This is a genomic window from Curtobacterium sp. NPDC089991 (assembly GCF_044748425.1).
In the GTDB taxonomy this organism is placed as follows: domain Bacteria; phylum Actinomycetota; class Actinomycetes; order Actinomycetales; family Microbacteriaceae; genus Curtobacterium.
In genome coordinates, this window is sequence record NZ_JBIVGB010000002.1 from 340,933 (window position 1) to 395,861 (window position 54,929).

59 protein-coding genes (1 of these 59 running past the window's edge) are annotated in these 54,929 nt (G+C 72.1%); 28 read left to right on the plus strand and 31 right to left on the minus strand.

Annotated elements, in window-relative coordinates; all coding sequences use genetic code 11:
* Both ACIPV1_RS06755 and ACIPV1_RS06760 read right to left on the minus strand, forming a co-directional pair.
* Window positions 1–149 carry the 5' end (the start) of a hypothetical protein gene (locus ACIPV1_RS06755; protein ID WP_111084327.1) on the minus strand. 187 nt of this gene lie to the left of the window's left edge, so 149 of the gene's 336 nt are visible here — the first part of the coding sequence; its start codon is at window positions 147–149; its stop codon lies off the left edge, out of view.
* A gap of 22 nt (window positions 150–171) precedes the next feature.
* On the minus strand, window positions 172–1,842 hold the full coding sequence (locus ACIPV1_RS06760; RefSeq protein WP_123292052.1) for a sodium:solute symporter family protein: 1,671 nt from the start codon (window positions 1,840–1,842) through the stop codon (window positions 172–174).
* Window positions 1,843–1,985: 143 nt separating this feature from the next.
* Between ACIPV1_RS06760 and aroQ the strand changes: the two genes are divergently transcribed.
* Both aroQ and ACIPV1_RS06770 read left to right on the plus strand, forming a co-directional pair.
* On the plus strand, window positions 1,986–2,429 hold the full coding sequence (gene aroQ / locus ACIPV1_RS06765) for a type II 3-dehydroquinate dehydratase (protein ID WP_111084329.1): 444 nt from the start codon (window positions 1,986–1,988) through the stop codon (window positions 2,427–2,429).
* A 275-nt stretch (window positions 2,430–2,704) separates the two neighbouring features.
* The gene (locus ACIPV1_RS06770) at window positions 2,705–3,757 is read left to right on the plus strand and encodes a Gfo/Idh/MocA family protein (RefSeq protein ID WP_123938582.1); all 1,053 of its coding nucleotides are present in this window, start codon (window positions 2,705–2,707) and stop codon (window positions 3,755–3,757) included.
* A 116-nt stretch (window positions 3,758–3,873) separates the two neighbouring features.
* Here the strand turns inward: ACIPV1_RS06770 and ACIPV1_RS06775 are convergent, their stop codons facing one another.
* Entirely contained in the window at window positions 3,874–4,470 is a 597-nt protein-coding gene (locus tag ACIPV1_RS06775; protein WP_165901113.1) for an NAD(P)H-dependent oxidoreductase, read from the minus strand.
* Between the two features lie 89 nt (window positions 4,471–4,559).
* Between ACIPV1_RS06775 and ACIPV1_RS06780 the strand changes: the two genes are divergently transcribed.
* Complete coding sequence (locus ACIPV1_RS06780) at window positions 4,560–5,072, plus strand: MSMEG_6728 family protein (RefSeq protein WP_123938581.1); 513 nt, start codon at window positions 4,560–4,562, stop codon at window positions 5,070–5,072.
* Here ACIPV1_RS06780 and ACIPV1_RS06785 read toward each other — a convergent pair.
* The 7 genes from ACIPV1_RS06785 to ACIPV1_RS06815 all read right to left on the minus strand — a co-directional run bounded on the left by ACIPV1_RS06785 (window position 5,032) and on the right by ACIPV1_RS06815 (window position 11,637).
* On the minus strand, window positions 5,032–5,322 hold the full coding sequence (locus ACIPV1_RS06785; RefSeq protein WP_111084333.1) for a hypothetical protein: 291 nt from the start codon (window positions 5,320–5,322) through the stop codon (window positions 5,032–5,034). The genes ACIPV1_RS06780 and ACIPV1_RS06785 overlap by 41 nt on opposite strands.
* A gap of 223 nt (window positions 5,323–5,545) precedes the next feature.
* Window positions 5,546–5,812 carry a hypothetical protein gene (locus ACIPV1_RS06790; protein WP_123938580.1) on the minus strand — a complete coding sequence of 89 codons (267 nt, stop codon included), beginning with the start codon at window positions 5,810–5,812 and terminating at the stop codon, window positions 5,546–5,548.
* Between the two features lie 93 nt (window positions 5,813–5,905).
* Window positions 5,906–7,099 carry a cysteine desulfurase family protein gene (locus tag ACIPV1_RS06795; RefSeq protein WP_402725999.1) on the minus strand — a complete coding sequence of 398 codons (1,194 nt, stop codon included), beginning with the start codon at window positions 7,097–7,099 and terminating at the stop codon, window positions 5,906–5,908.
* Window positions 7,100–7,101: 2 nt separating this feature from the next.
* A complete protein-coding gene (nadC, locus tag ACIPV1_RS06800; protein WP_123938578.1) occupies window positions 7,102–7,980 on the minus strand; it encodes a carboxylating nicotinate-nucleotide diphosphorylase in 879 nt (292 codons plus the stop codon).
* Entirely contained in the window at window positions 7,977–9,608 is a 1,632-nt protein-coding gene (gene nadB, locus ACIPV1_RS06805; protein WP_402726000.1) for an L-aspartate oxidase, read from the minus strand. Before nadB ends, nadC begins: the two co-directional genes overlap by 4 nt.
* Before the next feature lie 50 nt (window positions 9,609–9,658).
* Entirely contained in the window at window positions 9,659–10,930 is a 1,272-nt protein-coding gene (nadA, locus tag ACIPV1_RS06810; protein ID WP_131879365.1) for a quinolinate synthase NadA, read from the minus strand.
* An 8-nt stretch (window positions 10,931–10,938) separates the two neighbouring features.
* Window positions 10,939–11,637 carry an NrtR DNA-binding winged helix domain-containing protein gene (locus ACIPV1_RS06815; protein WP_111084339.1) on the minus strand — a complete coding sequence of 233 codons (699 nt, stop codon included), beginning with the start codon at window positions 11,635–11,637 and terminating at the stop codon, window positions 10,939–10,941.
* A 166-nt stretch (window positions 11,638–11,803) separates the two neighbouring features.
* Here ACIPV1_RS06815 and ACIPV1_RS06820 point away from each other — a divergent pair, with 166 nt between their 5' ends.
* The 3 genes from ACIPV1_RS06820 (at window position 11,804) to ACIPV1_RS06830 (ending at window position 14,988) form a co-directional block, all read left to right on the plus strand.
* Window positions 11,804–12,085, plus strand: a complete 282-nt coding sequence (locus ACIPV1_RS06820) for an acylphosphatase (RefSeq protein ID WP_228504877.1) — start codon at window positions 11,804–11,806, stop codon at window positions 12,083–12,085.
* A 132-nt stretch (window positions 12,086–12,217) separates the two neighbouring features.
* Window positions 12,218–13,699 (plus strand): MDR family MFS transporter, encoded by a 1,482-nt coding sequence (locus tag ACIPV1_RS06825; RefSeq protein WP_402726001.1) that lies wholly within the window; start codon window positions 12,218–12,220, stop codon window positions 13,697–13,699.
* Window positions 13,700–13,740: 41 nt separating this feature from the next.
* Window positions 13,741–14,988 (plus strand): FAD-binding protein, encoded by a 1,248-nt coding sequence (locus ACIPV1_RS06830; RefSeq protein ID WP_402726002.1) that lies wholly within the window; start codon window positions 13,741–13,743, stop codon window positions 14,986–14,988.
* 69 nt (window positions 14,989–15,057) lie between these two features.
* On the opposite strand, the gene ACIPV1_RS06835 is transcribed toward ACIPV1_RS06830, so the two are convergent.
* Complete coding sequence (locus ACIPV1_RS06835) at window positions 15,058–15,552, minus strand: 2'-5' RNA ligase family protein (RefSeq protein WP_402726003.1); 495 nt, start codon at window positions 15,550–15,552, stop codon at window positions 15,058–15,060.
* Between the two features lie 146 nt (window positions 15,553–15,698).
* Between ACIPV1_RS06835 and ACIPV1_RS06840 the strand changes: the two genes are divergently transcribed.
* From ACIPV1_RS06840 to ACIPV1_RS06850, 3 genes are read left to right on the plus strand one after another with little or no spacing between them, the layout of a single operon-like run.
* A complete protein-coding gene (locus ACIPV1_RS06840; protein WP_123672400.1) occupies window positions 15,699–16,652 on the plus strand; it encodes a MetQ/NlpA family ABC transporter substrate-binding protein in 954 nt (317 codons plus the stop codon).
* Window positions 16,652–17,734, plus strand: a complete 1,083-nt coding sequence (locus tag ACIPV1_RS06845; RefSeq protein ID WP_402726004.1) for a methionine ABC transporter ATP-binding protein — start codon at window positions 16,652–16,654, stop codon at window positions 17,732–17,734. The genes ACIPV1_RS06840 and ACIPV1_RS06845 overlap by 1 nt, the downstream gene beginning before the upstream one ends.
* A gap of 50 nt (window positions 17,735–17,784) precedes the next feature.
* Window positions 17,785–18,402, plus strand: a complete 618-nt coding sequence (locus ACIPV1_RS06850) for a methionine ABC transporter permease (protein WP_402726246.1) — start codon at window positions 17,785–17,787, stop codon at window positions 18,400–18,402.
* 326 nt (window positions 18,403–18,728) lie between these two features.
* On the opposite strand, the gene ACIPV1_RS06855 is transcribed toward ACIPV1_RS06850, so the two are convergent.
* Window positions 18,729–19,505: an endonuclease/exonuclease/phosphatase family protein gene (locus ACIPV1_RS06855; protein ID WP_111084345.1), complete on the minus strand. Its 777-nt coding sequence runs from the start codon at window positions 19,503–19,505 to the stop codon at window positions 18,729–18,731.
* Between the two features lie 164 nt (window positions 19,506–19,669).
* Window positions 19,670–21,079: an MFS transporter gene (locus ACIPV1_RS06860; RefSeq protein ID WP_200849218.1), complete on the minus strand. Its 1,410-nt coding sequence runs from the start codon at window positions 21,077–21,079 to the stop codon at window positions 19,670–19,672.
* Between the two features lie 159 nt (window positions 21,080–21,238).
* Between ACIPV1_RS06860 and ACIPV1_RS06865 the strand changes: the two genes are divergently transcribed.
* The 5 genes from ACIPV1_RS06865 to ACIPV1_RS06885 are packed head-to-tail and all read left to right on the plus strand — an operon-like array spanning window position 21,239 to window position 26,663.
* Window positions 21,239–22,459: an alanine racemase gene (locus ACIPV1_RS06865; RefSeq protein WP_402726005.1), complete on the plus strand. Its 1,221-nt coding sequence runs from the start codon at window positions 21,239–21,241 to the stop codon at window positions 22,457–22,459.
* Window positions 22,459–23,304: an IclR family transcriptional regulator gene (locus ACIPV1_RS06870; RefSeq protein WP_123338793.1), complete on the plus strand. Its 846-nt coding sequence runs from the start codon at window positions 22,459–22,461 to the stop codon at window positions 23,302–23,304. The genes ACIPV1_RS06865 and ACIPV1_RS06870 overlap by 1 nt, the downstream gene beginning before the upstream one ends.
* Window positions 23,301–24,278, plus strand: coding sequence for a sugar kinase (locus ACIPV1_RS06875; protein WP_131879382.1), 978 nt, complete (start codon window positions 23,301–23,303; stop codon window positions 24,276–24,278). The genes ACIPV1_RS06870 and ACIPV1_RS06875 overlap by 4 nt, the downstream gene beginning before the upstream one ends.
* Window positions 24,279–24,333: 55 nt before the next feature.
* The gene (locus ACIPV1_RS06880) at window positions 24,334–24,993 is read left to right on the plus strand and encodes a bifunctional 4-hydroxy-2-oxoglutarate aldolase/2-dehydro-3-deoxy-phosphogluconate aldolase (protein WP_402726006.1); all 660 of its coding nucleotides are present in this window, start codon (window positions 24,334–24,336) and stop codon (window positions 24,991–24,993) included.
* On the plus strand, window positions 24,990–26,663 hold the full coding sequence (locus ACIPV1_RS06885; protein ID WP_402726007.1) for an amidohydrolase family protein: 1,674 nt from the start codon (window positions 24,990–24,992) through the stop codon (window positions 26,661–26,663). Before ACIPV1_RS06880 ends, ACIPV1_RS06885 begins: the two co-directional genes overlap by 4 nt.
* Window positions 26,664–26,781: 118 nt before the next feature.
* On the opposite strand, the gene ACIPV1_RS06890 is transcribed toward ACIPV1_RS06885, so the two are convergent.
* The gene (locus tag ACIPV1_RS06890; protein ID WP_235035960.1) at window positions 26,782–27,183 is read right to left on the minus strand and encodes a RidA family protein; all 402 of its coding nucleotides are present in this window, start codon (window positions 27,181–27,183) and stop codon (window positions 26,782–26,784) included.
* A 226-nt stretch (window positions 27,184–27,409) separates the two neighbouring features.
* On the opposite strand from ACIPV1_RS06890, the gene ACIPV1_RS06895 reads away from it, so the two are divergent.
* Window positions 27,410–28,651 (plus strand): hypothetical protein, encoded by a 1,242-nt coding sequence (locus ACIPV1_RS06895; RefSeq protein ID WP_173169281.1) that lies wholly within the window; start codon window positions 27,410–27,412, stop codon window positions 28,649–28,651.
* A gap of 142 nt (window positions 28,652–28,793) precedes the next feature.
* Here ACIPV1_RS06895 and ACIPV1_RS06900 read toward each other — a convergent pair whose 3' ends face one another.
* The 3 genes from ACIPV1_RS06900 to ACIPV1_RS06910 all read right to left on the minus strand — a co-directional run bounded on the left by ACIPV1_RS06900 (window position 28,794) and on the right by ACIPV1_RS06910 (window position 31,534).
* Window positions 28,794–29,285, minus strand: coding sequence for a pyridoxamine 5'-phosphate oxidase family protein (locus ACIPV1_RS06900; RefSeq protein WP_123292028.1), 492 nt, complete (start codon window positions 29,283–29,285; stop codon window positions 28,794–28,796).
* Between the two features lie 360 nt (window positions 29,286–29,645).
* Window positions 29,646–30,275, minus strand: a complete 630-nt coding sequence (locus ACIPV1_RS06905; RefSeq protein ID WP_123292027.1) for a hypothetical protein — start codon at window positions 30,273–30,275, stop codon at window positions 29,646–29,648.
* Between the two features lie 149 nt (window positions 30,276–30,424).
* The gene (locus ACIPV1_RS06910) at window positions 30,425–31,534 is read right to left on the minus strand and encodes an LLM class flavin-dependent oxidoreductase (protein ID WP_402726008.1); all 1,110 of its coding nucleotides are present in this window, start codon (window positions 31,532–31,534) and stop codon (window positions 30,425–30,427) included.
* 88 nt (window positions 31,535–31,622) lie between these two features.
* On the opposite strand from ACIPV1_RS06910, the gene ACIPV1_RS06915 reads away from it, so the two are divergent.
* Window positions 31,623–32,531, plus strand: coding sequence for an SDR family oxidoreductase (locus ACIPV1_RS06915; RefSeq protein WP_173169279.1), 909 nt, complete (start codon window positions 31,623–31,625; stop codon window positions 32,529–32,531).
* Between the two features lie 50 nt (window positions 32,532–32,581).
* On the opposite strand, the gene ACIPV1_RS06920 is transcribed toward ACIPV1_RS06915, so the two are convergent.
* Window positions 32,582–33,373 (minus strand): NRDE family protein, encoded by a 792-nt coding sequence (locus tag ACIPV1_RS06920; protein WP_165901115.1) that lies wholly within the window; start codon window positions 33,371–33,373, stop codon window positions 32,582–32,584.
* Window positions 33,374–33,437: 64 nt separating this feature from the next.
* Between ACIPV1_RS06920 and ACIPV1_RS06925 the strand changes: the two genes are divergently transcribed.
* The 7 genes from ACIPV1_RS06925 (at window position 33,438) to ACIPV1_RS06955 (ending at window position 39,802) form a co-directional block, all read left to right on the plus strand.
* The gene (locus ACIPV1_RS06925) at window positions 33,438–34,712 is read left to right on the plus strand and encodes a bifunctional phosphopantothenoylcysteine decarboxylase/phosphopantothenate synthase (protein ID WP_402726247.1); all 1,275 of its coding nucleotides are present in this window, start codon (window positions 33,438–33,440) and stop codon (window positions 34,710–34,712) included.
* A 29-nt stretch (window positions 34,713–34,741) separates the two neighbouring features.
* On the plus strand, window positions 34,742–35,140 hold the full coding sequence (locus ACIPV1_RS06930) for a hypothetical protein (protein ID WP_123338786.1): 399 nt from the start codon (window positions 34,742–34,744) through the stop codon (window positions 35,138–35,140).
* Complete coding sequence (locus tag ACIPV1_RS06935; protein WP_248703650.1) at window positions 35,137–35,928, plus strand: YqjF family protein; 792 nt, start codon at window positions 35,137–35,139, stop codon at window positions 35,926–35,928. The genes ACIPV1_RS06930 and ACIPV1_RS06935 overlap by 4 nt, the downstream gene beginning before the upstream one ends.
* Window positions 35,929–36,069: 141 nt before the next feature.
* Window positions 36,070–36,720, plus strand: coding sequence for a GntR family transcriptional regulator (locus tag ACIPV1_RS06940; protein ID WP_123938562.1), 651 nt, complete (start codon window positions 36,070–36,072; stop codon window positions 36,718–36,720).
* Between the two features lie 186 nt (window positions 36,721–36,906).
* Window positions 36,907–37,362 (plus strand): MarR family winged helix-turn-helix transcriptional regulator, encoded by a 456-nt coding sequence (locus ACIPV1_RS06945; RefSeq protein ID WP_111084361.1) that lies wholly within the window; start codon window positions 36,907–36,909, stop codon window positions 37,360–37,362.
* 413 nt (window positions 37,363–37,775) lie between these two features.
* Complete coding sequence (locus ACIPV1_RS06950) at window positions 37,776–38,543, plus strand: hypothetical protein (RefSeq protein ID WP_131879398.1); 768 nt, start codon at window positions 37,776–37,778, stop codon at window positions 38,541–38,543.
* Between the two features lie 92 nt (window positions 38,544–38,635).
* Window positions 38,636–39,802, plus strand: coding sequence for a low temperature requirement protein A (locus ACIPV1_RS06955; RefSeq protein ID WP_402726009.1), 1,167 nt, complete (start codon window positions 38,636–38,638; stop codon window positions 39,800–39,802).
* Window positions 39,803–39,968: 166 nt separating this feature from the next.
* Here the strand turns inward: ACIPV1_RS06955 and ACIPV1_RS06960 are convergent, their stop codons facing one another.
* Genes ACIPV1_RS06960 through ACIPV1_RS06970 form a run of 3 tightly spaced genes read right to left on the minus strand, consistent with a single transcriptional unit; the run spans window position 39,969 to window position 41,469 of the window.
* Window positions 39,969–40,277, minus strand: a complete 309-nt coding sequence (locus ACIPV1_RS06960) for a hypothetical protein (RefSeq protein ID WP_402726010.1) — start codon at window positions 40,275–40,277, stop codon at window positions 39,969–39,971.
* Entirely contained in the window at window positions 40,274–40,918 is a 645-nt protein-coding gene (locus ACIPV1_RS06965) for a hypothetical protein (protein ID WP_402726011.1), read from the minus strand. Before ACIPV1_RS06965 ends, ACIPV1_RS06960 begins: the two co-directional genes overlap by 4 nt.
* Window positions 40,915–41,469: an RNA polymerase sigma factor gene (locus ACIPV1_RS06970; protein WP_111084365.1), complete on the minus strand. Its 555-nt coding sequence runs from the start codon at window positions 41,467–41,469 to the stop codon at window positions 40,915–40,917. The genes ACIPV1_RS06965 and ACIPV1_RS06970 overlap by 4 nt, the downstream gene beginning before the upstream one ends.
* Before the next feature lie 106 nt (window positions 41,470–41,575).
* Between ACIPV1_RS06970 and ACIPV1_RS06975 the strand changes: the two genes are divergently transcribed.
* Window positions 41,576–42,223, plus strand: coding sequence for an MOSC domain-containing protein (locus tag ACIPV1_RS06975; RefSeq protein ID WP_402726012.1), 648 nt, complete (start codon window positions 41,576–41,578; stop codon window positions 42,221–42,223).
* Here the strand turns inward: ACIPV1_RS06975 and ACIPV1_RS06980 are convergent, their stop codons facing one another.
* Complete coding sequence (locus ACIPV1_RS06980) at window positions 42,224–42,598, minus strand: MmcQ/YjbR family DNA-binding protein (protein WP_159573198.1); 375 nt, start codon at window positions 42,596–42,598, stop codon at window positions 42,224–42,226. It lies immediately after the preceding gene.
* Window positions 42,599–42,753: 155 nt separating this feature from the next.
* Here ACIPV1_RS06980 and ACIPV1_RS06985 point away from each other — a divergent pair, with 155 nt between their 5' ends.
* On the plus strand, window positions 42,754–43,053 hold the full coding sequence (locus ACIPV1_RS06985) for an excalibur calcium-binding domain-containing protein (RefSeq protein WP_235035941.1): 300 nt from the start codon (window positions 42,754–42,756) through the stop codon (window positions 43,051–43,053).
* Window positions 43,054–43,117: 64 nt separating this feature from the next.
* Here ACIPV1_RS06985 and epsC read toward each other — a convergent pair whose 3' ends face one another.
* Window positions 43,118–43,702 (minus strand): serine O-acetyltransferase EpsC, encoded by a 585-nt coding sequence (gene epsC, locus ACIPV1_RS06990; RefSeq protein WP_402726013.1) that lies wholly within the window; start codon window positions 43,700–43,702, stop codon window positions 43,118–43,120.
* Entirely contained in the window at window positions 43,699–44,637 is a 939-nt protein-coding gene (gene cysK, locus ACIPV1_RS06995) for a cysteine synthase A (protein ID WP_123292013.1), read from the minus strand. The genes epsC and cysK overlap by 4 nt, the downstream gene beginning before the upstream one ends.
* 166 nt (window positions 44,638–44,803) lie before the next feature.
* On the opposite strand from cysK, the gene ACIPV1_RS07000 reads away from it, so the two are divergent.
* Window positions 44,804–45,475 carry a DUF899 family protein gene (locus ACIPV1_RS07000; RefSeq protein WP_402726014.1) on the plus strand — a complete coding sequence of 224 codons (672 nt, stop codon included), beginning with the start codon at window positions 44,804–44,806 and terminating at the stop codon, window positions 45,473–45,475.
* Between the two features lie 53 nt (window positions 45,476–45,528).
* On the opposite strand, the gene ACIPV1_RS07005 is transcribed toward ACIPV1_RS07000, so the two are convergent.
* Window positions 45,529–46,566: a dipeptidase gene (locus ACIPV1_RS07005; protein WP_402726015.1), complete on the minus strand. Its 1,038-nt coding sequence runs from the start codon at window positions 46,564–46,566 to the stop codon at window positions 45,529–45,531.
* A 43-nt stretch (window positions 46,567–46,609) separates the two neighbouring features.
* On the opposite strand from ACIPV1_RS07005, the gene ACIPV1_RS07010 reads away from it, so the two are divergent.
* Window positions 46,610–47,185 (plus strand): GNAT family N-acetyltransferase, encoded by a 576-nt coding sequence (locus ACIPV1_RS07010; protein ID WP_402726016.1) that lies wholly within the window; start codon window positions 46,610–46,612, stop codon window positions 47,183–47,185.
* Window positions 47,182–47,697 (plus strand): SRPBCC family protein, encoded by a 516-nt coding sequence (locus tag ACIPV1_RS07015; protein WP_123938552.1) that lies wholly within the window; start codon window positions 47,182–47,184, stop codon window positions 47,695–47,697. The genes ACIPV1_RS07010 and ACIPV1_RS07015 overlap by 4 nt, the downstream gene beginning before the upstream one ends.
* Here the strand turns inward: ACIPV1_RS07015 and ACIPV1_RS07020 are convergent.
* The 6 genes from ACIPV1_RS07020 to ACIPV1_RS07045 are packed head-to-tail and all read right to left on the minus strand — an operon-like array spanning window position 47,664 to window position 54,826.
* Entirely contained in the window at window positions 47,664–48,497 is an 834-nt protein-coding gene (locus ACIPV1_RS07020; protein ID WP_123292009.1) for a MurR/RpiR family transcriptional regulator, read from the minus strand. The genes ACIPV1_RS07015 and ACIPV1_RS07020 overlap by 34 nt on opposite strands.
* Entirely contained in the window at window positions 48,494–49,753 is a 1,260-nt protein-coding gene (locus tag ACIPV1_RS07025) for an allantoate amidohydrolase (protein ID WP_123938550.1), read from the minus strand. Before ACIPV1_RS07025 ends, ACIPV1_RS07020 begins: the two co-directional genes overlap by 4 nt.
* Window positions 49,750–50,982 (minus strand): alanine--glyoxylate aminotransferase family protein, encoded by a 1,233-nt coding sequence (locus tag ACIPV1_RS07030; protein ID WP_123938549.1) that lies wholly within the window; start codon window positions 50,980–50,982, stop codon window positions 49,750–49,752. The genes ACIPV1_RS07025 and ACIPV1_RS07030 overlap by 4 nt, the downstream gene beginning before the upstream one ends.
* Window positions 50,983–51,025: 43 nt before the next feature.
* A complete protein-coding gene (gene allB / locus ACIPV1_RS07035; protein WP_402726017.1) occupies window positions 51,026–52,450 on the minus strand; it encodes an allantoinase AllB in 1,425 nt (474 codons plus the stop codon).
* On the minus strand, window positions 52,447–53,211 hold the full coding sequence (locus ACIPV1_RS07040) for an aspartate/glutamate racemase family protein (protein ID WP_402726018.1): 765 nt from the start codon (window positions 53,209–53,211) through the stop codon (window positions 52,447–52,449). The genes allB and ACIPV1_RS07040 overlap by 4 nt, the downstream gene beginning before the upstream one ends.
* A gap of 55 nt (window positions 53,212–53,266) precedes the next feature.
* Window positions 53,267–54,826: an NCS1 family nucleobase:cation symporter-1 gene (locus tag ACIPV1_RS07045; protein ID WP_123338768.1), complete on the minus strand. Its 1,560-nt coding sequence runs from the start codon at window positions 54,824–54,826 to the stop codon at window positions 53,267–53,269.
* Window positions 54,827–54,929 lie beyond the last annotated feature (103 nt).

Sequence of the window (54,929 nt, forward strand, 5' to 3'; positions counted from 1 at the left end):
CAGTGGACGATGCCGACGATCGTCACGATGACGCCGTAGAGCACGAACAGGCCGCCGAGGATGCGGCGCAGGTCGAGACGACGGGTCGAGCGGACGAGGGCGGCCTTCTGCTCCTCGGTCAGCGCGCCGGGGGTGGTGGTGTCACTCATGGTCGGTGATCTCCTTCGCGGATCAGAGGAACGGCAGGTACAGGACGACGCACAGGATCAGTGCGACGGTGCCGAGCAGTGCGGGCGAGCGGTACCAGGCGGTGTCGGTCGCGACGGAGTCGCCGTGCAGGTCGATCTTGCCGATGCCGTAGACCAGACCGCCGAGCTCCTTCTCGTCCTTGGGTGTGGTGAACATCGAGACGATGAACCCGACGATCAGGACGGTCACGAACGAGATGATCGCGCCGTACAGGGTCTCGGCGGTCGCGGTGGCGAACAGATCCGGGTTCACGAGGTACGCGATCCAGGTGATCGTCGGCGTGACGATGCCGAGCACGTAGCCCCAGAGCGCACCCTGCGTGGTCATCCGCTTCCAGAGCAGGCCGAGGATGAAGACGGCGAACAGCGGCGCGTTGAAGAACGAGAACAGCGTCTGCATGTACGTCATGATGTTCGACGCCTGGGCCGCGATGAACGCGGTCGCGATGCCCACCAGGACGCCGACGACGGTGACCCAGCGACCGGTCTTCAGGTAGTGGATGTCCGGCATGTTCGGCTTGATGTAGCGCTGCCAGATGTCGTACGTGAAGACGGTGTTGAACGACGAGACGTTGGCCGCCATGCCGGCCATGAACGACGCGAGCAGGCCGGTCACCGCGACGCCGAGGACACCGGTCGGCAGGTACATCTGGATGAGCTTCGGGATCGCGTCGTTGTAGGTGAGCGAGCCGTCGGCGAACTGGTTGCCGACGACCGCCGCGGCGATGAGACCGGGGATCACGACGATGGCCGGGATGAACAGCTTCGGGATCGCGGCGATGAGCGGCGTGCGGCGCGCTGCGGACATGTTCTTCGCCGAGAACGCGCGTTGCACCTCGGTGAAGTTGGTGGTCCAGTAGCCGAAGCCGAGGACGAAGCCCAGGCCGAGCACGATCGCGAGCCAGTTGGCGCCGATCGGGTTGGTCACATCACCGAAGCCGGTGCCGGCCCACGCCTGCAGGTGCTGCACGCCCTGGGTCTTCACGATGGCAGACGACAGTCCGTCCCAGCCGCCGACGCGGTGCAGACCGACGATCGTCAGCGGGATGAGCCCGGCGATGATCACGAAGAACTGCATGACCTCGTTGTAGATCGCGCTGGAGAGCCCGCCGAGGGTGATGTAGACGAGCACGAAGCCGGCGGACACGACGATGGCCAGCCACTCCGGCCAGCCGAGCATCGCCTCGATGACGATGGCCATGGCGTAGAGGTTGATGCCCGCGATGAGCACGTTCGACACCGCGAACGCGATCGAGTTCACCAGGTGCGGGGCCTTGCCGAACCGGCGGAGCATGAACTCCGGCACCGACCGGACCTTGGAGCCGTAGTAGAAGGGCATCATCACGAGCCCGAGGAACACCATGGCCGGCACCGCGCCGACCAGGTAGTAGTGCAGGGTCGCCATGCCGATCTGGGCACCGTTGGCGGCCATGCCGAGGATCTCGGTCGCACCGAGGTTCGCGGACACGAAGGCCAGGCCCGTGATCCACGCCGGCATCGAGCGCCCGGACAGGAAGAAGTCCATGCTCGTCCGGACCTGTTTGCGGGCGGTGAACCCGATCCCGATGACGACCGCGAAGTACACGATGACCATCAGGTAGTCGACCCAGCCCAAGTCGAGCCGGATCCCTTCGTTCGCTGCAGCGAGAACCATTCAACATCTCCACGTCAGTGTGTTGCAGTCGACAACTCCGCCGACCCGGACGGAGACGTTACACCGAATTGTGACCGTTCACATAGCCGAGGCATGTGTCTGCCCGGCGGTACCCCGTGGCCCGCGATCGCTAGGCTCGCCCCATGACCGACCAGGCGCGCATCCTCGTCCTCAACGGACCGAACCTCGACATCCTCGGGCGGCGCGACCCGGAGCAGTACGGCACCGTGACGCTCGCCGAGCTCGAGGCGATCGTGCACACCGAGTCAGCCGTGCACGGGCTGGACGCGGACTTCCGGCAGACGAACCGCGAGGGCGAACTGGTCGAGTGGCTGCACGAGGCCCTCGACGACTTCGCCGCGGTCGTGATCAACCCCGCGGCCTACGCACACACCTCGGTCGCGCTGCACGACGCGGTCGAGGCGCTGTCCGTCCCGGTCGTCGAGGTGCACCTGTCGAACACGTGGAAGCGCGAGCCCTTCCGGCACGTCGACCACGTCGCCACCGCCGCGACGGCGGTCATCGCCGGTGCGGGCGCAGACGGCTACCGCCTGGCGGTCGCACACGTCGCGTCCCTCATCGCCTGACACCCGTCACGCCGCACGGGCGGTTCTCGCCCCGCCGAGGTTCCGAGATCTCGGAACCTCGGCGCCGCTGCCGCCCCGGAGTGGAACCTCGGCGCCACGCGGACGGCAAGTCGTGGAACCTGGCGGTCGCGCACGTCGCGCCCGACACGCGCGCACGGCGCGCCCGACACGCGCGCAAAAGGCGGACGGGAGGCCCGTGGCGGGGCCGCCACGGGCCTCCCGTCCGCCTCGTTGGAACGTTCCCAACTCTGGCTGGACGCGTTAGGTTCATATGTATGGACAAAGTGCGCATCGGACTCGTCGGCTACGGCATCGGAGGGCGGGCGTTCCACCGCCCGTTCCTGCTGGACGCGGCAGGCATCGACCTCGTCGGCGTCGTCGCCCGCTCGGCCGCGAAGCGCGAGCAGCTCGCGACCGACCTGCCCGGCGTCACCGTGCACGACTCCCTCGGTGACCTGATCGCCGCAGGCGTCGACGCCGTCGTCGTCACCACTCCCCCGTCCACCCGCCGCGAACTCGTCCTGCAGGCGATCGCCGCCGGGGTCGCCGTCGTCGCGGACAAGCCGTTCGCCCCGGACCCGGCCACCGCGCGCGAGATCCGGCAGGCCGCGGCCGACGCCGGCGTCGTGATCACGCCCTTCCACAACCGCCGCTGGGACACCGACCTCACCACCCTCCGGAACGTGCTGGACGCCGGACGGGTCGGGGCGCCGCTGCGCTTCTGGTCCCGCTTCGACCTGGTCGAGCGGCACGGCATCGCGACCGGCATCGGCGGCGGCGTGCTCTCCGACATCGGCTCGCACCTGGTCGACCAGGCCGTGTCGTTGTTCGGACCGATCGCCCGGGTGTCCTGCACGCTCGACGTCCGCGATGCCCGTTCGCTCGGCCGTGACCAGGACGGCCAGATCGACGCCGGCTTCACGCTCGCAGCGACGCACGTGTCCGGTGTCGAGTCCGTCCTGACCTCGAACAAGGCCGGGTGGCTGGGCGCACGGCAGCTCCGCCTCGACGGCGTCGACGGGACGTACGAGGCCACGAGCACCGACGTGCAGGCACAGGCAGCCGTGGCGGGTGCGTCACCTGCCGACGACCGGTCGACCTGGGGAGTCGAACCCTCGTCCGGGACCCTCACGACGGAGTCCGGCACGGTCGACGTCCCGTCGGCACAGAGCTCCTACACGGACTACTACGAGCGGTTCGCGCGGGCCGTCCGGGGGCTCGGTCCGGTGCCGGTGCCCGTCGACGACGCGGTGCACGTGGTCGAGGTGCTCGACGCGGCGCGCCGGTCGGCGGCGTCGGGCGAGACGGTCACCGTCCCCGCTCCGTAGCGCGTTCTTTCCCACGACATCTGCGATGCGAGGTCGAATCGGGCGTACCTGGTGAGAACTCCAGACCAGGTACGCCCGAATCGACCAGGAACGCGCGGGAGAGCGGCGGCCCCGTGTCAGAAGTCCGCGGGGCGCCGCACGTCGGCCAGGCCGGCGGTGGCGAACCCCCCGCGGATGATCGGGATCGCCCGGCGCACGGCCTGGTCGATGCGGAGTTCCAGGTCGACGTTGCCGATGTCGTAGCCACCTTCGCGCTTGGTGAAGTCGCGCTCGTTGCCGAACACCCCGATCGGCAGCGTCGTCGACTGGAAGAAGCCGAACAGCGGGCGCATCTGGTGCTCGACGAGCAGGGCGTGACGGTCGCTGCCGCCCGTCGCGGTCAGCAGGACCGGGGTGTCGACGAGGTCGTACTGCCCGATCCAGTCGAAGAACAGCTTGAACGCGCCGGAGTAGGCGGCGCGGAACGCCGGGCTGCCGACGACGAGCACGTCGGCGGCCTCGACGGTCTCGAGTGCCGCCCGGGTGCGCTCGGACATCGCCTCGCGCGACGACGCGGCACCGAGGTCGGCCAGGAGCGGGCCGATCTCGATGGTCTCGGTGCGGGCACCCTCGATCTCCTGCCCGAGGCGCGCCACCGTGGCCGCGACCAGGGTGGACGTCCTCGAGGGGTCCGAAGGGCTACCGCTGACGCCGACGACCAGTTCTCCACTCATGCGGTCGATGCTCACACGCCTGCCACCGAGGCGGTCCGCGTGTGACGACATGTGTCGGGTGCCAGGCCCCCCGGGTACCGTCCCGCGGCATGCAGACGTTCTTGCCGTACGCCGACTTCCGGGCCTCTGCCGAGGTCCTCGACGACCGACGTCTCGGCAAGCAGCGCGTGGAGACCCTGCAGGTGATGCGGGCGCTGACGCTGCCGGGGTACGGCTGGCAGCACCACCCGGTCACCGCGATGTGGCGCGGCTACCGTCCGGCGCTGATGGCGTACCAGGAGGCGACGTGCCGCGTCTGGCTCGACCGCGGGCACGTGGACACCTGCCTGGAGAAGACGCTGCTGGACCTCGGGCGGGTCCCGGAGGACCTGGTGGCGTACGAGCGCGGCGACGTCCCGATCCCGCCGTGGAACGACGACGAGGCCCTGCACGCGTCACACCGCTCGAAGCTCGTGCAGAAGGCGCCGGAGCACTACCGCGCACTGTTCCCGGACGCACCCGACGACCTGGACTACGTCTGGCCGGGCACGCCGCACGCCCCGGGCAGCACGGCCGCAGCCGTCACGCCACCGGGATCCACCGCGCACCGTCGCGGCGCGTGACGACGTCGGAGCGGATCTCGACCACGTCGCGGAGGCCGTGCACGGCCCGGTCGCGCACGACCGCTGCCGTTGCGTCGTCGTCGGACTCGAACCGGACGACTGCGCACGGCACACCGCGCAGCAGGCGGACGTCCTGCGCCTCGACCACGGCGTGCTCGGCGACCAGCCGGGCCGCAGCGGGCAGGACGGCGTCGGGCGCGGTCCCGGCGGCGAGCGCGCCGATCGCCAGGGTCACACGGTACGAGGGCATGCCCCGACGGTAGCGGGAGCGGGAGACACCGGGAGCCCGCCGTGGGCTGCAGGGGAACTGACGTCGTTCAGGGGGTCGACGTCGGCCCACGGCGGGTCGCGGTGTGTGGCGGGACGCGACGACAGGGGGAACGTCGCGCCCCGCTCCGGATGTCGATCAGGGGTATCGGCATCCGGTCTGGGGCACCGGCCGGGTCACGGGAGGAGCCGGGCGGTGTCGGACCTCAAGGGTGTTCGGTGTCCTCTCGGTACCGGTCCGTCTCGATCGGTGCGGGCATCGATCGTCGAGCGGCGGCGGGTCGGATCATGGGGAGCAGGGCGCTCCCGACGGTCGCGAGGGCTCCGACGGCGGCGATCAGCCCGAGGGGGGCGGTGCCGAGGTCGTGCTGCGCAGCCAGGGCGAGCGCGACGAGGGTCGCCGGTGCAGGCAGGAGCTGCACCGCTCGGAAGCGGTCGTCCCGTCGTGTCCGGGTCAACATCACGTTTGCCATGTGGACACTCTGGCGCAGATTCCGTGTCCGCATAAGGGGGGACACGACCCCACTCATGGAGTAGAACGTCTAGTACACCCCGCGTTCGACACGTCAGCCGAGTGCGCGGACGGTGGCCACGGCGTCCGCGACCGCTCCGACGACGACCGGTACGTCCTCCGCGGCGAGTGAACCGTCGAAGGTGAGTCGGAGCGCGGTCCGGGCGACCTCGTCCGGGATCCCGAGCGCGGTGAGCACGTGCGACGCCTCGGTGCTGCCGGCGGCGCAGGCACTGCCGGACGAGGACACGACGTCGCGCTGTTCCAGCTCGAGCAGCACGGTCTCGCCGTTGACCCCGGGGAAGCAGAACGACGCGTGCCCGGGCAGCCGGTGCTCGCGCGACCCGGTCACGAACGCGCCGGGGACGGCGGCGAGCACCCCGTCGAGCACGGCGTCACGGACGGTCGTCGCGGCGGCGGAGGCAGCAGAACCACCAGAGGCAGCAGCACCGCCGGCGGCAGCAGCACCACCGGCGGCAGCAGCACCGCCGGAGGCCACCAGCCCGAGCGCCGTCGCGACCGCCACCGCGCCGGCGACGTCCTCGGTGCCGGAGCGTCGGCCCCGCTCCTGTCCCCCGCCGTGCAGCAACGGTTCGACGGGCACCCCCGACCGGACCGCGAGCACGCCGGTCCCCTTCGGCGCCCCGAGCTTGTGCCCGGACAGCGACAGTGCGTCGACGCCCAGGACGTCGAGCCCGACCGGCAGCCACGGCGCGGACTGCACGGCGTCGGTGTGGAAGCGCGCGCCGACCGCGTGGGCCTCGGCGGCGAGCGCCCGGACGTCCTGCACGGTGCCGATCTCGTTGTCGGCGTGCGCGATCGACACGAGGGTCGTGTCCGGCCGGAGCGCCGCACGCAGCACCGACGGGTCGACCAGGCCGTCCGACGCGACCGGCAGCACCGTGACGTCGAAGCCGTGGAAGCGTGCCAGGTACGCGCAGCTCTCCAGCACGGCCTCGTGCTCGATCGCACTGGTGACGACGTGGCGTCCGCGTGGGGCGGCGAGCGCGATCCCCTTGACCGCGGTGTTCGCACCCTCGGTCCCACCCGTGGTGAAGACGACCTCGGCCGGTCGACAGCCGAGCACGCCGGCGACCGTGGCCCGTGCAGCGGCGAGCCCGCGCGCGGCCTCGTCACCGACACCGTGCGTCGACGACGGGTTGCCGAACACCCCGGTCAGGTACGGCCACATCGCCTCGAGGACCTCGCGGCGGACGGGGGTCGTGGCCGCCCGGTCCAGGTAGAACACGGTCAGTCCCCGGCCGCCACCGCGATGTCGAGCCCGAGGTCGAGCGCCCGGGCCGAGTGTGTGAGCGCCCCCACCGAGATGACGTCGACCCCGGTCGCGGCGATGGCCGCGACGGTGTCGAGGGACACCCCGCCCGACGCCTCGACGAGCGCGCGACCAGCGACGATGCCGACACCCGTCTCGAGCTCGGCCGGCGTGAAGTTGTCGAGCATGATCGTGTCGACGCCCGCCGCGACGACGGGCTCGATCTGGTCGATGCGGTCCACCTCGACCTCGACGTGCACGGTGTGCCCGAGTCGCTGCCGTGCTTCGGTGATCGCGTCACCGATGCCGATGCCGCCGGCGAGCAGCACGGCCAGGTGGTTGTCCTTGGCCAGCACGGCGTCGGACAGCGACGTGCGGTGGTTGTGCCCGCCGCCGCAGCGCACGGCGTACCGCTCGAGCGCACGGAGCCCTGGCGTGGTCTTCCGGGTGTCGACGATGCGCGCCGAGGTGCCCGCTGCGGCCGCGACGTGGGCCGCGGTGGCGGTGGCGATCCCCGACATGCGCTGCACCAGGTTCAGCGCGACCCGCTCGGCGCGGAGCACCGAACGCGCCGACCCCGTCACGGTGGCGAGAGTGTCGCCGGCGGTGAACGCGGACCCCTCGTCGGCGTGCAAGGTCGCCCGGATCGACGGGTCGACCGCGTGCATGACCGCCACGAAGACGGTCCCGCCGCTCAGTACTCCGGGCTCACGGGCCGCGAGCGTCGCCGTCGCGGTCGCGTCGGCCGGGATGAGCGTCTCGCTGGTGACGTCGCCCCAGGGCGCGTCCTCTTCCAGCGCGGTCTCGATGACGCGGCGGAGGGCGTGCGGCGGGATGGTGCCGGGGTCGATGGTCATGCGGGAACCTCCTGCGGAACGGCGATGTGTCGAGTGACCGTCTCGGCGACCCAGGCGTACGAGGCCGGGGCTGCTGGATCGGTGTCGGGGTGGTCGGTGCGGGCGTGGGCACCGCGGGACTCGGTGCGGGTCTCGGCGGCGAGCGCCACCAGCCGTGCCAGGTCGAGCAGTGCGCGGTCCTCGTGCTCGCGCACGCCGCCGGTGGCGGGCGCGGTGAGCGCGTCGAGGTCGCGCCGGGCGCTCGCCAGTCCGGTCGCGTCACGCAGCAGCCCGACGCGGTCGGTCATGACGGCCTGGACCGCCTGCCGGACGGCACCGACGTCGTCGAGGTGGGTCGCGCCTCCAGGCAGGGCCTGACGGGAGGCGCGGATCACGTCCGCCGCTCGGGGAACGCTGGTCACGCGCAGGTCTGCGTTCCCCCGCAGGCGGAGCAGGCCGGGCCGGGTTCCGGCGACCGCGTCCGCTGCGCGGACCGCGAAGACGAGCCCCTCGAGCAGGGAGTTCGAGGCCAGTCGGTTCGCGCCGTGGACCCCGGTGCACGCGGCCTCGCCGATCGCGAGCAACCCCGGGAGGCTGGTGCGCCCCTCGGCGTCGGTGGCGATGCCGCCCATCGAGTAGTGGGCCGCCGGGGACACCGGCACACCCTGTCGGGTCCAGTCGAAACCGGCCGCACGGGTGGCCCGGGTGAGTCCGGGGAAGCGTCCGGTCAGGAAGTCCGCGCCGAGTCCGGTGGCGTCGAGGAGCACCGGTGCGCCGCCCTGGTCGCGGACGGCGGCGGCGATGCCGCGGGCGACGACGTCGCGTGGAGCGAGCTCGGCGTCCGGGTGCACCGCCGTCATGAAGCGGCGTCCGCGCGCGTCGCGGAGGACGGCTCCCTCGCCGCGGACGGCCTCGGACACGAGCCCGCCGTCCGGCACCGCGAGGCGGGTCGGGTGGAACTGGACGAACTCCAGGTCGGCGACCACCGCTCCGGCACGCCACGCGGCGGCCACGCCGTCCCCCGTCGCCACGAGCGGGTTGGTGGTCTCGCGGTACAGGTGTCCCGCTCCCCCGGAGGCGATCACGACGGCGTCGGCGTCGATCCGTCGGGGTTCGCCGAGCAGGTCGAGGACGTCGATGCCGACGACGGTGCCGTCGCGCACGACCAGGTCGGTGAGGCAGGTGCGCTCGAGGATCGTGACGTGCTGGCGGTGCAGCGCGTCGATGAGCGTACGCTCGATCGCCGCGCCGGTCGCGTCGCCGTCGGCGTGCACCACGCGCCAGCGTCCGTGCGCGGCTTCGCGCCCGCGGGCCAGGTCGTCGCCGTACCGGTCGAGTGCCGACGGGTCGGTCGAGCGGTCGAACGGCACACCGAGGGCGAGCAGGTCGCGGACCCGGGCTGGCCCGTCGGTGCAGAGGACCTCGACGGCGCGCGCGTCCGCGCTGCCGGCTGCCGCGACGTGGGTGTCGGCCTGGTGCAGTGCCGGCGAGTCGTCGGCTCCGAGCGCCACCGCGACCCCGCCCTGGGCGTACGCGGTGGCACTGTCGGCGAGCGCGCCCTTCGTCACCAGCGTGACGTCGTGGACGGCGCTGGCACGGATCGCTGCGGTCAGTCCGGCGATGCCGGAGCCGACGATGACGACGTGCACGGTGGTCTCCCTCGGTCGTTCGGGTTCGGGCTCGGGCTCGGGCTCGGGGCTCAGCCGCGGGGCTTGGCCGCGAGCATCCGCTCGAGCGCGACCTTGGCGTCGGCCTGGACCTCGGCGGGGACGACGATCTCGTTGAGGACCTCGCCGCGCACCAGTGCCTCGAGCACCCAGGCGAGGTAGCCCGGGTGGATCCGGTACATCGTCGAGCACGGGCAGACGACCGGGTCGAGGCAGAAGATCGTGTGCTGCGGGTACTCGGCGGCGAGCCGGTTCACCATGTTGATCTCGGTGCCGATCGCGAACGTGGTCGGTTCGGTGGCCGCGGCGACGGTCTTCCGGATCAGGTCGGTGCTGCCGGCGTGGTCGGCGGCGTCGACGACGGCCATCGGGCACTCCGGGTGGACGATGACCTGGACACCGGGGTGCTCGCGCCGGGCCTGGTCGATCTGGTCCACGGTGAAGCGGCGGTGCACCGAGCAGAAGCCGTGCCAGAGGATGACCTTCGCCGCTTCGAGGTCGCTCTGCTCGTTGCCACCGAGGGGCTTCCGGGGGTTCCACATCGGCATCAGGTCGGTGCTGATCCCCATGGCCTTGGCGGTGTTGCGACCGAGGTGCTGGTCGGGGAAGAACAGCACGCGCTGCCCGCGCTCGAACGCCCACTCGAGCACCGTCGCGGCGTTCGAGCTGGTGCAGACGATGCCGCCGTTGCGCCCGCAGAACGCCTTGAGGTCGGCAGCGGAGTTCATGTAGGTGACGGGGATGACGGGCACCCGGCCGTCGGCGTCGGGCTCGGTGCCGTAGACGGCGGTCAGCTCGGCCCAGGCGGCCTCGACGCTGTCGATGTCGGCCATGTCCGCCATCGAGCAGCCGGCTGCGAGGTTCGGCAGGATGACGCGCTGGTCGTCGCGGGCCAGGATGTCGGCGGTCTCGGCCATGAAGTGCACGCCGCAGAACACGATGGCCTCGGCGTCGGGCTTCGTCAGCGCCGCGTTGGCGAGCTGGAACGAGTCACCGAGGAAGTCCGCGTGCCGGACGACCTCGTCGCGCTGGTAGAAGTGCCCGAGGACGACGACCCGGTCGCCGAGCGTCGCCTTCGCCCGCTCGATGCGCGCGTGCAGCTCGTCGGTCGGCGCGGTCTTGTACTCGTCCGGCAGCACGCCCTGCCGCGGTGCGCTCGTCGGGATGACGTCGGTCATCGACGAGCCCGGGCCGTACCCGGGCCGGGAGTCGAAGTCCCACGTGGGCATGGCGAGGTCGGGCGTGCAGGTGCTGCCGCCGGCCTTGCCGTTCGAGATGAGGTCGATGGTCGTCGCGATGGACACGGTGGTTCCTATCGGTTCTGCGGTCGTGTGCCCTGCTGCAGCGGGCCGTTGTCCGCGTAGGCCAGGTCGGGGTTCGAGCGGTACAGCCGGGCCGGACGGTGCCGACCCCCGCTCGTGGTCTCGTCGGTCGGCAGGATCGCGTCGGTCTTCTCGACCTGCCGACGGAAGTTCGCGGGGTCGAGCGCGCGCCCGAGCACCGCCTCGTACACCCCGCGCAGCTCGGCGAGGGTGAACCGGTCCCCCAGGAAGGCCTGGGCGATGCGGGAGTACGACATCTTGGTGCGGAGCCGCCAGAGCGCGTACTCCACGATCCGGTCGTGGTCGAAGGCGAGCGGCGGGTGCTCATCGGCGAGGAACCAGCGGACGTTCCAGTCGTCCGGCACGACGTTCGCCTCGTCCGGGTGCACGAGCGCCCAGTACACGATCGACACCACCCGGCTCGGTGAGCGGCCGACGTCGCCGAACGCGTAGAGCTGTTCGAGGTAGCGGGGCTGCACGTTCGTCGTCTCGCGCAGTCGGGCCGCGGCGGAGTCCTCGAGTCCCTCGTCGACGCCGACCCAGCCGCCGGGCAGCGCCCACGACCCCTCGAACGGTTCGGCGACCCGGCGCACCAGCGGCATCCACAGCGCCGGCGCCCCGGTGTCGGGGTGCGGGCGCAGCGCGACGATCACGGTCGAGACCGCGACGCGGATGCCTGCTTCGTCCATGGTGGACCTTAATGTCATTCTGACTCGAAGTGTTCGGGTTGCGATGACACTATCACCGCTTCGCGGTGTGTTGCGCCCGCAGGCGGCTCCGGGTCGTCACGAACCGGAAACAGATCGTCACGAGGCCGAAAACTCCGGGAGGCCCCGCGTGGATACGGTGAGGATCATGACGACGGTGACGAGGATGCATGCCGTGGTGTCGGGGACCGTCCAGGGGGTCGGATTCCGGTACTGGACGGCACGGAAGGCCGACGGGCTCGACCTCGTCGGGTACGCCAGGAACCTCTGGGACGGCACCGTCGAGGTCGAGGCCGAGGGGCCGTCGGTCGCGGTCGAGACGTTGATGGAGTGCCTGCGGAGCGGGCCGCCGTCGGCCACCGTGACGGACGTCGAGTTCCGGCCGGTCGTGCCGCACGGCGACGCCGACGGGTTCGCGATCCTGCACTGACCCGGTCGCACCGACCGTTCACGTGCGGATGTCGGTGCGGAGCGGAATAATCGAATCCACTCAGGCGGTTGCCCTGTCTGCGCGTTCTGCGCCACCTCGTTCCACCAGTCGTGATCCACCAGGAGCTCCCGCATGACCCAGGCCGTCGATTCCGCCCCCCGCACGGGAAGCGTCTCGCAACCGACCGCTGCCGAGACCCGACTCGTGATCGGGCTGTTGCTCGTGTCCGCGTTCGTCGTCATCCTCAACGAGACGATCATGGGCGTGGCGCTGCCGCGGCTGATGGACGACCTCGACATCAGTGCGGCGACCGGGCAGTGGCTGACCACGGGCTTCCTGCTCACCATGGCGGTCGTCATCCCGATCACCGGGTTCCTGCTGCAGCGGTTCAACACCCGCCCCGTCTTCGTCTGGGCGATGGGCCTGTTCTCGGCCGGCACCCTGATCGCCCTGCTCGCACCCGGGTTCACGCTGCTGCTCGTCGGCCGCATCGTCCAGGCCAGCGGCACCGCGATCATGATGCCGCTCCTGATTACGACGGTGCTCACCCTCGTCGACCCGGCCCACCGTGGCCGCATCATGGGCAACATCTCGATCGTCATCTCGGTCGCGCCGGCCATCGGCCCGACGATCTCCGGGCTCATCCTCAACGCCTTCGACTGGCGCTGGCTGTTCGGCTTCGTCCTGCCGATCGCGATCGCTGCGCTCATCCTCGGCATGGTCAAGGTCCGCAACGTCTCGACGCCCCGCCGGGCACCGCTCGACGTCGTCTCGGTGATCCTGTCCGCGTTCGCGTTCGGTGGGATCGTCTACGGCCTGTCCAGCATCGGCGAGGCCGGCACCACCGGCCTGTTCGTCCCGGTCACCGCGCTCGTCGTCGGTGCCGTCGCCCTGACGGTCTTCATCCTCCGTCAGACCCGACTGCAGCGCACCGACAGCGCCCTGCTCGACCTGCGCACCTTCCAGACCCGCGGCTTCACCGTCCCGATCGTCGCGATGGCGCTGAGCTTCATGGCGATGTTCGGCACGCTCATCCTGCTGCCGATCTACCTGGAGCGCGTCCTCGGGCTCGAGGTCCTGAACGTCGGACTGCTGCTGCTCCCCGGCGGGCTGCTCATGGGGCTCCTCTCCCCCATCGTCGGACGCATCTACGACCGTCGCGGACCGCGCGTGCTGCTCATCCCCGGCTCGATCATCGTCAGCGCGGTGCTCTGGGCGCTCTCCACGGTCGGCGTGGACACCAGCGTGTGGTTCGTCCTCGGGGCGCACGTCGTGCTGAGCATCGGCCTGGCGCTCACCTTCACCCCGCTGTTCACGGCGGCGCTCGGTGGCCTGCCCCCGAAGCTCTACTCGCACGGCAGCGCGGTCCTCGGCACGGCGCAGCAGCTCGCCGGAGCCGCCGGCACCGCCCTGTTCGTCACCCTGCTCACGATCGGCGCCGCCACGGCAGCGACCGGCGCGGGTGCGGACGCCGTGGCCGCTGCGACCGCCTCCGGTGTGAAGACCGCGTTCATGGTCGGCGCGGTGATCTCGCTGTTCGGCATCCTGGCATCGGTCTTCGTCACCCGTCCGGCGGTGCCCGAGGGCGCGCCGACGCCCCCGCCCGCGCACTGACAGCAGTGCCGCCCACGGGTCCACGTGGCATCGTGGGCGGCATGCGGTCGACGGCGAGCGAACTGAACTGGTCCGGCACGGTCACGTACACGGCCGAGCAGGTGCTCCGACCGGGCTCGATCGACGAAGCAGCCGAGGTCGTCGCTCGCTCCCCCCGGGTGCACGGGCTCGGCACCCGGCACTCGTTCAACGACTCCGCCGACGCCCCTGGCGTCCTGCTCGACCTGACCGCGATCCCCACCGACCTGGTCGTCGACCCCGAGCGGCGGACGGCGACCCTGGGAGCCGGCACCCGCTACGGCGTCGTCGCTCCCGACCTCGACCGCGCCGGGTTCGCGCTGCACAACATGGGCTCGCTCCCGCACATCTCCGTCGGCGGCGCGGTCGCCACCGGCACCCACGGCTCCGGCACCACCCTCGGCTCGCTGACCACCGCGGTCCGGTCCCTCGAACTGCTCGGCCCCGACGGTTCGCTCCGGACCGTCGACCGCACCGACCCGGCGTTCCCCGGCACGGTCCTGCACCTCGGGCTGTTCGGCATCGTGACCCGGGTCACGCTCGACCTCGAACCCACGTACCGGATGCGGCAGGACTCGTACGGGCCGTTCCCGTGGAGCACGTTCACCGACCACGTCGCCGCAGTCCACGCAGCCGGGTACTCGGTGTGCGCCTACACGGTCTTCGGCGACGAGATCAGCGAGGCGCTCGTGAAGTCCCGGCTGCCCGACGGCGCCGACGACACCGCCGTGCCGGACGACCTGTTCGGTGCACCCCGGCTGCCCGGCTCCCCCGGCGACGGCCACCACACGGCGCGCGACGGCTCGGTGGGCCCCTGGTGGGACCGGCTGCCGCACTTCCCCATCGAGTCCGTGCCGAGCCACGGGTCCGAGGTGCAGAGCGAGCACTTCGTCCCGCTCCGGCATGCGGCGGCGGCGCTCGACGCCCTGCGCGGGCTGGCCGACCGCATCCAGCCGCACCTGCATGTTTGCGAGCTGCGGACGATGGCGGCCGACGACCTCTGGCTGAGCCCGACCCAGGGCGAGGACGTGCTCTGCATCGCGTTCACCTGGCAGAAGCACCCGGAGGCGGTCGCTGCGCTGCTGCCCGACCTCGAGGCGCGGCTCGCACCGTTCGACGGGCGACCGCACTGGGGCAAGATGAGCTCGCTCGACGGCGACGCGATCGCCGAGCTGTACCCGCGGGTGGCGGACGTCCGTGAGCTGATCGCACGAGCCGACCCGGACCGGACGTTCGCATCCGCGTTCGGCGAGCGGGTGCTGCGGGCCTGACCCGCGCCTCCAGTCCGACGCCCCTGCGCCCCAGCGCGCCCGCGCCCCGGTGCCGGTCCGCAGGGCGCGTCAGCGCAGGCGGGTGACCGCCTTCGCATCCCCGTCCCAGTGCCGGAGACCGCCCACGGTGAGCACCTCGGGCAGGGGCGCGTCCGCAGCGAGGACCCGGAGCGCCGCCGGCAGGTCGACGTCGCGGATCCGCCGAGCGAGGGTGACGTGCGGCGCCCACCGACCGGGCAGCGACGATTCGACCGAGCCCGGAGCGGCGGCGTCGACCGCGCGGTGGAAGCGGGCCAGTGGCTCGTCGACGACCACGCCGAGGCCGAGCACGTGCCGACCGGGGCCGGCGGGGAAGAGCAGGACACCGGCGACGCGCAGGGTCTCGGGCACCGCGACGTCGAGGTCCGTCGGCACGGGCAGCGCCTCGCCGGCCACGAGGGTGACGTGCGGGTCGTTCGTCCCCGAGTGGCCGAGGCTCGGCAGCTCTGCGGCGACGAGGGTCAGCCAGAGCGCCCGGACCGCTCGGTCCGAGGGGCCGTCGAGGACGAGTTCGATGCTGCGCACGTACCGAGTGAACCAATGCACCCCGTGACGGCGATGTAACACGGCGGAACGGAACTCGCACCGGGGACCCGCTCCCGTCACACTCGACTCCACGCCGCGGACCACCGCGGCTCCCCCGCACAGCACGGCCCACGAGGAGCACCAGCATGTCCGCAGCCCCCGCACTGCCCGAGAAGCCGAAGGGCAAGCGCCCGATCGGCTGGATCATCGCCGCCGTCATCGTCGTCGTGGCGATCGTCGTCGCCGTCATCGTCGGAGTCGTGCGCTCCGGTGGCGACAGCGGTGGCGCTGCCGCCGGTGACGCTGCGCCGAAGACCGTCACCATCGGTGTCTCGGACAAGTCGCTGCCCTACTGGAACACGTACGTGAAGGCCGCCAAGGAGCAGCTCAACGTCACCGTGAAGCTCCAGAACTTCTCGGACTACTCGCTGCCGAACCCTGCGCTCAAGGACAAGCAGATCGACATCAACCAGTTCCAGCACATCCAGTACCTGGCGAACTACAACGTCACCTCGGACGACGACCTGCAGCCGATCGGCGCGACGGCCGTCTACCCGCTGCCGCTGTACTCGACGAAGGTCTCCGACGTCGCGGACTTCGAGGACGGCGCGAAGGTCGCGATCCCGAACGACGCCATCAACGAGGCCCGTGCGCTCCTGGTCCTGCAGGCCGCCGACCTGCTCGAGCTCAAGGACGGCGGCAACGCCTTCTCGACCACGGCCGACATCACCTCGCACAAGGTCGACGTGCAGACGCTCGACGCCTCGCAGACCGCGAACGCCCTGCAGCAGGGTTCCGTCGAGGGCGCGATCGTCAACGTGAACTACGCCACCTCGGCCGGGCTCGACACCAAGGACGCGATCTTCCAGGACGACCCGAAGAGCGCCTCGGCTGCCCCGTACGTGAACGTCTTCGCCGTCCGCGACGCCGACAAGACCAACAAGACGTACCTCGACCTGGCGAAGCTGTTCCAGGACGACGCCGTGCAGAAGGTCTTCGCGAAGGACTACCCGGACGCCGTCCCGAGCGACGAGAGCGCCGCCTCGCTGCAGAAGGAGCTCACCACGGTCGAGTCCGACGCGAAGGCGGCAGCGGAGTAGTGCCGGTCCTCGTCGAACTCCGCGGCGTCTCGAAGCACTACCGCCGCGCCGACACCGGCGAGACCGTGGTGGCCGTCGAGGACGTCTCCCTGGACGTGCACCAGGGAGAGGTCCTCGGCGTCATCGGGTACTCCGGTGCCGGCAAGTCCACCCTGGTCCGTCTGGTGAACGCCCTCGAGCTCCCCAGCTCCGGGACCGTCACCGTGGCGGGCAAGGAACTGACGGCGATCCCCGAGCGGGATCGCCGTCTGGCGCGTCGCAACATCGGGATGATCTTCCAGCAGTTCAACCTGTTCCGGTCCCGCACCATCGCCGGCAACGTCGCGTACCCGCTCAAGGTCGCTGGTGTGCCGAAGGACGAGCGCGACCGTCGCGTGGCCGAGCTGCTCGACTTCGTCGGGCTGCTCGAGCGCGCCCACGCCTACCCGGAGCAGCTGTCCGGCGGTCAGAAGCAGCGCGTCGGCATCGCGCGGGCCCTCGCGGCGTCGCCCGACCTGCTGCTCGCCGACGAGGCCACCAGCGCCCTCGACCCGGAGACCACGTCCGAGGTGCTCGGGCTGCTCCGCCGGGTGAACAAGGAACTCGGCGTGACGATCATCGTCATCACGCACGAAATGGACGCCGTCCGGCAGATCGCCGACCGCGTCGCTGTGATGGAGCAGGGACGCGTCGTCGAGGTCGGGGACGTCTACGACGTGTTCTCCGCGCCGAAGACGGGCGCTGCGCAGCGGTTCGTCCGCACCGCGCTGCACGACCGCCCCTCGGTCGACACGCTCGCTCGCCTGCGCGAACGCCACCCCGGTCGTCTGGTGACCGTGCAGATCACCGACGAGGCCGGGCTGCAGAACCGGATCGACGCGGTGTTCCGCTCCGCTGGGGTCACCGCCGAGCTCGTCTACGGCGGGGTCGGCGAGATCCGCGAGCGCCGGATCGGTTCGCTCACGTACGAGCTGACGGCCGGCGGGGTCGCCGACGCCGGTGCTGGTGCTGGTGCTGGTGCTGGTGCACCGGACGCCATCGATCGCGCCGTCGCCGCCCTGCGCGCCGACGGCGTCACGACCGACGAGGAGGCAGCAGCGTGAACAACTCGTTCCAGAGCGTGATCGACACGTTCGACGTCTTCCTCGCCGCCATGCGCGACACCATCGTCATGTCGCTCGTGTCGCTCGTGATCGCCGGCGTCATCGGGCTCGCCCTCGGGCTGCTGCTCTACGCGACCCGGCCGGGCAACCTGCTCGGCAACCGCGCCGCGTACACGATCATCAACGTCGTCGTGAACCTGGTCCGGCCGATCCCGTTCGTGATCTTCCTCGCCGCGATCGCCCCGCTGTCGCGCGTCGTGGTGCAGACCACGATCGGCGTGCCCGCAGTGACCTTCGCGATCTCACTGGCAGCGGCCTTCGCGGTGTCGCGCATCGTCGAGCAGAACCTGCTCGCGGTCGACCCCGGCGTCGTCGAGGCAGCTCGAGCATCGGGTGCGCACCCGATCTCGATCCTGCTGACCGTCCTGATCCCCGAGGGCCTCGGGCCGCTCATCCTCGGCTACACGTTCATCTACATCGGCATCGTCGACATGACGGCGCAGGGAGCGTTGATCGGTGGCGGTGGACTCGGTGAGTACGCGATCACCTACGGATCGCAGCGGTACGACTGGTGGATCGTGTACGTGTCGGTGGCGGCGATCGTCGTCATCGTGCAGCTCGGCCAGTTCGTCGGCAACCGGCTGGCGCGCGCGACCCTGCGTCGCTGACGGGTCGCGACTCCCCGCTCACGTCCGCCGAGTGGTCACGACGTGTCGCTCGGCGGAACGCTGGCCGACAGTTCGTGACCACGCGACGGCGGGCGCGGCGCGTTTCGCCGCCTCGCCACGTGCTGTGGCCGCAACCGCCTGGAGGCCCGGTGCCGGTACACGGGACCGGCACCGGGCCTCCAGTGCGTTGCCGGCTCCACCGGCGCGCCCAACGTCGCCCGCCGAGCAGTCACGACTTCCCGCCGTCGCCCGCGGAGTGGTCACGACGTGTCGTCTGCCGGACCGCCGGCCGACACTTGCTGACCAGTCGACGACATGCCCGCGGGTCAGGCGGCCGGGGACTCCACGGTCTCGATCGTGCCGGTCGCGCCGGGGTGCTCGTAGTGCGCGCGCACCAGGATCGGACGGTGGTCGGAGATGCCCGCCGGCAGGGTCTCGACGCCGGCGATGTGCAGCCCGACGCTCGTCGCGAAGTCGAAGTGGCCCGTGAACTTGCGGTAGCGCAGGTACGTCGGCTGGTCGGACAGCGACAGTGCGAACCCGCCCTGCTCGATCTTGCGACGCAGGTTCGTCTGGAACCAGGGGTAGTTGAAGTCGCCGACCATGACCGCGGGGACGTCCTTCGCGAGCTCGCGGAGGAACTGGTGCGCCGCCTCGATCTGCTTGCGGCGCAGGGAGTTCGTCGCGGTCAGCGGTGAGGCGTGGAACGAGGCGACGACGACCTCGGCGTCGGCCTCGGTGTCGCGCAGGTGCATCGCGATGAGCCGTTCGTGCGCGGGTGCGAGGACCCGGTCGTGCAGGGACTTCTGCAGCGAGTGGATGCTGAAGTCCTGCACCTCGAAGCGGTCGTCGCGCTTGTAGATGGCGAGCCCGAGGCGGTTCGTGCGGGTCGACGCGGCGAGCGAGAGCCCACCGATCGACGGGGCCAGGTCGTTGCTGTCGCACTCCTGCACGCAGAGGACGTCGGCGTCGGAGGCCTCGGCCAGGGCGGCGAGTTCACCGTTCGCGGTGTGCTCCCGGAGGTTGTAGCTGACGACCCGGAGGGCAGTGGGCGGCACGCCTGCGTCGGTGGCGATCGTGCTCTGCTGTTCTGGCGCGGCCATGCTGCCTTCCTGTCCGGGTGGTCCGGGTCACCCTGCCGCGGCAACCGTACTCGGCGTTCGCAAACGGATGCTGAGACTGTAACGCCTGTCGGGTTTCGCGCGTGTGACCGTGACGGAAACGGACAGTCGCGGGCCGCGCGCAGGGCTGCGTGGAACCGCCCGGGTCAGGCGCGGACCCTGCGGGCGGGGCGGACGGTGTCCCCCGCTGTGCGGCTCATCAGGATGCCCTCGACGCACGCGACGGCGAGCAGCGCCGCGATGACCCAGAACGCGACGGAGTACGGGCCGTCGCCACCGAGCCCGCCGGCCGCGCGGATCACGACCGCGGCGACGGCGACGCCGAACCCGGCGGCGGTCTGCTGCAGCGTCGACGAGAGCGTGTTGGCCGGGGTCATGTCGGCCTGCTCGACGTCGGCGAAGGCGATGGTGTTGTACGCCGTGAAGCCGACGGAGCGGGCGGCGCCGCTGACGACGAGCAGGACCGCGAGCAGCCAGAACGGGGTGTCCTCGGTCATGAACGCCATCGCGACGACGGTCAGCGCCGCGATCGCACTCGACACGATGATCACCGGGCGGTAGCCGAACCAGCGCAGGAACGGCGTCGTCATCGGCTTGATGCCGAGGTTGCCGACGAAGACCCACAGCACGGCGGACCCGGCGAGCACGGCGCTCCAGCCCCAGGCGTCCTGGAACAGCAGCGGGAGCACGAACGGCACCGCGGAGACCGCCAGGCGGAACAGGCTGCCGCCGGCGTGCGACACCCGGAACGTCTCGAGCCGGAACGCCTCGAGCCCCATGATCGGGTGCGGTGCCCGGCGGAAGTGCCGGATCGCGAACCAGCAGCAGACGGCACCGACGACACCGGACACCACGACGGCCAGGACCGGGATGACGTCGAGCGCGAGCAGCGACGCCATGACGACGAGCGACCCGAGGCCGAAGCACGCGAGCAGCGACCCGAACCAGTCGAACGGCACACGCTGCGCGGCGCGCTCCTGCGGGACGAGGACGAGCGCGGCGACGAACGCGATGACGCCGAGCGGGATGTTGATCAGGAAGATCCAGTGCCACGTCAGGGTGTCGACGAGCACGCCGCCGATGAACGGGGCGATGATCGGCGCGGCGAGGGCGGGCCAGGTGAGGATCGCGATGGCGGTGACGAGCTGCTCGCGGCCGGCGCTCCGGAGCACCACGAGCCGGCCGACGGGCACCATCAGCGCGCCGCCGAGCCCCTGCAGGATGCGCCAGAGCGTCAGGTCGACGAGGCCGGTCGACATCGCGCAGAGCGCCGATGCGATCGTGAAGAGCGCGATCGCGCCAGCGAAGACGGTGCGGGACCCGATCCGGTCGGTGAGCCAGCCCGAGACGGGGATGAAGACCGCCAGGGTGACCAGGTACGCGGTGATCGCGACGCCGACGGCGGCCGAGTCGACGCCGAGGTCGCGTCCCATCGCGGGCGCCGCGGTCGCCAGGATCGTGCCGTCGAGGAGCTCCATGAAGAAGGTCCCCGCCACGAGCACGGCGACCGCCGTGCTGCCCGTCCGCCGTCTGGGTGTCGTCATCGTCGTCGCCATGTCGCGTCAAAGGCTATGCCCGGTGCCGGGTCGCGGGGGGATCGTGTCAGGAGGTTCCGCGATCGTGTTGTGCATTGCAGAATGATGCGCACCAGCGCGTTGCCCTGCGGGTCCGCCGAGCGGGAGCGTGGAGGCTGCGCGACGACAGGAGGCTCACCGATGACCGACGCCGACACGACGACCCGGACCGTGACCACGAAGGGCGCCTGGGACCCGGCAGCGCGCACTCCGCACCACGTCCTCGACCACGCCCACCTGCCCGTGATGACGCTGCGCGAGTCCGCCCTGGCGAACAACACCGCCGTCATGCAGGACTACGTCGACCGCCACGGGCTGCTGTTCGCGCCGCACATGAAGACGCACATGGCACCCGACCTCGCCGCACGGCAGATCGACGCCGGGGCGTGGGGAGTCACGGTCGCGTCGGTCCAGCAGGCGATGGTCGCGTGGGAGCACGGCGTGCACCGGATCCTGGTCGCGAACGAGGTCCTCGACCCCGCCGGCCTCGCCTGGCTCGCGTCCCGGCGCACGGTCGACCCGGACGCCGACGTCCTCTGCTACGTCGACTCCGCCGCAGGCGTCACCGCCGCCGTCGCCGCGCAGGGCACCGTCGCCGGCGAGCTGCACGTCCTGGTCGAGCTTGGGTTCCCGGGCGGGCGCACCGGGGTCCGCTCCCCCGACGACGCGCGTGCCCTCGCGCTGCTCGCCCACGACGCCGGGCTCGTGCTCCGCGGTGTCTCCGGGTACGAGGGCGGGCTGCCCGGCGTCGACGCTGCCCGCGAGTACGTCGCCGGCGTGCTCGACGTCGCCGAGGCCGTCCGCGGGCTCGTCGACGGTCGCGGGCTCCTCAGCATGGGCGGCAGCGCCTGGTTCGACGCCGTCGTGGACGCCGTGGCGCACCGCACCGACGACCTCGACGTGCTGCTGCGGTCGGGTGCGTACCTGACCCACGACGACGGCTTCTACGCCGAGCGCACGCCGTTCGGCCGGCACCCGGCCGAGGGCTCGCTCGTCGCCGCGATCGAGGTCTGGGGACGCGTGACGTCCTGCCCGGAGCCCGGGCTCGCGTTCGTCGCCGTGGGAAAGCGCGACATCTCCTTCGACGAAGGGCTGCCGGTGGTGCGGTCGGTGCGGCCGACCCTGCCAGGAGGCCCGGCGGGCGCCCCACAGGTCGTCCCGCCGCCCGGGGCGGTCACCGTCACCCGCCTCGACGACCAGCACTGCTACCTCGCGCTGGCGGACGGTGCCCCCGAGCTGACGCCCGGCGACGTCGTCGTCTTCGGTATCTCGCACCCCTGCACGGTGTTCGACAAGTGGCGGCAGGTGCACGTCCTGGCCGACGACGACACCGTGCTCCGGACGATCGCGACGTGGTTCTGATGCGCGCGACCACCGCGGCCCCGGTGCCGACGGACGGCGACGGTCCTGCCCGGAACGCTGCACTGTCCCTGCGTCGCGGGCTCCGCCTGCTCGACTGCATCGCCGACCGGACCCGCAGCGGCGCGGTGTCCGTCAGCCTGTCCGTGCTGGCCGCCGAGCTCGGCACCTCGAAGTCGACGGTGCTCCGCCTGACGGCCCCGATGCTCGAGAACGACCTGCTGCGCCGCACCCCGGACGCCGGGTTCACGCTCGGCCTCGGTGCCCTGCTGCTCGGGCAGAGCTACCTCGAGGGGATCGACCTGCGCTCCGCCGCCGCACCGTTCCTGCGTCGGACGGCGGAGCAGACCGGGCTGACGTGCCACCTCGTCGTGCCGGACGGCACCGACATCGTCTACGTCGACAAGGTCGAGACCCGCGGCACCGTCCGCATGGGCTCCCGGATCGGGAACCGCCTGCCGATGCGGAACACGGCGTCCGGCAAGGCGATCGTCGCGTTCGGTGAACCGGAGCTGCTCGACCGGGTGCTCGCCGAACCGGCCCAGGTCATGACGGAGCACACCATCACCGACGACGACCGCTGGCGGCACGAGGTCGACCGCACGCACGGACGGGGGTACGGCATCGACGACCGCGAGAACGAGCCGGACATCCGGTGCGTCGCCGCCCCGGTGTTCGACCACGCGAACCAGGTGGTCGGCGCGATGAGCATCTCCGGGCTGGCCTCGCGGTTCCCCGCAGCGGCGGTCCGCGAACTCGGCGACGGCGTCGTTCGGACCGCCCACGAGATCTCCGTCGCGCTCGGGTCCTCGTCGGCGCAGCTCGCCCTCGCGCGGGGTGCCCGGTGACCGGCACGGTGCTGACGTTCGGCGAGACGATGCTGCTGCTGACCGGGCGCGACGTCGGCGCGGTGCCGGACCTCGAGCACATGCGGGTGGACACCGGCGGCGCGGAGAGCAACGTCGCGATCGGCCTGGTCCGCGCCGGGGTGCCGGCCACGTGGATCGGTCGGGTCGGCACGGACCCCGCCGGTGACCGGGTCGCCGCCGACATCGGTGGGGAGGGCGTCGACGTCCTCGCGGTCCCCGACGCCGAGCGATCCACCGGCATCATGATGAAGGAGCGGCTGCTCGACGGCCGCACCCGGGTGACCTACCACCGCCGTGGTTCGGCCGGCTCGGCGTTGGCCGCGACGGACCTGCCCGGCAGCGTCGTCGAGACCGCTGCGCTCGTGCACGTCACCGGGATCACCCTCGCGCTCTCCGAGTCCGCACACGACACCGTGACCGCAGCGCTCGACCGGGCCGCCGCCGCCGGTGTGCCGGTGTCGTTCGACGTCAACCACCGGCCGAAGCTCATCGGCGCCGACGCTGCACGAGACCGGTACCGAGCCGTCGCAGCACGGTCCGCCGTGGTGTTCGCCGGCGACGACGAGGCCCGACTCGTGCTCGACCGCGACGAACAGGACGACGACGAGGAGTCACTCGCGCACGACCTCGCCGCGCTGGCACGGGGCCGCGCGGTCGTGAAGCTCGGCTCCCGCGGCGCCGTGGCGTCGATCGACGGCGTGTTCGTCCGTCGGCCCGCGACCCCGGTGCGCGTCGTCGACCCGGTCGGTGCCGGTGACGCGTTCGTCGCGGGCTGGCTCGCGGCGAGCATGGGCGGAGCGGACGCCGCCGAGGCGCTCGACCGGGCCGCCGACGCCGGCGCCCTCGCCTGCACCGTCGAGAGCGACTGGCGCCGACCGGACCCGGCCGCGTTGCACCACGCCCCGGACCCGTCGGACACCGACCACACCGTGCACGACCACGTCGACCGCTGACACCGCGTCCGCCGACACCGTGTCCGCCGAACACCAACACTCGAGGAAGCGCACCATGACGAACGACACCACGAGCACCGAGCAGCACGCCGGCGCACGGCACCGCCACCAGGCCGGACCGGCGATCGCGATCCTCCGCGGCGGCACCGGCGACCACGTCGAGGACGTCATCGCCACCCTGGTCGAGTCCGGCGTGACGGCGATCGAGATCACCACGAACACCCCACGCTGGCGCGAGGGCATCGCGTGGGCGGTCGAGCGGTACGGTTCCGCGGCGTCCATCGGCGTCGGCACGGTGCTCGACGTCCGCCAGCTCGACGAGGCCGCCGCAGCCGGTGCCTCGTTCGCCGTCAGTCCCCACCTCGACGCCGAACTCGGCGAGCGCGCGCACGAGCGTGGCGTCGGCTGGTACCCCGGTGCCGCGACCCCGACCGAGATCGTCCACGCGTGGCGGCTCGGTGCCCGCGCGGTGAAGGTGTTCCCGGCGGCGCAGCTCGGCGGCCCCGCGTTCCTGAAGCAGGTCCTGGCACCGCTCGACTTCGTCGACGTCATCCCGACCGGGGGCATCGGGGTCGACGACGCCCCGGACTACCTGGCCGCCGGTGCGGTCGCCGTCGGACTCGGGTCCCCGCTCGTCGGCGACGCGCTGACCACGGGCGACCTCGACGCCCTGCGGGAGCGGGCCGGCCGCCTCGTCGCGGCGCTCGACCGATGACCACCGGCGATCCCGAGCACGTGACGGGCTCCGAGCAGCCCACCGGCGAGCAGTCCGCCGGCGGCGTCGTCCTGCTGCGCGGCGGGTCGGTACTCGGCGCGGACGGGGCCCCGGTGCGCGCCGACGTCCTCGTCACCGACGCTGTCATCCGCGCCGTCGGTCCCGACCTGGCCACCCCCGCCGACGCGCACGTGATCGACTGCGACGGACGACTGGTGCTGCCGGGCTTCGTGGACGCGCACTCGCACGCCGGGTCGCTCGTGTTCGACGAGGGCGTGCAGCTCGCGCTCCTGCGCCAAGGTGTGACCACGATCGTGACCGGACAGGACGGCGTCGGGCCGGCACCGGGTGACGGTTCGTACGCCGACACGTACTTCGCCGCCATCGACGGCCCGCACCCGACGTACCGCGGTGGCGGGGTCCACGGCCTGCTGACGACCTACGACGGCACGACCCCGATCAACGTCGCGACGCTCGTGCCCGCCGGCACGGTCCGGCACCAGGTCATGGGCGACGACCCCGGGCCGGCGGACAGCGCGCAGCTGGCCGCGATGCGGGAGCTCGTGCGCGACGGCCTCGCGGACGGTGCGGTCGGCCTGGCGACGGGGCTCGACTACGTCCCCGGCCTGTTCGCCGGCACTGCAGAACTCGCTGCGCTCTGCACCGAGGTCGCTGCCGTCGACGGCCTCTACGTGTCACACATGCGCGGTGGTTACGAGGGGAACGCCCGCGCCGGCCTCGACGAGATCGCCGACATCGTCCGCGCGTCGGGCGTCCGCGCACACGTCTCCCACCTGCACGCGCCCGTCGACCTCGCGGTGACGGCACTGGCCGAACTCGAGGCCGAGGGCGCCCCGATGTCGTTCGACGCCTACCCGTACTCGCGCGGCTGCACGATCCTGTCGATGCTGCTGCTGCCCGCGGCCCTCGCCCGCCCCGGCACCGAGGACCTCGCCCACGCGATCGCCGACGACGAGGGTCGCGCCGCGGTCCGGGCGGCCGTGCTCGACCGCGTGCTGTCCCGCGCCGACCTCGGCACCGGCTGGGCGGAGCAGATCACGCTGTCGCACGTGCCCGCCGCCGAGTTCCACGCGCTGCAGGGCCGCACCCTCGCCGACGCCGCCGAGGCGACCGGGACGGATCCGGTGGACCTGGCCCTCGACGTCCTGGTCGACTCGGCCCTGCAGGTCACCGCCGTGATGCGCGTGCCCCGTCCCCGGACTGCCGACGACCTCGCACCGCTCTTCCGACTGCCCGGGCACACGGCCGGGTCCGACGGCATCTTCGTGGGCACGCACCCGCACCCACGCGCGTACGGCACGTTCGCACGCTACCTGCAGGACTTCGCCCGCACGGGGCTCCTGACATGGCGCGAGGCCTCGCGGCACCTGTCCACCACGGCGGTCGAGCGACTCGGCCTCGGTCGACGGGGCTCAGTCACCGTCGGGGCGGTCGCCGACCTCGTGGTCGTGGATCCCGATCGGGTCGCGGCGCGGTCGTCCTACGACGAACCGATGCGCCTGGCCGAGGGCATCGACGACGTCCTCGTCGCCGGCGTCCCCGTGCTGGCCGAGGGCGCCCTGACGCACGCGACCCCCGGTGCCGGGCTGCGTCGCCACCCGGGTCGGATCGACCACGAGCAGGGAGCAGCGGGCACCGGGGGTCGGTGACCCAGCACGGCCGGTGACGCAGCGCGGCCGGTGACGCAGCCGAGCCGGTGACGCAGCACGGTCAGCGACGCAGCACGGTGCCGCGGCTCGGTGAGGCTTCACACAGCCTGCGCCGACGTCACGAAGCGCTCGGCAGCACCGCCACGACGTCGATCTCGACCAGGATGTTCGCCAGGTGCGACTGCACGGTGGTGCGGACCGGGTACGGCTGCGAGAAGTGCTTCGCGTACTCCTCGTTGAAGGCCGGGAAGTCGCGGTCGGAGTGCTCGAGGTGCACGGTGGACTTCACGACGTCGTCGAGGGTGGCACCGTGCTCGGCCAGGACCGCTGCGACGTTGGCCAGCACCTGCGCGGTCTGTCCGGCCACGTCGTCGGCGATCGCACCCGTGGCGGGGTCCTGCGGGCCGAACCCCGCGGTGTAGATGAAGCCGTTGGCGACGATGCCCTGGCTGTAGGGCCCGGCGGGCTTCGGGGCGTTGTCGGTCACGATGGCGGTCTTCGGCGCGGTGGGGTTCGGCACGGTTGCTCCTGTGGTTCGTCGGTCGTGGGCGGACTCCAGGCTAGGCGGAAGGCCGCCTCGAGAGCCGACCACGCACCCGACCGATTCCGTATTGCAGAACGCAGGGCGGGCCTCCCGTCCGGGGTGCCGCACCGACCACCCAGGTGGAGGGCGACTACCCTGGCCGGGTGCCGTCCTCCCTGCCCGAACGCCGCCGAGCGTGCACGGGCTCGCGCCGAGCACGCGCATGAGCCGGCTCGACGGCGCGGTCACCGGGACCGCCGCGACCGGACGGCGCCGCGCACTCGACACCGTGACCTCCCTGCCGGCGTGGGCGGCCGTGCTGCTCGTCTGGACCGGCGGCCGGATCGTGTCGACGCTGTGGCTGGCACTCGCGTACCCGCTCATCGGACGGGCGATGCCGGACAACGCCATCTGGGGCAACGGGCACGGCTTCACGGCGTTCCTCACCGCCTGGGACGGTCAGTACTACGAGCAGATCTCGCTGCACGGGTACCCCGACGTGCTGCCGCTCGACGCCGTCGGCAACGTGGCGCAGAACGCCTGGGCCTTCCTGCCGGCGTTCCCGTTCACGATCCGGATGCTCACCGCATCGACCGGGCTGCCGTTCACCGTCGGCGCCCCGCTCATCTCCGTGCTGGCCGGTCTGCTGGCGACCTACCTGCTGCACCGCCTGGTCCGTGACCGTGCGGGCAACGCCGCCGCGATGTGGGCAGTCTTCTTCTTCACGTGCGGGCCGCTGTCGTTCCTGCTGCAGGTCGGGTACGCGGAGAGCATGTTCCTCGCGCTCACGTTCGGCGCGCTGCTCGCCCTGGAGCGTCGCCGGTACGGGCTGCTCACCGTGCTCGGGGTCGCCGCTGCCTTCACCCGTCCGGGTGCGTTGGCCGTCCCGCTCGTGCTCGGGGTCATCGCCCTGGTGCGGTGGGTCCGGGCTCGCCGTGAGACCGGGCGGGTGCTCGACACCTTCCCGCTCCGCGAGCAGCTGCAGGTCGTGGCCGCCGGTGCCGTGATGGTGGTGGCGGGTCTCGCGTGGCCGGTCATCGCGTCGCACGTGACCGGCACGCCGAACGCCTACCTCGAGACCGAGATGTCGTGGTGGGTGAACTTCATCGGCCGCGTGGACTTCGTGCCCTTGTCGCCGTGGTTCCTCATCGCCGGGCGCTGGCTCGGCGTCGGCGGGGTCCTGATCGTGGTGTTCCTGCTCGTCGGGTTCCCGATCTGGCTGCTCCGCCGGTCGACGAAGCGGCTCGGGTCGACGACCGTGCTGTACTCGGCCGCCTACGCGCTCTACATCTTCGCGGTGTCGCTGCCGATGGCCTCGACCCCGCGGCTGCTCATGCCCCTGGCGCCGTTGTTCGGCTCGCCGGAGCTCGTCGCGAAGCCGTGGATGCGGTGGACGTTCGTCACCGCGGCGCTGGCCGGGCAGCCGGTGCTCGTCGCGGTGCTCTGGCTGCTCGGGCCTCCGTAGCGAGGACGGGGACGCCGGCAGCGGCCCGACGACAGCTCCGACTCCGAACGACGAGACCGACGTCGTACGACATCGGTCCCGTCGTTCGGAGTCGGTTCGAGCCGAGCCGAGCCGAGCCCGCCCGCCCCGCCCCGCCCCGCCCCTACAGCTCGACGGTCCCGTGGTCCCCGGTGTCCGGCTGGCTCTGCTTGCCGAGTGCGGCCTTGAGCGTCTGCACGAGGCTGCCGACCGGGCCGGTGTCCTGCGTCCAGTACTCGACCGAGTCGCCCGACACGGTGAGGAGTCGGATCGAGGGGTCGTCGCGGCCGTCCGGGAACCAGGCCTCGGCGAACGGTGACCACAGCTCGTCGATCACGGCACTGTCCTGCGTCACCGTGGCGGTGCCGGCGATGGACAGGTAGCCGCCCTGCGACTCGATGGAGACGTTGACGTGCGGGTTCCTGGCGATGTCGTCGACCTTCTCGCTGCCGTCCTGCACCAGGAAGCGGAGGGTCCCGTTGAACGCCTTGTCCTGCACGGCGAGGGGCCGGGCGTGCAGCTGGCCGTCCTCGCTCACCGTCGTCAACAGGGCCGTGTGGGCGCCGTGGACGATGTCCGAGATGGCGGCGCGCTGGTCGGTCTGCGTGTCGGTCATGATGCTCCTTTGCGTCGTGCGCCCCACCCGTCCCGACGTTCGACCGCGGGTCCGGCGGGGCCGTACCGTTCCCGCCAGTGTGCCCCTCGACGCTGGGCGCGTCCGGCACGTGGCAGCACCACCCCGACCGGGAGGCCCGTGCCGACTCCCCCGGACACTTCCGGCCACGCAGGTGGCCGGTCCGCAGTGCCCGCACCCGGTCCGGCGCGCTCCATGCGTCCGCACACAGCGACACTCCACCAGACGATCACCGCGTGCATCGTCGGAACATGCACACGCACCGGATGCGTGCGCAACGAGCGACACTCCACGAGTCGATCCGGTGGTGGATCGACGGAAGATGCGCCCGCACGGAACGCGTCAGGCGGGTTCGCGGATGGTGGTCTCGACGTCGACGACCTGCGGCACCCGCGGCATCGATGCGAAGCCGAACGCCACGGGCGGGTCGAGCGGTGCCAGGGTGCCGAGGGGCTCCCCCGCCCAGGTCCCGCGCACGCCGGTGACGTCGTGCGCCCCGGTCACGCCGTAGTACTCGCGGCGGCCGTTCCCCGCCGAGCCGGCGGTGCCGGACCCCGGAGCGACGAGCCGGGCGATCGGGTCGATCGCGGCGAGCCACCGCGGGTCGCGGGCGATCGGCTTCGGCACCACGCGCAGCACCCGGCCGAGCGGTGAGATCGTGCCGACGTCGACCGACACCTGCAGGGCGCCGGCGTCGAGCTCCAGGCCACGGGCCGTCCGTCGGGCCCGGACGTCGACCACGGACACGGTGTCGAACCGGTAGGTGCCGGAGACGTAGGCGGCGACGATCTCGTCCGGCGCGAGCAGCACGCTGGTGCCGTCGGGTAGCTCGAGGAACACGTCGGTGAACGCCCCGAACGGCGAGCGGTCCCACATCCCGACGACGATCCGGACGCCCGAGGTGGTGCCGACGCCCATGATCCGGCCGCGGAACCGGCGCTCGACGGGTGGGGTGCTGGGGCGTGACGGCATGCCGTGGACCGTACCCGGCGTGCCCGTGAGCCGGACCGACGGAGCCGACCCGCGCCTCCCGGCCGACGGGTGCGCGAAATCGACAGATCGCCGCGAACGTTCCGCGGCGATCTGTCGCTTTCGCGGCGTAGGCCCGCCGGGGTGATCGCCTACGGGACGGGGACGGGCTCGGCGAGCAGCTCGCGCACATGGGGCGCGACCTGGGTGCCGTACAGCTCGATGGACCGCAGCATGTCCTCGTGCGGCAGGCGACCGGTCGCGTACCGCATGTCGAACCGCGAGGCGCCGAGGATTCGCATGTTCCGGGCGATCTTCCGCGCCACGGTCTCCGGCGACCCGACGTACAGCGAGCCACCGGCGGACAGGCCCGCGTGGTAGCCGGCGACGTCGAGGGGCGGCCAGCCGCGCTCCCGGCCGAGCTGGTCGGTGACGGCCTTGTGGTACGGCCAGTACCGCTCGGCGGCTTCCTCGTCGGTCGCCGCGACGAAGCCCGGCGAGTGCATCGCGATGGGCTGCTGCGGCAGGTCGAGCTGGGCGAGCGCCTGACGGTACAGCCGCGAGAACGGGGCGAACTGCGCCGGCTGCCCGCCGATGATGGCGAGGAACAGCGGCAGGCCGTACGACGCCGCACGGATCACCGACTGCGGGGAACCGCCGACGCCGATCCAGGTGGGGATGGCGCCGTGCTCGAGCTTCGGGAAGACGTCCTGGTCGACCAGGCTCGCGCGCTTCGTGCCGGACCAGGTGACGGCGTCGCCTCCGCGCAGGGCCGCCCAGAGCTGCAGCTTCTCCTCGAACAGGACCTCGTAGTCGGAGAGCTCGTGGCCGAACAGCGGGAACGACTCGGTGAAGGAACCGCGCCCGAGGATGACCTCGGCACGGCCGTCCGAGATCGCGTCGACGGTGGCGAAGCGCTCGTAGACGCGCACGGGGTCGTCGGACGACAGCACCGTGACGGCGGAGCCCATCCGGATGCGGGAGGTCGAGGCGGCGATCGCGGCGAGGACGACCTCGGGTGCGCTCACCACGAAGTCGGCGCGGTGGTGCTCGCCGACGCCGATGAAGTCGATGCCGACCTGGTCGGCGAGGACGGCCTGGGCCACGACGTCGCGGATGCTCTGCGCGTCGGACTTGAGGCTGCCGTCGGCGAGCTCGGTGACGTCGCCGAAGGTGTCGATGCCGAGCTCCACGCCTCCGATCCGCTCGGGTGCGGGCGGCGGGACGTCCGAGGGGCGGTCGGTGCCGAATGCGTTGCTCATGGTTCCTCCTGGTCGCACTTCCATGCGTTTGCATCAAAATAGCACGGCCGAGCCGTGATGGCCAGCGCCCGCGTGTACGGTCGCCCGCATGCCGAAGCTCCCTGACCAGACCGGACGCAGGATCGTCGTCACCGGCTCCAACAGTGGCACCGGGAAGGAAGCCGCGACCCGTCTCGCGGCCGCCGGCGCGAGCGTCGTGCTCGCCGTGCGCACGACCGCGAAGGGCGATGCCGCCGCGGCCGAGATCCGTGCAGCCCACCCGAACGCCGACGTCGAGGTGCGCGAACTCGACCTCGCGGACCTGGCGAGCGTGCGCCGCTTCGCCGACGGCATCGTCGGCGAGGACCGCCCGATCGACGTCCTGGTGAACAACGCTGGCGTCATGGCGCCGCCGCAGCGCTTCGAGACGGTCGACGGGTTCGAGCTGCAGTTCGGCACGAACTTCCTCGGTCCGTTCGCGCTGACGAACCTGCTGCTGCCCTCGCTGCTGCGTGCCGAGGCACCGCGGGTCGCGACAATGTCGAGCCTCGCCGCGATCCCCGGCCGGATCCGCTTCGGCGACCTGCAGTGGGAACGCGGGTACAACGGCTGGCGCGCCTACGGCCAGTCCAAGCTCGCCGACCTGCTCCTCGCGCTGCACCTGCACCGACTGACCGTCGAGGCGGACGTCCCCCTCGTCAGCACCGCGGCGCACCCCGGCTACACCCGCACGAACCTCCAGTCGGCCGGGCGCTCACTCGGACGCACGAAGCCGGTGCGGTCCAGCAACCGCGCGCTCCCCTTCACGCAGGCGGTCGAGCAGGGCACCGAGCCGCTGCTCTACGCCGCGGTCGGCCCGAACGCGGTCGGTGGCGCCTACTACGGCCCGGCCGGTCCCTTCGGCCTGACCGGACCGACGACCGCCGTCTCGATCCCCGGGTCGGCACGGAGCGCCGACCTCGCCCGCTCGCTCTGGGCCGTCGCCGAGGACCTCACCGGGACGCGCCCGCCCCTCTGAGCGCGGGGCGCGGCCGGGAGGCCCGTGGCGCGTCCGGTGCGCCGCCTGCGTCAGGCGCGGTGCAGCTCCACCGACCCGTCCAACCGTCCGGGTTCGGTCAGGCGGGCGTGCTGCAGGACCGTGCGGTCCGGACCGATCGCCGCGGCGACGATCGACAGCGTCGTCATGTGCCCCTCGGCCTCGTGCGCGTCACGGAGGATCGCGTCCGGGTGGTCGCTCGGCAGCACAGCAGACTCGGCCAGGACGCCGAACCAGCCGCTCCACCCGTCTCCGGCGTCGTCGCCCGCGTCCACCGTCCGGAGTTCGTCGAAGGGTCCGAGCACCGGTGGCCCGACCGGGGCCTCCGCGGCGCGGAAGGCCTCGAGCCACCGCCCGATGCGCGGCGCCGCCGGGTCGTCCGGTTCGCCGTGCGTCACCATGTGCACGCCCGGGCCGAGCTCGGTCGTTCGGACCCGTGTGCCGTCCCAGGTCAGGACCGCGGCGCCGTCGGCGGTCGCCCGCACCAGGTTGAACGCGCGGGTGGTCGGCAGCGTGCCGTCGTGTCCCGGCAGCAGGTCGTCGGCGACGGCGTCGACCGGCACCACGCCGCGGGTCGTCCACGTGCCGTCGACACTCGGCACCGGTTCGCCGCGGTTGAGCACGACCGCCAGTCCGGCGCGGTCCGAGGCGGCGAGCCACGCACCGCCGGCAGCACGGTCGCGCACACCGCGGACCCCGGGGTCGCGATCGGGCCACCACGCAGCAGGCGGGTCCCACGGACGCTCGGGTGACTCGTCCCGCAGGGCGAGGACGGTGACGGGCCACGCGGACCCGGGGTCGACGCGGACGACGACGGTGCACATGCCGTCGATCCTCGCACGTGCCCCCGGTAGCGTGAGCGGCGTGAACGCAGCAGCAGAGCGCACCCTGACCGTCATCGTGGGGATCACCGGGGGCATCGCCGCCTACAAGGCCGTCGGCGTGGTCCGCGACCTCGTCAAGCGCGGGCACGAGGTGCACGTCGTCCCGACCGAGGGGGCGCTGCGCTTCGTCGGGCTGCCGACGCTCGAGGCACTCAGCCGCAACCCCGTCACCACGAGCGTCTGGGACGACGTCTCCGAGGTCCGCCACGTCGCCCTCGGCCGTCGCGCGGACCTGGTCGTGGTGGCCCCGGCGACCGCGGACTCCCTGGCACGGATGGCGAACGGCCTGGCGAGCGACCTGCTCGGCACGACGCTGCTCGCCACCGACGCCCCGGTCGTCGTCGCACCGGCGATGCACCCGCAGATGTGGGAACACCCCGCGACCCGGGCCAACGTCGCCGTCCTGCTCGAGCGGGGTGTGCACCTGGTCGGACCGGTGGTCGGCGCGCTGACGGGCGACGACGCCGGAATCGGCCGGATGGCGGAACCCGAGGACATCGTCGCCGCAGCACTCGCCGTGCTGGACGACCCGGCCGGTGCAGGCGCGGGGCGTCGCGCCGGCACCGACGGGGGGACGCAGTCCGGCGCCGGGGCCCGTGGCGAGCAGGGCGACCTGTCCGGTGTCCGCGTGGTCGTCAGCGCGGGGGGCACCCGTGAGCCGTTCGACCCGGTGCGCTTCGTCGGCAACCGGTCGAGCGGCCGGCAGGGCCTGGCCATCGCCGCCGACGCAGCGGCGCGCGGCGCCGTCGTCACCGTCGTCGCCGCGAACGTCGAGGCCGGCCTGACCGCGGGCATCGACGCGACCGTCGTGCCGGTGGGGTCAGCGCTCGAGCTCGCCGAGGCCGTGCACGCCGCGGCGGTCGATGCCGACGTCGTCGTGATGACCGCTGCCGTCGCCGACTACCGGCCGGCCGAGGTCCTCGCCGAGAAGCTCAAGAAGGACGCCCAGGGCGAGCGGATGACGCTCGAGCTGGTGCGGAACCCCGACGTGCTCGCCGACCTGGTGGCGGCGCGGCGCACCGGGCAGGTCATCGTCGGGTTCGCCGCCGAGACCGAACCCGACCGCGACGCCCGCATCGCACTCGGCCGCGCGAAGATCGCCCGCAAGCCCGCCGACCTGCTCGTCGTGAACCACGTCGGCTGGTCGGCCGGGTTCGAGCGCGAGGAGAACGCGATCGAGGTCCTGGTGCCGGGCGGCGAGGTGGTCCGCGAGACCTCGGGTACGAAGGCCGAGGTGGCGGCGGCGGTCCTCGACCTCGTCGCGACCGCACTGACCTGATTCCGAGGACGGGCGAGCACGATGGGGGCATGCGACGACGTGAGCGGATCAAACGAGCCACCCGGACTGCCACACTGCTCGCGGTGCTGCTCGGCGGGGCCGGCGTCACCCACTTCCTGCAGCCGCGCCACTACGACCGGATCGTGCCGGACACACTGCCACCGCGCCTGACGACCGTCGCGTCCGGCGTCGCCGAACTCGGCATCGCCGCCGGGCTCGCGTTCCCGGCCACTCGCCGGGCCTCGGGGTGGGCTGCAGCTGCCCTGTTCGCCGCGGTCTTCCCCGCGAACGTGAAGATGGCGAACGACCTGCTCGACAGCCCGCGGTCGACCCGGGCGATGCGCCTCGTCTCCGTGCTGCGGCTCCCGCTGCAGGCCCCGCTCGTCCTGTGGGCCGTGCGCGTCGGTCGGCACGCACCGAAGCGGTGACCCAGCCGTCCTGGACCCGTGCGGCCGCACCACTGCTGCACCGGCCGGTGACCCAGCACGCGTGGGACGACATCGTCTTCGCGCACTGGCGACACGACCCGGGCTCGCTGGCGCGACTCGTCCCGCGGGGAACGCGTCCCGACGTGGTCGACGGCAGCGCCTGGGTGGGACTGACGGCCTACGTCTTCCACGAGACGCGGGTGCCGCCGTTCCCCTCCGCCGGCCGCCTCGGCCGCATGACCGAGGTCACCATCGAGGTCCTGACCGTGGACGACCAGGGCCGACGTGGGGTCGCGTACCGCACCGTGGACACCGCGAACGTGCCGGCGATCGTGGCCGCACACGCGCTGCTCGGCGTCCCGTACACCTTCGCGCACGCCCGGTCGCGCCGCCGCGGCGAGGTCGTCGCGCACCGGTCGGTCCGGCACCCCGCACGTGCACTGCACCCGGTGCGCTGGGCGCGGTCGCTGCGGCAGGAACGTCCCTCGGGCACGGCCAGACCCCGGCACGCGGCCTCGATCCGGGTCACCGCCGGTGACGTCGTCGACACGCCCCTGGCCGCCGAACTCACCACCCGCGCCGGCATCCACGCCCGGTACCTGGCCCAGACGCTGTTCTGGCAGCGACAGCACCCGCCGCTGACCGTTCGGGCCGCGCACCTCGACCGGCTCGAGGGGGACCTGCCCGACGCCGTCGGCATGCCGGGGCTGTTCGACCGGGCACCCGACTCGCTGCTCGTCGTCGACGGCACCACGGTGCGGTACGCCTGGGGTGGGGTCGTGCGGTGAGCGACCACGCCACGGACGATGCCGCCCAGGACGACCTCGACCGCCCCGTGACACGCGCTGAGCCGAGCGGAACGCCGGTCTCATATCAGGTACGTTGATCGGTGCGCGTGCACTGACCGCGCCCCGATCGAAGGAGAACGCATGCCGGTCCCCCGCAGCGCCCCGACCGAGCACCAGCTGCTCCGCGACACCGTCCGGCACAAGATCCACGACGCGATCATGGACGGCACGCTCGTCCCCGGCGAGCGGCTCAACGACGACGAGCTCATCGCCTGGCTCGGCGTCTCCCGCACCCCGATCCGCGAGGCACTGAGCCAGCTCTCCCGCGCCGGCCTCATCGAGATGGCGCCGAACCGGTACACGCGCGTCACGACGCCGAACCCCGCCGAGGTCATCGAGGCGATGCAGACCCTCGGGGTGCTGTTCGGTGGTGTCGTCCGCCTCGCGGTCCCGCGCCTCGGCGCGGGTGCACGGAAGAAGATCCTCGCGCAGCTCGACAAGACGATCGCCGAGCTCGAGTCGCACGACGTCGCCGCGGTCAACCACGACTCGCTCGACGTGTTCGCGCTCTACGTCGCCGAGTGCGGCAACGAGAACCTGCAGCGCGTGTGCCGCGACACCATGGACGGTCTGGCCTTCCGCCTGCGCCTGCCGAACCTCGACGAGCTCGTCGACTGGGACCGCATGACCGCGGACTTCCGTCGGCTGCGCACCGCGACCGAGTCCGGCGACAACGTCGCCGCGGAGCTCGCGACCGAGGCGATCCACCAGCTGCCGGGCGAGAAGCACTGAGTCCGGCTGTACCGCCGTACAGGAACCCGCCCGTCTCGCGCACGCGAGGCGGGCGGTCCGCGTTCCACGGGCCTCCCGGACACCCCGTCCCGGCCCGCGACCGACGCGCACGACGCTCCCAGACTGCGGATCCGGCGAGCCGATAGCATCGCTGGCGACCACCCGATCGCCCACCCGGAGCAGCACATGAGTCCTCGATCGACGGACCGTACCGAGGTCGCCGCACGTCTGGCCGCGGCGGTCGGACGGATCAACCGGCGAGCACGGACGGACTCGGCCTCGCTCGGGTACGGGATCGTGTCCGCACTCGCCACCATCCAGCGCGAAGGACCCCTGCGCCCGGGCGACCTGTCGCGGATCGAGGTGGTCACGAAGCCCACGATGACCCGCATCCTGACCGAGCTCGAACAGCGCGGCTTCATCGAGCGCGAGGCGGACCCGAGGGACGGCCGCGCCTTCATGGTCTCGGCCACCGACGAGGGCATCGCGGCGGTCGAACGAGCACGCTCGGACCGCACCGGGATCGTCGCCGAGCTCATCGCCGAGCTCGGTGAGTCCGACGTCACCGCGATCGCCGGAGCGCTCGACGCCCTCGAACGCGTCGCCCAGGGCGACCGCACCCAGGAACCTCACACGTTCTAGGTCCGAACCGGCCGTTACCGAACCGTTACCAACGGGTGGACGGACGGTTCTGCCAGCGATCCTGGACGCGTCATCCAGTCTGACGAGTCATCGTGTCGGCTTCGCCCGACGGCGGCCTCCCCAGGGCCGGTCGCGGCGGACGGACGGGCCCCACACCACCGTCCGGTCCTCCCCGGTTCGCCGGACTCCCCCTGCTGCGCGCACCTCGACGCGCGCAGCATCGCTCACCGTCCCCGACGTGCCGCGCAGCCCGGAGTCCCGCACCACGAACCGCCCGACCACCGGAACCGATGCCAGGACACACCCCCGACCTCCCCACCACCACCGCCTCGACCCGACGTGAGGCCCTGAACTCCCCCAGCCGGCGTGTGCGCCGCGCCCTCCGCCACCGTGCGCTCCGACACCGTGCGACGTTGATCGTCGGCGGCGCCGCGGTCCTCGCCGTCGCCGGCGGTGCCCTCACGATCGGCACCCAGCCCGCCATCGGCGAAGCGCTCGGCATGCCGACCGGCACCGCGAGCGCGACCGCGACGGCCCAGCCCGCCCTGCGCGGCACCGCCCTCGACCGTGCCCAGGCAGCGGCGACCATCTCGACCGCGAAGACCGTGATGACGACGGCGAACGCCAAGACCGACACGGCCTCGCTCGAGCAGCACATCGACGCGCTCAGTGACTACCCGGAGCTGTCCGGCGCCGCGCTCACGACGCGCATCTCGTCGACCGTCGAGTCGACCGCGCACGTCGCGCAGGCCAGCGCCACGCAGGACAAGCGCGACGTCGACGCGAAGGCAGCAGCCGTCGCGAAGGCCGCCGCCGAGAAGCGGGCCGCCGCAGCAGCAGCGGAGGCCGCACAGAAGCTGGCGGCGGGCAACACCGTCGCAGGCGCCAAGGCGACGGCGACCTCGCTCGCGTCGTCCGAGTACGGCTGGGGCTCCGACCAGTTCCAGTGCCTCGACAACCTGTGGACCAAGGAGTCCGGCTGGAACTACCAGGCCGTCAACGCCAACGGCGGGGCGACCGGCATCCCGCAGGCGCTGCCCGGTTCGAAGATGGCGACCATCGGCTCCGACTGGCAGACCAATGCCACGACCCAGATCAAGTGGGGCCTGCAGTACATCAGCGCCGCGTACGGCACCCCGTGCTCGGCGTGGGCGCACTCGCAAGCGAGCAACTTCTACTGAGCGGCGCGGGCCGGCCGCCTGCTGGCCCACGCACCTGCACGTCGAACGGCCCCGGGTACCGCCCGGGGCCGTTCGTCCTGTAGGCATGCCGGGTGACGACGATCGGACTGCGCCGGATGGCGCCCCGCGACCCCGCCGAGGGACACCGTGCCGCGAGCCCCTTGGAACTGCTGTTCGACCTGGTGTTCGTCGTCGCGGTGGGCTTCGCCGCCACCAACCTGCACGAGATCGAGACCGAGGGGCACGTCAGCTCCGCGGTGGTGGCGTACGCCATGGTGTTCTTCGCCATCTGGTGGGCGTGGCTGAACTTCAGCTGGTTCGCGACCTCGTTCGACACCGACGACTGGCTGTACCGCGTCACGACGTTCGTGCAGATGGCCGGCGTGCTCGTGCTCGCCGCCGGGGTGCACGCCGCCATGACCGAGGGGGACTTCACGGTCCCGGTGATCGGCTATGTCGTGATGCGCCTGGCGATGGTGGCGCAGTGGCTCCGCGTCGCCGTGGCGTCCTCGCGGTACCGCCGCACCGCACTCCGGTACGCCGTGGGCATCGTCGTCGTCCAGGTGCTCTGGGTCGGCATGCTCGCGCTGCCGCAGGGATCGACGGCGTGGGCGTTCCCCGTCCTCATCCTGCTCGAGGTCCTCGTCCCGCCGATCGCCGAGGGCACGGGCGAGACGACGCCGTGGCACACGCACCACATCGCCGAGCGGTACGCGCTGTTCACCCTCATCGTGCTGGGCGAAGGACTCGTCGCCTCGGCGAACGCGGTCATCGACGGCATCGCCCAGGCCGACCACCTCGCGTCGCTGCTCGTGCTGGCCGCCGCCGGGCTCGTCATCGTCGCCGGACTGTGGTGGATCTACTTCTCGCGCGAGCAGCACGACCACATCCGGAACCTGCCGAGCGCGCTCGTGTTCGGCTACGGCCACTACTTCGTCTTCGCCGCCGCGGGTGCACTGCCGGCCGGGATCGAGGTCGCGGTCAGCGCGGACGCCGGCGAGGCCGACCTGTCGCACGCCACGGTGGCTGCGACCGTGGCCGTCCCGGTCGCGCTGTTCGTGCTCGCGATCTGGGCGCTCGCACTCCGGCCGTCGCTGTCCGCCGGGTGGAACGCGATCGTCGTCGTGCTCGCCGTCGCGATCCTCGCGACGATCGCGGTGCCCGACGTCTCCCTCGTCGCGACCGCGCTGCTCGTCGCCGCGATCGTCGTGGTGCTCGAGGTCGCCGAGCGGCGGCCGGGGACGCACCGCGTGCGCTGAGGACGCGATCAGGGGTCGGACGGGAGGCCCGTGGCGGCGCCGCCACGGGCCTCCCGTCCGCCGTCGCCGAAGCGACAGAATCCCGCGAACGGTTCACGGGATTCTGTCGCTTCAGCGGGACGGTCCGTGCACGGTGACGGGACTGTGTCGCGTTGACGAGCCGGGTTCACCCCACCCGCGCGACCCGCACGTCGACCCGCGTGAGCGCCAGGCCGTGCGCCGACGCCGTCGTCAGGGCGACGTCGTGCACGGCGCGGGCGACCTCGGGCGCGGGCCGGTGTCCGTCGGTGCCGATGACGACGCGCAGGACGCCGTCGTCGACCACGACGCGGGCGGGGGTCGCGCTGGACGCCATGCCGCGGACGGCGCTGACCGTGCTGGCCACGGTCGGGCGGGCGCGGTAGAGGTCGGTGACGCCGGGGACGTCGACCACGGCCTGTTCGACCACGGCGAGGGTGTCGTCGGTGGTGCTCATCGGGTCCCCTCGGTGTCGATCTCGGTGTCGGTGTCGGTGTCGGTGTGCGGGTCGTCGGCGTCGGGCTGCGGTTCGAGCAGGTCGCGGACCACCACGTCGATCGACTCGACGACCAGGTCGGTCTGCTCGGCCAGCGCCTGGGCGACCCCGGTGCGGACCAGGTCCGCCGTCGCGACGATCGACGGGCCGGACATGATCGCGACCTCGACGACCACGCGGATCGGTGCGGCGAGTTCGGTGACGTCGCCCTCGAGCCGGCACCGGGCGACGAGGACGCCGGGAACACCGTCGCCGGTCCGGCGGATGAGCGATCGGATGGCTCCCTCGGTCATCACCGGGCGCTCCGACTCGGACTGCGCGCGGAGCGGGACGTCCCGTCCGGAGCGGGACTCCAACGAGATGTTGGCGAGCACGCCGCCGATCCACGACTCGTCGGCCGGGGCTTCGTCGCGGGCGGCGGCCTCGAGGGAGCCGAGCGACGCGTGCCGCACGCGCAGGATCGCCGCGAGGGCGTTCTGGCACGCGGGTGAGCCGTCGATGGTGGGGTCCGGCGGCTGCATGCCGGCGTCCAGGTAGTCGGCGAGCTCGTCGATGGAGTGGCCGTCGAGGTCGTCGAGTTCGAGTGCGTCGAGGTCGCTCATCGCCATCCCTCCATGAGTCGGATCATGTTCTTCCTCGCTCGGGACAGGAGTCCGCGGACCGTCGAGGGAGGCAGGTCGAGTTCTGCGGCGATGTCGTCGTAGCTGTACTCGAGCACCTCCTTCATGATCCAGCAGCGTCGTTGGGCTTCGGGCAGTTCAGCGAGCGCCGTCTCCGCCGCTTCCTCGCGCGAGCGGGCCTCGGCGACCCGGTCGGGAGCGTCGTCGGCGGGTGCGGCGACCTCGAGTTCGGTGACGTCGTCGTGGAACCGGCGGGCCCGGATGCGGTCCAGGCACTTCCGGCTGAGGATCCGCATCAGCCAGGACTTCACCTTGGCGTGGTCCTCGAGCCGGTCAAGGCGGTCCCACGCGGTGATGAAGGTCTCCTGCACGACGTCGTCGAGTTCGTCGGTCGATCCCAGGGTCCGACGGGCGTAGGCGCGCAGGAGCGGCGTGTAGCGGCGGATCAGGACCTCGAAGGCCCGAACGTCGCCATCGGACGACCGGCCGGCGAGGACCGCGTCGTCGAGCTCGGCGAGGGACTGGTGGTGCACGCTTTCCTTCTACTGGTCGGGGCTGGGAACGAGGTCGGCCGCTGATGGGACGCGCGAGGACGGCGGATCGTCACACTTCTCGTCACACTTGCGCCAGAGTGGAGACATGTCGCTCGTCACCGCCGTCTGCCGCGTCGACCGCCTGCTGCCCGACTCCGGCACGATCGGCGTCACCGCCATCGACAAGCGTCCGGTCGACGGCAAGGTCCGGGTCCGACCGCTCGGGCTGTACGCCGACGTCCAGGCCGACCGGAAGCACCACGGCGGCGAGGACCAGGCCGTGTACGCCTACGCCGACGAGGACGCCGCGTACTTCGCCGCGTCGCTGGAGCGCGAGATCCCGCCGGGCCTGTTCGGCGAGAACCTGCGGACCACGGGTGTCGACGTCACCGGGGCCGTGACGGGCGAGCGGTGGCGCATCGGCGAGACGCTGGAGCTCGAGGTGACGATCCCGCGGATCCCGTGCGGCACGTTCGCGCGCCGGATGGGCGTCGACAAGTGGGTCCGGCGGTTCACCGAGGAAGGCCGTCCGGGCGCGTACCTGCGGGTCGTGAAGTCCGGCCCGGTGGCAGCAGGTGACCCGGTCGTCGTGACGTACCGGCCGGAGCACGGCGTGACGATCGGCGAGGTCTTCGCGGGGCTGACCCCCGAGCGTGCCCGTGCCGTGCTCGAGTCCGGGGAGCGTCTCGCGCCGAAGGTCGTCCGCGACGTCTCGAAGGTGCTCGCCCGGTCCTCGGCAGCCGCCGGCTCCTGATCAGTCGCCGCGCGTCGGGTCGAGGGGCCGCTTCGCTCGGGGCAACCCGGCGACGACCAGGTCGTAGGCGTTCGCGACGAGGTCCTCGACCAGGGTCTCGTCGATGCCGTCACCGGGAGCGAGCGTGATCCAGTGCCGCTTGTTCATGTGCCACCCCGGTGTGATCTCGGCGTGGTCGCGGACGAGTGCTGCCCCGTGCGGTGGCGCGCACTTCAGGTTGACGATCGGCACACCGCGGAGCTCGCTCGTCATCACGAACATCTTGTCGACGACCTTGTAGACCACGGCGCCCTCGCCGAAGGGCTCGGTCTCGAACACCGCGGGCAGGGCCATCGCGGTGCGACTCGCGATCTCGTGCAACTGCGCGCCGTCCATGCACCCAGCATGCCCCAGACGCCCGACACCGCGGCTCGCGGACCGGACCTGTTCGGGGGCATGTCATGAGCGTCGTTCACATCGTAGGATCAGGTCGCCGCGTACCCGACGCGGCGGTCGCTCCGGCGATCACCCACTCGTTCCAGGGGGAACCCGTGCGCATCATCCGTACCCTCGGCATCGCCGCCGCCACCGCAGTCCTCGCCACCACCGTCGTCGTCGGAGGGGCCTCCACCGCGCAGGCCGCCCCGAAGACCTACGCCAACTGCACCGCGGTGCACAAGGTGTACTCGGGCGGCATCGCGAAGAAGTCCGTCACGAAGAACAAGGTGGTCTCCGGCGGCAAGACCACGACCCGTGCGCTCAAGGGCACGGTGAAGAAGGACGACGCCCTGTACAAGGCGAACGCGAAGCTCGACCGCGACAAGGACGGCATCGCCTGCGAGAAGAGCTGAGGCGCTGACGCGCCGACGCACCGAACCGCTGGCCCTCGAACGCCCCGTCGATCCGGCGGGGCGTTCAGAGCGTCGGGACGCCCTCGTGCCCGGACCGCGGGCGGGCGGTCCCGGCGACCCCGGTGACGACCGACCCCGCGGGGACGTCCTTCGTCACCACGGTGTTCGCACCCACGACGGAGTCCTGTCCGATGCTGATCGCCCCGATCAGGGACGATCCCGAGCCGAGCACCACGCGGTCGCCGACGACCGGATGCCGGCGGGCTCCTGGGCCGTGGTCGCCACCGCGGCCGCCCAGGGTCACCCCGTGGAACAGCACGACGTCGTCCCCGATCACCGCGGTCTCCCCGATCACGACGCCCATGCCGTGGTCGATGAAGAACCGTCGGCCGATGCGGGCGCCAGGGTGGATCTCGATGCCCGTCACCGACCGTGCTGCCTGGCCGATGACCCGTGCGACGAACCGGGACCCGGGCAGGCCCCTGGCGAGCCAGAGCCGGTGCGTCACGCGGTAGGTCCAGATGGCGTGCAGCCCGGAGTAGACGATCGCGTTCTCGAGGTCACCACGGGCAGCGGGGTCGCCGCGGCGTGCTGCGGCCAGGTCCTCCCGGACCGTCCGCAGCACGCCTCGTCGGACGGGACGACTCACGCAGTGAGTCCCTCGAAGAGCACCGTCGACAGGTAGCGCTCCCCGGTGTCGCAGACGATCGCGACGACGCGCTTGCCGGCGTTCTCGGGTCGCGCTGCGATCTCGAGCGCGGCGTGGATGATCGCGCCGGACGAGATGCCGGCGAGGATGCCCTCGTCGGTCGCGAGCGCCCGCGCCACACGCAGGGCGTCGTCGAGCTCGACGTCGAACACCTCGTCGATGACGGACTGGTCGAGGACCTCGGGGATGAAGTTCGCACCGATGCCCGCGATCTTGTGCGGTCCGGCCTTGCCCTCGGTCAGCAGCGGGGAGTCCTTCGGCTCGACCGCGACGATCTGCACGCCGGGCACGCGCTCCTTGAGCACCTGGCCGACACCCGTGATCGTGCCACCGGTCCCGACGCCGGCGACGAACACGTCGACGTGCTCCTCGGTGTCGCGCAGGATCTCCTCAGCGGTGGTCTTCCGGTGGATCGCGGCGTTCGCGGCGGTCTCGAACTGGTGGGCGAGGATCGCGCCGGGCGTCTCGTCGACGATCGCGGCGGCGCGTTCGACCGCGCCCTTCATGCCCTCGGGACCGGGGGTGAGCACGATCTCGGCACCGTAGGCGCGCATCACCGCACGACGCTCGACGCTCATCGTCTCCGGCATCGTGATGATCACCTTGTAGCCGCGGGCCGCACCGACGAGCGCGAGGGCGATGCCGGTGTTGCCCGACGACCCCTCGACGATGGTGCCGCCCGGCTGCAGGTCGCCGGACTGCTCGGCCGCGTCGATGATCGCGACGCCGAGGCGGTCCTTCACGCTGGCGCCGGGGTTGTAGAACTCGAGCTTGGCCAGCACCTCGGCGCCGCCCGCCTTCGGCAGCCGGTTCAGCTTGACGAGCGGGGTGTTGCCGAACGCCTGGGAGATGTTGTCGTAGATCGTGCCGCTCATCCGGTCCGTCCTCATCGGGTCAGGTCGCGCATCGCTCTTCCTGGAGGCGCGGTGTGCGCCCGATCCTAGCGACCGGACCCCAGGTGGTCCTGTCCACGGCATCGGGCTCCCGTTGCCGTGTGGCCCACCTGGGCGTACGGTGCCGGGCAACGACGAGGAGGTCGCCATGTCCAAGCTGCAGCAACCCGAGGTCGCACCGCCCGTGGTCGACCGTGCCGCGTTCGACGAGGCACTCGCCACCCAGGTCCGCGACGAGAAGGAACTCACCCGGCACGGCGACCGGGTGTCCGCCGCCCGCCGCCGACTCCCGATGGTCCAGGTGGAGGACTACGAGTTCCAGGGCTCCGACGGCCCGGTCCGGCTCTCCGAGCTGTTCGACGGCCGCTACCTGCTGCTCGTGCAGAACGTGATGTTCGCGCCCGACTGGGACGACGGCTGCCCGAGCTGCACCTGGGCCGTGGACAACCTGCCGGCGAACACGGGCCGGCTCGACGACGAGGGCATCGCGTTCGCCATGGTCTCGCAGGCTCCGATCGAGAAGCTCGAGCGCTGGCGGGAGCTGCGCGGCTGGCCGCACCGGTGGGTGTCGTCGGGCGCCACGAGCTACCACGACGACTGGGGCTGGACCCTGCACCACGACGACTACGACGGTCCGGTGCCGGGCTACTCGTACTACCTGCTGCGCGACGGCGTGCCCTACCTGACGTACGCCACCGGGTCGCGTGGGACCGAGGCGATCCTGCCCGTCGCGCACATCATGGACCGCACCGCGTACGGCCGCCAGCAGGACTGGGAGGACAGCCCCGACGGCTGGCCGCAGTACCCCACCTACGGCTGACTCCGGCGCTCCATCTCGATTGGTCCGCAGCTTGTGGACCTATTGACGATGTCTCAGCGCACGAACGCCGTCCGCGCGAACCGCTCGTCAGTCGCTTCGAGCACCCGCAGCACGTTGCCCCCGGCGACCGCCCGCAGGTCATCCGCTCCCCACCCGCGCCGCTGCAGCTCGGCCGCGAGCACCGGGTACCGCGACACGTCTCGCAGGTCCGGCGGCAGCACCGGGGTGCCGTCGTAGTCCCCGCCGAGGCCGATGTGTGCTGCGCCGGCGAGGTCGCGGGCGTGCTCGACGTGGTCGGCGACGTCCGACACCGTCACGAGCGGCGGCTCCCCCACCGAGCCGGCGTCCTCCCAGTCCGCCCAGTCGCGTGAGACGAACTTCGGGACGAACGTGATCATCACGATGCCGCCGTTGTCCGACAACCGGGCGAGCACGTCGTCCGGCACGTTCCGCGGGTGGTCGTCGACGGCGACGGTGGACGAGTGACTGAAGACGACGGGCTGCGTGGCGACGTCGAGGGTGTCCCGCATGGTCGCCGGTGCGGTGTGCGACAGGTCGACGAGCATGCCGATCCGCTCCATCTCGGCCACCACCTGGCGGCCGCGATCGGTCAGCCCGCCGTGCGGACGCGAGCCCGTCGCCGAGTCGGCCCAGGGGGTGTCGTCGTTGTGCGTGAGCGTCATGTAGCGGACGCCGAGTCGGGCGAAGACGCGGAGCACCGCCAGGTCGTCGCCGATGGAGTGCCCGCCCTCGGCGCCGAGCAGCGACGCGATCCGACCGGACTCGACCGCCGCCCGCACCTCGGCCGCCGTCCGGGCGAGTGCGAGCGACTCCGGGTACCGCTCGATGATCCGGTGCGCCAGGTCGATCTGCTGCAGCGTCGTCCGCACGGGGTCCGGTTCGTCGACGGGCACGAAGACCGACCAGAACTGGCCGACGACCCCACCGGCGCGGAGCTTCGGCAGGTCGGTGTGCAGCGAGTCGACCTCGGTGTCGATGCCCTCGACCCCGGAGTCGTGGGCCTCGCGGCGCTCCCACGGCAGGTCGTTGTGGCCGTCGATGACCGGGAACGGGATCGCGTCGAACGTCATGCCCCGACGCTACCGCGCACGTCCCCGTGGCTAGGCTCGGTGCGTGGAACCCGTCACCCTCCGGACCGATCGCCTGGTGCTCTCCGTGCCGGAACCGTCCGATGCGGAGGACGTCATCAGGTACGCGAACGACCCCGACGTCGTCGCCTACACGCCGGTACCGGTGCCGTACGGCCACGCCGAGGCGTACCACTGGATCACCGACGTCGTGCGCGCTGGCTGGTCCACGGACTCCCGCTACGAGTTCGGCATCCGGCGGGCCGACGACCTCCGACTCCTCGGGACGATCGGACTGTTCGGGTTCGTCGACGGCGCGGCCGAGGTCGGCTACGCCGTGCACCCGGACGGTCGCGGCCACGGCTTCGTGACCGAGGCCGCAGCCGCCGTCCTGGCGTGGGCGTTCGCGCCGTCGCCCGACGGACTCGCGCTCGTCCGCGTGCAGTGGCGGGCGATCGCGGCGAACGCCCCGTCCGCGGCGATCGCGCAGCGGCTCGGGCTCCGCTACGAGGGACGGCTCCGGTCCGGCGTGTTCCACCGCGGACGACGCCACGACCAGCTCATCGCGGCTGCTCTGCGCGATGACGACCGCTCGACGCCGACGGTCTGGCCAGCCTCGTGACGGTGACGTTCCGCGTGGTGACCGAGCTCGCGGCACCGCCGGAGCGCGCGTTCGCGCTGTCGCTCGACATCGGCGCGCACGAGCGGTCGATGGCTGCGACCGACGAACGCGCCGTCGCCGGCACGACGTCCGGCACGATCGGCCTGGGCGAGTCCGTCACCTGGCGCGCGCGGCACTTCGGGGTCGTCTGGCGGATGACGAGTCGGATCACTGCTCTGGAGGCTCCGCACCGGTTCGTCGACGAACAGGTGCGTGGGCCGTTCGCCCGCTTCCACCACGAGCACCGGTTCGAGCCGTCGGCCGGCGGCACGCGCATGGTCGACACCATCACGTTCCGCGCACCGTTCGGCCCGCTCGGTCGTCTGGCCGAGGTCGTCGCCCTCGAGCGCTACCTGCCGCGGCTCATCCGTGAGCGCAACGCGTCGCTCGCCACCGAGCTGCACGCCGACGGCCGCGACGGCCCCGACAGCCCCGACGGTCAGGGCGCTGCGAGCTCCCCCAGCGCGTCGTAGGCACTCGCCACCGCGTCGACCCGCGCGCGGCCGGCCGGTCCCGAGGCTTCGTACACGTCGTTCGCGATGGCCGCGACGACCGCGAACAGGGCAGCCATCGAGTCGAACGCCGCCGGTGAGTCGACCGGGCACAGGATCGCGGTGTTCGCCGGTGCCGCGATGACGGCTGCGGTCGGGTCGCCCAGCACGACGACGTCGGCGCCGGTCGACACGCAGTGCCGCACGATCCGGTCGACCCCGGCCGTGTGCCGACGCACGGTCACCAGGACGACGAGGTCACGGCGGTCGAGGTCGGCGACCTCTTCGCCGAGCCGCTGCCCCGGTGCCGGACCGACCCGGACGTCGGAGCGGACCTGGGCGAGCTGCGCGCGGAGCTGCAGCGCCACCGGGTAGGCGCCGCGCTCCCCGAACACGAGCACGCGATGAGCGCGGACGATGCGGCGAGCGAGTCGCGGACGATCGGCACGGGCCAGCGAGGCGAAGGCCGCGTCGAGGTTGCGGGCCTCGACGGCGCGCTGGTCGACGTGGGCGGCGTCTTCCGCAACCCACGGCAGGCCGGAGCCGCGTGCGGACATCAGGTTCTGCCGGACCTCGGCCGCGTCCTGGAACCCGAGCGACCGGACGAGCCGGGACACCGTGGCCTTCGACGTGCCCGACTCGGCGGCGAGCTCGGCCGAGGTGCCGACGAGCAGGAGTTCCGGGTCGTGCCTGACCATCGCGGCGACGCGTCGTTCGGCGGGCGAGAGCTGCTCCCAGACGGAGTCGATGCGGGCGCGGACGTCCGGTCCGGCGGTGCTCATGCCCGGGCCACCCGCTCCACCGCGACGGCGAGCGCGTCGAGCCCGAGCGCGATGTCGGGCGTCGAGACAAACTCGTCCGGGTGGTGGCTGATGCCGTCCGGGTTGCGCAGGAACAGCATCGCGACGTCGGTAACGAGCCCGAGCGACATGGCGTCGTGTCCAGCTCGCGAGAACAGCTCCATCGGCGCGGCCTCGCCCGTCGACTCGATGCCGGCGCGGACGGCGTCCATCAGCCGCGGCGCGCAGAACACCGCCGGCGCGCGGTGCACCTCGGTCGGCGTGACGCTGACCCCGCGTCGTTCCCCGATCAGCGAGAACGCCTTCGTGAGCTCGTCCCACACCGCGTCGCGGCCGTCGTCGAACTCGCCGCGCAGGTCCACCGAGAACCGTGCGAGCCCGGGGACCACGTTCACGGCGCCCGGTTCGACGGTCATCGTGCCGACGGTGCCGACGTGGTGCGACGCCCGGCAGATCCGCTCGACGGCCAAGGCGGCCTCGGCCGCGGCGAGCAGCGCGTCGTGGCGGCGCTCGTACGGCGTTCCGCCCGCGTGCCGGGCCTCGCCGACGGCCTCGACCGAGAAGCGTCGGGCGCTCGCGATGCTCGTGACGACGCCGAGCGCCTGACCGGCCTGCTCGAGGTACGGACCCTGTTCGATGTGCGCCTCGAGGTACCCGGCGAGCGTCGTCGGGTCGGCCGCCGCGTCACCCACCCGGGCCGGGTCGAGCCCGAACCGGGTGAAGGCCTCGCGCAGGGTCACGCCGTCGCCGTCCGCCAGGTCCCACCAGGACTCGTCCCACACCCCGGCGACGGCGGACGACCCGAGGAGCGCCTTGCCGAAGCGGGTCCCCTCTTCGTCGGAGAACGCGATGACCTCGAGCGCGACGGGCAGCGGTCCCTCGGCCGTCAGTCGCGCAGCGGTGCGGATGGCCATCAGGACCCCGACGATCCCGTCGTAGCGGCCGGCGTCCACCACGGTGTCGAGGTGCGAGCCGAGCAGCAGCACGGGGGCGTCCGGCGTCGCGCCGTCGATCCGTCCGTGCAGGTTGCCGGCGGCGTCCTGCCAGGTGGTGAGTCCGGCGTCCTGCATCCACCCGGCGACGATCCCGTTGACAAGTGCGTGCTCGGGCGACAGGTACACGCGGGTGATCCGGCCGGTCTCCTCGGTGACCAGGGCCAGCTCGTCGCACCAGCGCGCCACGAGCTCGGCGTCGGCGGTGCCCAGGGCAGTGGCGGTCACGACCGGGGCCGCGCTCACGCCAGCACCCCGACCGGCGCACCGGAGAAGACGTCGAGGGCCGCGTCGACCCCACCGCCGTGCGGGACGGCGTGCCCCGCCCGGCGGAGCGCGTGCTCGAGGGCGGCGAGGGTCGTCACGACGGTGTCCTTGCGGGCGTTGTAGCCCATGGTGCCGATGCGCCAGACCTTGCCGTGCAGCGGTCCGAACGAGGTGCCGATCTCGATGCCGTGGTCGTCGAGCATCGAACCACGGACCTGGTCGCCGACGACGTCGGACGGGATCTCCACCGCGACGACGTTGTGCATCTTGTGTGCGACGTCACCGAACACCCCGAGCCCGAGCGCCTGGACGCCCTGCAGCATCGCGCGGCCCGCGAGTTCGTGCCGAGCGATCGCCTGCTCGCGCCCTTCGTCGAGCAGGATGCGGGCGCACTCGTTGGCGGCGTAGAGCATCGACGCGGCCTCGGTGTGGTGGTTCAGCCGCCGCGGACCCCAGTAGTCCAGGATCATCGCGAGGTCGAGGTAGTTCGAGCGAATCGGCTCGTCGGCGACGTCGTCACCGGGTTCGCGGATGCCGGCCTCGACGCTGCGGCGCTCGTCGAGCACGGCGGTCGCACGCGGCGAGACGGTGACCGGCGCACTGCCGGACGGCCCGCCGAGGCACTTCTGCAGGCCGGCGCTGACGGCGTCGATGCCCCAGGCGTCGACCTCGAGCGGGTTGCCGCCGACGGTCGCCGTGGCGTCGGTGTAGAACAGCACGCCGTGCCGCTCGCAGATCGCGCCCAGTTCGTCGAGCGGCTGGTTCATCGTGGTGGAGGTGTCGCCCTGCACGATCGCCAGCACCTTCGGCCGGACACGGACGATGGCGTCCTCGATCGCGGACGGCGTGAAGACCTGGCCCCACGCGGTCTCGATGGTGTGGACCTCGGCCCCGGCACGGCCCGCGATCTCGGCGAGCAGGTGCCCGAACCGGCCGAACACCGGCACGAGCACGCGGTCACCCGGCGCGAGGAGCGACACGAGCACCGCTTCGATCCCGGCGCGCGAGGTGCCGTCGACGAGCACGGTGGCCTCGTTCGTGGTGCCGAACACACCGCGGTAGAGCTCCTGGGTGTCGTTCATGGCGGAGGTCATCCACGGGTCGTACTGCCCGACGAGCGGGGTCGACAGGGCGCGGAGCACACGCGGGTCGGCGGTGATCGGGCCGGGGCCCATGAGGAGGCGGGCTGGCGGGTTCACGGGGTGCATGGTTGGTCCTTCCGTTCCAGTCACGAGCGTACCGGAACGATCGTTACAGACGTGTTTCGGTGACCCGGGCATCCGCGGTCACGGGAGCCGCGACGAGCTGCCCCGCGACGGCGGTGACGCCGGACGCGGTGGACGCCACCACGCGCCCGCGCAGCCAGGTCTCGGTGACGCGGCCACGGGCCTCCAGGCCGGCGAACGCGGAGACCGGGTTGCGGTGTGCGAGGCCGGCCACGTCGATGACCGCCGTGGCGGACGGGTCGAACACGGCGAAGTGGGCCAGCGCGCCGGGGGCGATGACCCCGCGGTCGGGGAAGCCGACGAGTGCTGCCGGACCGGTCGTGAACAGCGGCAACAGCACCTCGAGCGGGACGCCGCGGCGGAGGGCCTCGGTCCAGACGGCTCGGAAGCCGACCTGCAGGCCGGCGATCCCGCCCCAGGCGAGTCCCCAGTCGTCGACCTTGAGGTCGGCGGTCGACGGCGAGTGGTCCGACACGATCATGTCGATCGTGCCGTCGAGCACGCCGGCCCACAGGGCGTCACGGTTCGCGTCGTCACGGATCGGCGGGCAGCACTTGTACTCGGTCGCGCCGTCGGGGATGGACCCCGCTTCGAACGACAGGTAGTGCGGGCAGGTCTCGACCGTGATCCGGACGCCGTCGTCCTTCGCGGCGCGGATCATCGGGATCGCTCCGGCGTCGGACAGGTGCAGGATGTGGACCCGCGCGCCGGTGGCCCGTGCGCCGTCGATGACCCGCGCGATGGCGGACCGCTCGGCGTCGACCGGGCGGGTGGCGAGGAAGTCCTCGTAGTGGCCGCCGAGCGCGGCGTGGTCGACCAGGAACTCGGGGTCCTCGGCGTGCACGATGAGCAGGGCGTCGATCCGGGCGACCTCCTCGATCGCGTCGCGCAGTTGGTCGGCGTCGAGGTGCGGGAACTCGTCGACCCCGGACGGCGCGGTGAAGCACTTGAACCCGAAGACGCCCGCGTCGTGCAGTGCGCCGAGCGAGCCGGCGTTGTCGGGGACCGCCCCGCCCCAGAACCCGACGTCGACGGCGACCCGCCCCTCGGCACTCGCGCGCTTCACGGCGAGCGCCTCGACCGTCGTCGTCGCGGGGATCGAGTTGAGCGGCATGTCGATGATGGTCGTGACCCCGCCGAGTGCGGCGGCCCGGGTCGCGGACGCGAACCCCTCCCACTCGGTGCGTCCGGGTTCGTTGACGTGCACGTGGGTGTCGACGAGGCCGGGCAGCAGGACCTGGTCGGCCGGCACGGTGCGGTCGTCGACGGCGGCCACGGCTGCGTCGACCGGCAGGACGGTGTCGACGCGGCCGTGGCGCACGACGACCGCTGCGGGGCGGAAGGCTCCGTCGATCCAGGCGCGATCTGCGCGCAGGACGAGGTCCGCGACGGTGTCGGTGTCGACGTCGGTGCGGGACTCGGTGCTGCCGTCGGCCGGGAGGCCCGTCATGCGCCCGCCCCGACCGTCGCGCCCGCCGCCGGCTGGCGTTCGAAGCCCGCCAGCAGACCCGACATCGCCTTCGTCGGCGGGGTGGCGTACTCGCCGTGCTTGCCCGTCGAGAGCCCGAGCCGCACGAGCGACTCGGCGAGCACGGTCGCCGCGGCGACGCCGTCGACGACCGGTGCCCCGATCGCCCGCGAGACCTCGGCGCAGAAGTCCGCCATCCCCGCGCAGCCGAGCACGACCGCGTCGGCTCCGCCGGCGATGACGGCCCGGCACTCCTCGATCACCAGGGCGCGTGCGCCCGAAGCGGGGTCGTCGAGCTCGAGCACCGCGACCTCGCACGCCCGGATCTCGGTGACGAGCGACGCGAAGCCGTAGCGCTCGGCGAGCTCGTGGGCCCGTCCGGTCGTCCGCGCCAGGGTCGTCACGACGCCGAACCGGCGCCCGAGCATCGCCGCTGCGTGGAAGCCCGCCTCGGCGATCCCGATGACCGGCCCGGCGGCGAGCTCCCGCGCGGCGTCGAGGCCCGGGTCACCGAAGCAGGCGACGACGTAGGCGTCCACGCCGTCCTGCTCCCCGAGCGCGATCTGCTCGAGGAGCCCCGGCACCGCGAGCGCCTCTTCGTAGTGGCTCTCGATCGACGCCGGGCCCATCGTGGGGTTCACCGCCTCGACGATGGCGCCCGGGCCGGCGACCGCGTTGGCGGCGACGCCGATCGAGCGGGTCATCGAGGCGGTGGTGTTCGGGTTGACGACGCGGATGCGCATCGGGGTCCTTCCGGTGGTGCGGGCGGTGCGGGTGTCGCTGGTGGTGCGGGGCGTGTCAGGCTCGTCCGACGGCGGCGCCGTCGTCGACCGTCGGGTCGTCCGAGGCGAGCTCCGGCATGCTCGGCCGGACCCGCTCGAGGCCCCAGAAGACCACCAGTCCCAGGCCGCAGCCGATGAACCAGCTGTAGTTGTTCAGCCCCGGCAGGATCCCGAGCGCGGGCGGCAGGACCGCACTGGCGACCGAGACCACCCCGGTGACGACGAGGGTACCGATGGCGTTCGGGTTGAAGCCGCCGCGGTACCAGTACCGGGCCGAGGTGTCCTTCGTGTACATGTCGTCGACGGCGATGCGCTGCTTCCCGACGATGTAGTACCCGGCGATCAGGATGCCGAACAGCGGGCCGATGAGGGCGCCGAGCACCCCGAGCGTGTACAGGATGGCCTGGTCGTTGCCGTACCAGTTCCACGGGGTCAGCAGCACGGAGCCGACCGCGGCGATCATGCCGCCGGCTCGCCACGAGATCTTGCGCGGAGCGACGTTCGAGAAGTCGAACGCGGGGCTGATGAAGTTCGCGACGATGTTGATGCCGACCGTCGCCGTGACGAAGGTCAGGCCGCCGAGCAGGATCGCGAACGGGGCGCCGATCGCCTGCACGGTCTCGATCGGGTCGGTGATGAGCTTGCCGAAGACCGGCACGGTCGCACTCGCACACAGCACGGTGAGCACCGAGAAGAACAGGAAGTTGATCGGCAGGCCCCAGAAGTTGCCCCGCTTGACGGACGCGAAGGACTTGCCGTAGCGCGAGAAGTCACCGAAGTTGAGCATCGGGCCGGAGAAGTAGCTGACCACCAGGGCGACCGCGGAGAGCATGACCGGGATCGACGCGCCGAACGAGAGCGGCTCCCCCACCGACAGCGTGAACGAGATGTTGCCGATGCCTGCCTGGCTGACGAGGTAGATCGCCAGCGCGATCATCACGACGTACACCGCCGGGCCCGCCCAGTCGATGAACTTCTTGATGGCCTCCATGCCCATCCAGAACAGGGCCCCCTGCGCGACCCACAGGATCGCGTACGAGATCCACCCGAGCGCCGACAGCCCCAGGAACGAGTGGTCGAGCAGCCCGGCCGAGGCGGGGATGAACTTCAGGAAGATGATGTTGAGCGACTGCGCGGCGAGGAACGTCTGCACGCCGTACCAGGCCATCGCGATCAGCCCGCGGATGATCGCGGGCACGTTCGCCCCGAGCACCCCGAACACCGCACGGTTGATGACCGGGTAGGGCACGCCAGTGCGCTGCGACGGCTTGGCGACGAGGTTGGCGAAGACCTGCACGATCAGGATGCCGACCACCAGGGCGATGAGCACCTGCCAGCTCGCGATGCCCAGTGCGAAGAGCGACCCGGCGGTGACGTAGCCGCCGACCGAGTGCACGTCGGACATCCAGAAGGCGAAGAAGTTGTAGCTCGTCCAGCTCTGCTTGCGCAGCGGGGCGAGGTCCTCGTTCGTGAGCGCCGGGTCGTACCCGGGCTTGACGACGCCGGCACCAGCGGGTGCGGCGGTCGTGGTGGGGGCGTGGGGCGCTGCGACGGGTGTCACGAGATCGGTAGCCATGGCGTCCTCCGAGGGAGTGGGGTGGGGAGGCGGTGATCGCCTCCACCACAGAAGTTAGGGAGCCTCTTCGCGCCCGCCGTTTCCCTCGTGTAACGGTCGTGTG

Coding starts and splice junctions, on each gene's coding strand:
- ACIPV1_RS06770 (WP_123938582.1), top strand. CDS start 2,705: ATGGACAAAGTGCGCATCGGACTCGTCGGCTACGGCATCGGAGGGCGG.
- ACIPV1_RS07020 (WP_123292009.1), bottom strand. CDS start 48,497: ATGAGCACCGCCGGACCGGACGTCCGCGCCCGCATCGACTCCGTCTGG.
- ACIPV1_RS07045 (WP_123338768.1), bottom strand. CDS start 54,826: ATGGCTACCGATCTCGTGACACCCGTCGCAGCGCCCCACGCCCCCACC.
- ACIPV1_RS06940 (WP_123938562.1), top strand. CDS start 36,070: ATGCCGGTCCCCCGCAGCGCCCCGACCGAGCACCAGCTGCTCCGCGAC.
- ACIPV1_RS06865 (WP_402726005.1), top strand. CDS start 21,239: ATGACCGACGCCGACACGACGACCCGGACCGTGACCACGAAGGGCGCC.
- ACIPV1_RS07000 (WP_402726014.1), top strand. CDS start 44,804: ATGTCCAAGCTGCAGCAACCCGAGGTCGCACCGCCCGTGGTCGACCGT.
- ACIPV1_RS07040 (WP_402726018.1), bottom strand. CDS start 53,211: ATGCGCATCCGCGTCGTCAACCCGAACACCACCGCCTCGATGACCCGC.
- ACIPV1_RS06855 (WP_111084345.1), bottom strand. CDS start 19,505: ATGGCCGCGCCAGAACAGCAGAGCACGATCGCCACCGACGCAGGCGTG.
- nadC (WP_123938578.1), bottom strand. CDS start 7,980: ATGACCATCGACCCCGGCACCATCCCGCCGCACGCCCTCCGCCGCGTC.
- ACIPV1_RS06830 (WP_402726002.1), top strand. CDS start 13,741: ATGCGGTCGACGGCGAGCGAACTGAACTGGTCCGGCACGGTCACGTAC.
- ACIPV1_RS06900 (WP_123292028.1), bottom strand. CDS start 29,285: ATGACCGACACGCAGACCGACCAGCGCGCCGCCATCTCGGACATCGTC.
- ACIPV1_RS06785 (WP_111084333.1), bottom strand. CDS start 5,322: ATGCCCTCGTACCGTGTGACCCTGGCGATCGGCGCGCTCGCCGCCGGG.
- ACIPV1_RS06915 (WP_173169279.1), top strand. CDS start 31,623: ATGCCGAAGCTCCCTGACCAGACCGGACGCAGGATCGTCGTCACCGGC.
- ACIPV1_RS06930 (WP_123338786.1), top strand. CDS start 34,742: ATGCGACGACGTGAGCGGATCAAACGAGCCACCCGGACTGCCACACTG.
- ACIPV1_RS06870 (WP_123338793.1), top strand. CDS start 22,459: ATGCGCGCGACCACCGCGGCCCCGGTGCCGACGGACGGCGACGGTCCT.
- ACIPV1_RS06780 (WP_123938581.1), top strand. CDS start 4,560: ATGCAGACGTTCTTGCCGTACGCCGACTTCCGGGCCTCTGCCGAGGTC.
- ACIPV1_RS06885 (WP_402726007.1), top strand. CDS start 24,990: ATGACCACCGGCGATCCCGAGCACGTGACGGGCTCCGAGCAGCCCACC.
- ACIPV1_RS06775 (WP_165901113.1), bottom strand. CDS start 4,470: ATGAGTGGAGAACTGGTCGTCGGCGTCAGCGGTAGCCCTTCGGACCCC.
- ACIPV1_RS06980 (WP_159573198.1), bottom strand. CDS start 42,598: ATGGACGGCGCGCAGTTGCACGAGATCGCGAGTCGCACCGCGATGGCC.
- ACIPV1_RS06975 (WP_402726012.1), top strand. CDS start 41,576: ATGTCGCTCGTCACCGCCGTCTGCCGCGTCGACCGCCTGCTGCCCGAC.
- ACIPV1_RS06840 (WP_123672400.1), top strand. CDS start 15,699: ATGTCCGCAGCCCCCGCACTGCCCGAGAAGCCGAAGGGCAAGCGCCCG.
- ACIPV1_RS06815 (WP_111084339.1), bottom strand. CDS start 11,637: ATGGACGAAGCAGGCATCCGCGTCGCGGTCTCGACCGTGATCGTCGCG.
- allB (WP_402726017.1), bottom strand. CDS start 52,450: ATGACGGGCCTCCCGGCCGACGGCAGCACCGAGTCCCGCACCGACGTC.
- ACIPV1_RS06920 (WP_165901115.1), bottom strand. CDS start 33,373: ATGTGCACCGTCGTCGTCCGCGTCGACCCCGGGTCCGCGTGGCCCGTC.
- ACIPV1_RS06760 (WP_123292052.1), bottom strand. CDS start 1,842: ATGGTTCTCGCTGCAGCGAACGAAGGGATCCGGCTCGACTTGGGCTGG.
- ACIPV1_RS06880 (WP_402726006.1), top strand. CDS start 24,334: ATGACGAACGACACCACGAGCACCGAGCAGCACGCCGGCGCACGGCAC.
- ACIPV1_RS07005 (WP_402726015.1), bottom strand. CDS start 46,566: ATGACGTTCGACGCGATCCCGTTCCCGGTCATCGACGGCCACAACGAC.
- ACIPV1_RS06825 (WP_402726001.1), top strand. CDS start 12,218: ATGACCCAGGCCGTCGATTCCGCCCCCCGCACGGGAAGCGTCTCGCAA.
- ACIPV1_RS06965 (WP_402726011.1), bottom strand. CDS start 40,918: ATGAGCGACCTCGACGCACTCGAACTCGACGACCTCGACGGCCACTCC.
- ACIPV1_RS06960 (WP_402726010.1), bottom strand. CDS start 40,277: ATGAGCACCACCGACGACACCCTCGCCGTGGTCGAACAGGCCGTGGTC.
- ACIPV1_RS06790 (WP_123938580.1), bottom strand. CDS start 5,812: ATGGCAAACGTGATGTTGACCCGGACACGACGGGACGACCGCTTCCGA.
- ACIPV1_RS06945 (WP_111084361.1), top strand. CDS start 36,907: ATGAGTCCTCGATCGACGGACCGTACCGAGGTCGCCGCACGTCTGGCC.
- ACIPV1_RS06905 (WP_123292027.1), bottom strand. CDS start 30,275: ATGCCGTCACGCCCCAGCACCCCACCCGTCGAGCGCCGGTTCCGCGGC.
- ACIPV1_RS06910 (WP_402726008.1), bottom strand. CDS start 31,534: ATGAGCAACGCATTCGGCACCGACCGCCCCTCGGACGTCCCGCCGCCC.
- ACIPV1_RS06860 (WP_200849218.1), bottom strand. CDS start 21,079: ATGGCGACGACGATGACGACACCCAGACGGCGGACGGGCAGCACGGCG.
- ACIPV1_RS06850 (WP_402726246.1), top strand. CDS start 17,785: ATGCGCGACACCATCGTCATGTCGCTCGTGTCGCTCGTGATCGCCGGC.
- aroQ (WP_111084329.1), top strand. CDS start 1,986: ATGACCGACCAGGCGCGCATCCTCGTCCTCAACGGACCGAACCTCGAC.
- ACIPV1_RS06820 (WP_228504877.1), top strand. CDS start 11,804: ATGACGACGGTGACGAGGATGCATGCCGTGGTGTCGGGGACCGTCCAG.
- ACIPV1_RS06895 (WP_173169281.1), top strand. CDS start 27,410: ATGAGCCGGCTCGACGGCGCGGTCACCGGGACCGCCGCGACCGGACGG.
- ACIPV1_RS07030 (WP_123938549.1), bottom strand. CDS start 50,982: ATGCACCCCGTGAACCCGCCAGCCCGCCTCCTCATGGGCCCCGGCCCG.
- cysK (WP_123292013.1), bottom strand. CDS start 44,637: ATGAGCGGCACGATCTACGACAACATCTCCCAGGCGTTCGGCAACACC.